Annotated in this window: 52 protein-coding genes and 1 tRNA gene (2 of these 53 running past the window's edge); 41 read left to right on the plus strand and 12 right to left on the minus strand. The window is 34.6% G+C overall.

Features of this window, described 5'->3' with window-relative positions:
- The 6 genes from WKT09_RS02205 to WKT09_RS02230 form a co-directional block, all read left to right on the plus strand.
- Nucleotides 1-666, plus strand: partial view of a Crp/Fnr family transcriptional regulator gene (locus tag WKT09_RS02205; RefSeq protein WP_340414460.1) — the 3' portion only. The gene continues 42 nt to the left of window position 1, outside the view; only the last 666 of its 708 coding nucleotides appear in the window; its start codon lies off the left edge, out of view; its stop codon occupies nt 664-666.
- A gap of 16 nt (nt 667-682) precedes the next feature.
- On the plus strand, nt 683-1,642 hold the full coding sequence (locus WKT09_RS02210; protein WP_340414461.1) for a carbohydrate kinase family protein: 960 nt from the start codon (nt 683-685) through the stop codon (nt 1,640-1,642).
- Nucleotides 1,643-1,824: 182 nt separating this feature from the next.
- Nucleotides 1,825-2,682 (plus strand): DMT family transporter, encoded by an 858-nt coding sequence (locus WKT09_RS02215; RefSeq protein ID WP_340414462.1) that lies wholly within the window; start codon nt 1,825-1,827, stop codon nt 2,680-2,682.
- Between the two features lie 75 nt (nt 2,683-2,757).
- Nucleotides 2,758-3,684 carry an AEC family transporter gene (locus WKT09_RS02220; protein WP_340414463.1) on the plus strand — a complete coding sequence of 309 codons (927 nt, stop codon included), beginning with the start codon at nt 2,758-2,760 and terminating at the stop codon, nt 3,682-3,684.
- A 66-nt stretch (nt 3,685-3,750) separates the two neighbouring features.
- Nucleotides 3,751-4,182, plus strand: a complete 432-nt coding sequence (locus WKT09_RS02225) for a nucleoside 2-deoxyribosyltransferase (RefSeq protein ID WP_340414464.1) — start codon at nt 3,751-3,753, stop codon at nt 4,180-4,182.
- Nucleotides 4,183-4,405: 223 nt separating this feature from the next.
- Complete coding sequence (locus tag WKT09_RS02230) at nt 4,406-5,299, plus strand: 3-hydroxyacyl-CoA dehydrogenase (RefSeq protein WP_340414465.1); 894 nt, start codon at nt 4,406-4,408, stop codon at nt 5,297-5,299.
- 43 nt (nt 5,300-5,342) lie between these two features.
- Here the strand turns inward: WKT09_RS02230 and WKT09_RS02235 are convergent, their stop codons facing one another.
- Together WKT09_RS02235 and WKT09_RS02240 are read right to left on the minus strand one after the other, a co-directional pair.
- Entirely contained in the window at nt 5,343-5,819 is a 477-nt protein-coding gene (locus tag WKT09_RS02235) for a hypothetical protein (RefSeq protein WP_340414466.1), read from the minus strand.
- Between the two features lie 136 nt (nt 5,820-5,955).
- Entirely contained in the window at nt 5,956-6,549 is a 594-nt protein-coding gene (locus WKT09_RS02240; protein ID WP_340414467.1) for a class D sortase, read from the minus strand.
- A gap of 397 nt (nt 6,550-6,946) precedes the next feature.
- On the opposite strand from WKT09_RS02240, the gene WKT09_RS02245 reads away from it, so the two are divergent.
- Nucleotides 6,947-8,071 (plus strand): glycerate kinase, encoded by a 1,125-nt coding sequence (locus WKT09_RS02245; RefSeq protein ID WP_340414468.1) that lies wholly within the window; start codon nt 6,947-6,949, stop codon nt 8,069-8,071.
- Between the two features lie 148 nt (nt 8,072-8,219).
- Here the strand turns inward: WKT09_RS02245 and WKT09_RS02250 are convergent, their stop codons facing one another.
- From WKT09_RS02250 to ku, 3 genes are all read right to left on the minus strand, one after another.
- Nucleotides 8,220-8,525, minus strand: coding sequence for a DUF3243 family protein (locus WKT09_RS02250; protein ID WP_340414469.1), 306 nt, complete (start codon nt 8,523-8,525; stop codon nt 8,220-8,222).
- Between the two features lie 107 nt (nt 8,526-8,632).
- Entirely contained in the window at nt 8,633-8,881 is a 249-nt protein-coding gene (locus tag WKT09_RS02255; RefSeq protein ID WP_340414470.1) for a GlsB/YeaQ/YmgE family stress response membrane protein, read from the minus strand.
- Nucleotides 8,882-9,045: 164 nt separating this feature from the next.
- Complete coding sequence (gene ku / locus WKT09_RS02260) at nt 9,046-9,888, minus strand: non-homologous end joining protein Ku (protein ID WP_340414471.1); 843 nt, start codon at nt 9,886-9,888, stop codon at nt 9,046-9,048.
- A gap of 87 nt (nt 9,889-9,975) precedes the next feature.
- On the opposite strand from ku, the gene WKT09_RS02265 reads away from it, so the two are divergent.
- On the plus strand, nt 9,976-11,781 hold the full coding sequence (locus tag WKT09_RS02265) for a DNA ligase D (RefSeq protein ID WP_340414472.1): 1,806 nt from the start codon (nt 9,976-9,978) through the stop codon (nt 11,779-11,781).
- A 235-nt stretch (nt 11,782-12,016) separates the two neighbouring features.
- Here WKT09_RS02265 and WKT09_RS02270 read toward each other — a convergent pair whose 3' ends face one another.
- Nucleotides 12,017-12,304 (minus strand): DUF378 domain-containing protein, encoded by a 288-nt coding sequence (locus tag WKT09_RS02270; protein WP_340414473.1) that lies wholly within the window; start codon nt 12,302-12,304, stop codon nt 12,017-12,019.
- A 166-nt stretch (nt 12,305-12,470) separates the two neighbouring features.
- On the opposite strand from WKT09_RS02270, the gene WKT09_RS02275 reads away from it, so the two are divergent.
- From WKT09_RS02275 to WKT09_RS02290, 4 genes are all read left to right on the plus strand, one after another.
- A tRNA-Val gene (locus WKT09_RS02275) sits at nt 12,471-12,543 on the plus strand.
- Between the two features lie 512 nt (nt 12,544-13,055).
- On the plus strand, nt 13,056-14,183 hold the full coding sequence (locus WKT09_RS02280) for a nucleotidyltransferase (protein WP_340414474.1): 1,128 nt from the start codon (nt 13,056-13,058) through the stop codon (nt 14,181-14,183).
- Nucleotides 14,173-14,616, plus strand: a complete 444-nt coding sequence (locus tag WKT09_RS02285; protein WP_340414475.1) for a hypothetical protein — start codon at nt 14,173-14,175, stop codon at nt 14,614-14,616. The genes WKT09_RS02280 and WKT09_RS02285 overlap by 11 nt, the downstream gene beginning before the upstream one ends.
- Nucleotides 14,617-14,632: 16 nt before the next feature.
- Nucleotides 14,633-15,781: an SAVED domain-containing protein gene (locus WKT09_RS02290; RefSeq protein WP_340414476.1), complete on the plus strand. Its 1,149-nt coding sequence runs from the start codon at nt 14,633-14,635 to the stop codon at nt 15,779-15,781.
- A gap of 261 nt (nt 15,782-16,042) precedes the next feature.
- Here WKT09_RS02290 and WKT09_RS13760 read toward each other — a convergent pair whose 3' ends face one another.
- Entirely contained in the window at nt 16,043-16,225 is a 183-nt protein-coding gene (locus WKT09_RS13760; RefSeq protein ID WP_445323963.1) for a tyrosine-type recombinase/integrase, read from the minus strand.
- A 565-nt stretch (nt 16,226-16,790) separates the two neighbouring features.
- On the opposite strand from WKT09_RS13760, the gene WKT09_RS02295 reads away from it, so the two are divergent.
- Together WKT09_RS02295 and WKT09_RS02300 are read left to right on the plus strand one after the other, a co-directional pair.
- Entirely contained in the window at nt 16,791-17,954 is a 1,164-nt protein-coding gene (locus WKT09_RS02295) for a restriction endonuclease (RefSeq protein WP_340414477.1), read from the plus strand.
- A gap of 125 nt (nt 17,955-18,079) precedes the next feature.
- A complete protein-coding gene (locus WKT09_RS02300) occupies nt 18,080-19,180 on the plus strand; it encodes a DNA cytosine methyltransferase (protein WP_340414478.1) in 1,101 nt (366 codons plus the stop codon).
- A gap of 271 nt (nt 19,181-19,451) precedes the next feature.
- On the opposite strand, the gene WKT09_RS02305 is transcribed toward WKT09_RS02300, so the two are convergent.
- Complete coding sequence (locus tag WKT09_RS02305) at nt 19,452-20,231, minus strand: hypothetical protein (protein WP_340414479.1); 780 nt, start codon at nt 20,229-20,231, stop codon at nt 19,452-19,454.
- Between the two features lie 495 nt (nt 20,232-20,726).
- Here WKT09_RS02305 and WKT09_RS02310 point away from each other — a divergent pair, with 495 nt between their 5' ends.
- The 5 genes from WKT09_RS02310 (at nt 20,727) to WKT09_RS02330 (ending at nt 30,043) form a co-directional block, all read left to right on the plus strand.
- Entirely contained in the window at nt 20,727-21,707 is a 981-nt protein-coding gene (locus tag WKT09_RS02310) for a hypothetical protein (protein WP_340414480.1), read from the plus strand.
- Nucleotides 21,708-21,713: 6 nt separating this feature from the next.
- Nucleotides 21,714-23,231, plus strand: a complete 1,518-nt coding sequence (locus WKT09_RS02315) for a DISARM anti-phage system protein DrmE domain-containing protein (protein ID WP_340414481.1) — start codon at nt 21,714-21,716, stop codon at nt 23,229-23,231.
- A 19-nt stretch (nt 23,232-23,250) separates the two neighbouring features.
- Nucleotides 23,251-26,766: a helicase-related protein gene (locus WKT09_RS02320; protein WP_340414482.1), complete on the plus strand. Its 3,516-nt coding sequence runs from the start codon at nt 23,251-23,253 to the stop codon at nt 26,764-26,766.
- Nucleotides 26,763-28,664 (plus strand): DUF1998 domain-containing protein, encoded by a 1,902-nt coding sequence (locus WKT09_RS02325; protein WP_340414483.1) that lies wholly within the window; start codon nt 26,763-26,765, stop codon nt 28,662-28,664. The genes WKT09_RS02320 and WKT09_RS02325 overlap by 4 nt, the downstream gene beginning before the upstream one ends.
- A gap of 218 nt (nt 28,665-28,882) precedes the next feature.
- Nucleotides 28,883-30,043, plus strand: coding sequence for an N-acetylmuramoyl-L-alanine amidase (locus WKT09_RS02330; protein ID WP_340414484.1), 1,161 nt, complete (start codon nt 28,883-28,885; stop codon nt 30,041-30,043).
- A gap of 110 nt (nt 30,044-30,153) precedes the next feature.
- Here the strand turns inward: WKT09_RS02330 and WKT09_RS02335 are convergent, their stop codons facing one another.
- Nucleotides 30,154-31,083 carry an alpha/beta hydrolase gene (locus WKT09_RS02335; RefSeq protein WP_340414485.1) on the minus strand — a complete coding sequence of 310 codons (930 nt, stop codon included), beginning with the start codon at nt 31,081-31,083 and terminating at the stop codon, nt 30,154-30,156.
- Between the two features lie 214 nt (nt 31,084-31,297).
- Here WKT09_RS02335 and WKT09_RS02340 point away from each other — a divergent pair, with 214 nt between their 5' ends.
- The gene (locus tag WKT09_RS02340) at nt 31,298-32,860 is read left to right on the plus strand and encodes a fatty acyl-CoA synthetase (protein WP_340414486.1); all 1,563 of its coding nucleotides are present in this window, start codon (nt 31,298-31,300) and stop codon (nt 32,858-32,860) included.
- 93 nt (nt 32,861-32,953) lie between these two features.
- Here the strand turns inward: WKT09_RS02340 and WKT09_RS02345 are convergent, their stop codons facing one another.
- Nucleotides 32,954-33,328 (minus strand): hypothetical protein, encoded by a 375-nt coding sequence (locus tag WKT09_RS02345; RefSeq protein WP_340414487.1) that lies wholly within the window; start codon nt 33,326-33,328, stop codon nt 32,954-32,956.
- 408 nt (nt 33,329-33,736) lie between these two features.
- Here WKT09_RS02345 and WKT09_RS02350 point away from each other — a divergent pair, with 408 nt between their 5' ends.
- The 4 genes from WKT09_RS02350 (at nt 33,737) to WKT09_RS02365 (ending at nt 37,156) form a co-directional block, all read left to right on the plus strand.
- Entirely contained in the window at nt 33,737-34,336 is a 600-nt protein-coding gene (locus WKT09_RS02350) for an alpha/beta hydrolase (RefSeq protein ID WP_340414488.1), read from the plus strand.
- 351 nt (nt 34,337-34,687) lie between these two features.
- Nucleotides 34,688-35,998, plus strand: coding sequence for a YjiH family protein (locus tag WKT09_RS02355; protein ID WP_340414489.1), 1,311 nt, complete (start codon nt 34,688-34,690; stop codon nt 35,996-35,998).
- A gap of 74 nt (nt 35,999-36,072) precedes the next feature.
- Complete coding sequence (locus WKT09_RS02360; protein WP_340414490.1) at nt 36,073-36,822, plus strand: pyridoxal phosphate-dependent aminotransferase; 750 nt, start codon at nt 36,073-36,075, stop codon at nt 36,820-36,822.
- Nucleotides 36,806-37,156: an aminotransferase class I/II-fold pyridoxal phosphate-dependent enzyme gene (locus tag WKT09_RS02365; protein WP_340414491.1), complete on the plus strand. Its 351-nt coding sequence runs from the start codon at nt 36,806-36,808 to the stop codon at nt 37,154-37,156. Before WKT09_RS02360 ends, WKT09_RS02365 begins: the two co-directional genes overlap by 17 nt.
- Nucleotides 37,157-37,210: 54 nt before the next feature.
- On the opposite strand, the gene WKT09_RS02370 is transcribed toward WKT09_RS02365, so the two are convergent.
- Nucleotides 37,211-38,104 (minus strand): LysR family transcriptional regulator, encoded by an 894-nt coding sequence (locus WKT09_RS02370; protein WP_340414492.1) that lies wholly within the window; start codon nt 38,102-38,104, stop codon nt 37,211-37,213.
- Nucleotides 38,105-38,206: 102 nt separating this feature from the next.
- On the opposite strand from WKT09_RS02370, the gene WKT09_RS02375 reads away from it, so the two are divergent.
- From WKT09_RS02375 to brnQ, 14 genes are all read left to right on the plus strand, one after another.
- Nucleotides 38,207-38,668 carry a RidA family protein gene (locus tag WKT09_RS02375; protein WP_340414493.1) on the plus strand — a complete coding sequence of 154 codons (462 nt, stop codon included), beginning with the start codon at nt 38,207-38,209 and terminating at the stop codon, nt 38,666-38,668.
- 451 nt (nt 38,669-39,119) lie between these two features.
- The gene (hutG, locus tag WKT09_RS02380) at nt 39,120-40,046 is read left to right on the plus strand and encodes a formimidoylglutamase (protein ID WP_340414494.1); all 927 of its coding nucleotides are present in this window, start codon (nt 39,120-39,122) and stop codon (nt 40,044-40,046) included.
- A 15-nt stretch (nt 40,047-40,061) separates the two neighbouring features.
- Nucleotides 40,062-41,546, plus strand: a complete 1,485-nt coding sequence (gene hutH / locus WKT09_RS02385) for a histidine ammonia-lyase (protein ID WP_340414495.1) — start codon at nt 40,062-40,064, stop codon at nt 41,544-41,546.
- Between the two features lie 18 nt (nt 41,547-41,564).
- Nucleotides 41,565-42,836: an imidazolonepropionase gene (hutI, locus tag WKT09_RS02390; protein ID WP_340414496.1), complete on the plus strand. Its 1,272-nt coding sequence runs from the start codon at nt 41,565-41,567 to the stop codon at nt 42,834-42,836.
- A gap of 31 nt (nt 42,837-42,867) precedes the next feature.
- Complete coding sequence (gene hutU / locus WKT09_RS02395) at nt 42,868-44,502, plus strand: urocanate hydratase (protein WP_340414497.1); 1,635 nt, start codon at nt 42,868-42,870, stop codon at nt 44,500-44,502.
- A gap of 4 nt (nt 44,503-44,506) precedes the next feature.
- Nucleotides 44,507-46,036: a helix-turn-helix domain-containing protein gene (locus WKT09_RS02400; RefSeq protein WP_340414498.1), complete on the plus strand. Its 1,530-nt coding sequence runs from the start codon at nt 44,507-44,509 to the stop codon at nt 46,034-46,036.
- A 177-nt stretch (nt 46,037-46,213) separates the two neighbouring features.
- Nucleotides 46,214-47,884 (plus strand): urocanate hydratase, encoded by a 1,671-nt coding sequence (gene hutU / locus WKT09_RS02405; RefSeq protein WP_340414499.1) that lies wholly within the window; start codon nt 46,214-46,216, stop codon nt 47,882-47,884.
- A gap of 162 nt (nt 47,885-48,046) precedes the next feature.
- Entirely contained in the window at nt 48,047-49,375 is a 1,329-nt protein-coding gene (locus WKT09_RS02410) for a Na+/H+ antiporter family protein (RefSeq protein WP_340414500.1), read from the plus strand.
- A gap of 254 nt (nt 49,376-49,629) precedes the next feature.
- Nucleotides 49,630-50,763, plus strand: coding sequence for a thiolase C-terminal domain-containing protein (locus WKT09_RS02415; protein WP_340414501.1), 1,134 nt, complete (start codon nt 49,630-49,632; stop codon nt 50,761-50,763).
- A 1-nt stretch (nt 50,764) separates the two neighbouring features.
- Nucleotides 50,765-51,070, plus strand: a complete 306-nt coding sequence (locus tag WKT09_RS02420; protein WP_340414502.1) for a Zn-ribbon domain-containing OB-fold protein — start codon at nt 50,765-50,767, stop codon at nt 51,068-51,070.
- 24 nt (nt 51,071-51,094) lie between these two features.
- Nucleotides 51,095-52,051: a bile acid:sodium symporter family protein gene (locus WKT09_RS02425; protein ID WP_340414545.1), complete on the plus strand. Its 957-nt coding sequence runs from the start codon at nt 51,095-51,097 to the stop codon at nt 52,049-52,051.
- 133 nt (nt 52,052-52,184) lie between these two features.
- A complete protein-coding gene (locus tag WKT09_RS02430; protein ID WP_340414503.1) occupies nt 52,185-52,640 on the plus strand; it encodes a DUF1307 domain-containing protein in 456 nt (151 codons plus the stop codon).
- Between the two features lie 140 nt (nt 52,641-52,780).
- Complete coding sequence (locus WKT09_RS02435; protein ID WP_340414504.1) at nt 52,781-53,263, plus strand: DUF1307 domain-containing protein; 483 nt, start codon at nt 52,781-52,783, stop codon at nt 53,261-53,263.
- 387 nt (nt 53,264-53,650) lie between these two features.
- A complete protein-coding gene (gene brnQ, locus WKT09_RS02440) occupies nt 53,651-54,958 on the plus strand; it encodes a branched-chain amino acid transport system II carrier protein (RefSeq protein ID WP_340414505.1) in 1,308 nt (435 codons plus the stop codon).
- 36 nt (nt 54,959-54,994) lie between these two features.
- Here the strand turns inward: brnQ and serC are convergent, their stop codons facing one another.
- Nucleotides 54,995-56,092 (minus strand): 3-phosphoserine/phosphohydroxythreonine transaminase, encoded by a 1,098-nt coding sequence (gene serC / locus WKT09_RS02445; protein WP_340414506.1) that lies wholly within the window; start codon nt 56,090-56,092, stop codon nt 54,995-54,997.
- Nucleotides 56,093-56,242: 150 nt separating this feature from the next.
- Between serC and WKT09_RS02450 the strand changes: the two genes are divergently transcribed.
- The 3 genes in view from WKT09_RS02450 to WKT09_RS02460 are tightly spaced (at most 19 nt apart) and all read left to right on the plus strand, a layout consistent with a single transcriptional unit that may run on beyond the window.
- Complete coding sequence (locus tag WKT09_RS02450; protein WP_340414507.1) at nt 56,243-56,899, plus strand: LiaF transmembrane domain-containing protein; 657 nt, start codon at nt 56,243-56,245, stop codon at nt 56,897-56,899.
- A 15-nt stretch (nt 56,900-56,914) separates the two neighbouring features.
- Complete coding sequence (locus WKT09_RS02455; protein WP_340414508.1) at nt 56,915-57,361, plus strand: ASCH domain-containing protein; 447 nt, start codon at nt 56,915-56,917, stop codon at nt 57,359-57,361.
- Nucleotides 57,362-57,380: 19 nt separating this feature from the next.
- A protein-coding gene (locus WKT09_RS02460; RefSeq protein ID WP_340414509.1) for a YrvL family regulatory protein crosses the window boundary here: on the plus strand, nt 57,381-57,671 show its 5' portion. Its footprint extends 141 nt past the window's final position; only the first 291 of its 432 coding nucleotides appear in the window; the start codon lies at nt 57,381-57,383; the stop codon falls past the right edge of the window.

Consider the following 57,671-nt stretch of genomic DNA (forward strand, 5'->3'; position numbering starts at 1 on the left):
AAGATTCACCTTTTTAGTCATATGGATGAATCCTCTTTAGAACAACTAGCATTTTGGATGAATATTCGTACGATGCGAAAAGGAACTCACGTATTTTTCAAAGATGATCCGATGCTACAATTATTTTTTATCGTGCAAGGAAAAGTAAAAATTTATGAGATGGACGTTTCTGGAAGGGAACAAATTATTAATATTTTAAAAGAAGGTGAGATGTTTCCGCACCGCGGTATGTTTGAAGAACAACAGGACTATCCTGCAAATGCGGTTATTTACGAAGAAGCACAGATCTTAACGATAAGTAAAGATGAATTTAGCAATATGTTATTGCAATTTCCAAGTATCGCAATTGAAATGTTAAAAATGCAAAACAAATTAATCGATGATTTACATGTTCGTTTAAATGAAAAAATGATGCATGATGCAAGAGAACAAATTATAAAATTATTGCTTCGTCTGACACAATCACATGGGGTTGATTTAGGGGATAACCATTATAAATTAACGACTGCATTTACGAACCAAGAATTAGCGAATATGATTGGAACAAGTAGGGAGACAATTAGTCGAACATTAACGAATTTTAAAAAGAAGAAATATATTTATGAATCCGATGATGGACATTTAGTCATAGATTTTCATCTCATTCATGAAGAAGTTTTGTATTAAAGGGAGTTTGATGAAGGTGGTACATGTAACCGCAATAGGAGAAATTTTAATTGATTTTACGCCAGTGCCTAATGCAGACGCCCCCACATATGTGCAACATGTCGGTGGAGCCCCTGCAAACGTACTTGCGGTTTTATCTAAATTAGGAAAAGAAACAGCATTTATAGGAAAGGTCGGGGTAGATAATTTTGGCGTATATATTCGTCGTACACTTAATGAATTTCGAATTGATACGTCACAGTTAGTGGAAACAGAAACAGCACATACGACAATTACGTTCGTTCATTTAGACGAAACAGGAGATCGTAGTTTTACATTTTATCGAGCATTAGGGGCGGATACACTGCTTTCGGTAGAAGAGATAGACGAAGTGAGCATTCGAAATACAGAAATATTTCATTTCGGTTCGATATCCTTAACACATGACACTTGTTGTGAAGCGACGTTTCAGGCAGTAAAAATTGCTAAAGATGCTGGGGCATTGCTTAGTTTTGATATGAATCTTCGTGAAGATGTGTGGGACGATGTAGATATGGCACGAGCACGGATGAAAAAGGCGCTTACTTATGTCGATGTCGTGAAATTTTCGGAAGAAGAAATAACTTTTTTAACCGGTGAAACAGATGTAGAGAAAGGTGCTGCTAAAATAAGAGAAACTTATCGTATACCGTATATTTTTGTCACATTAGGAGCGGCTGGTTGTTATTATATGTGGCATGATTTCTCTGGCTATGTTTCTTCCTATACAGTGTATACCATTGATACGACCGGTGCGGGAGACGCATTTATGGGAAGTATTTTATATGGCATATTGCAAACCGACACGTTATCAACATTATCTGTCCGAGAAGTAGAAGAGGTGATCACCTTTGCAAATGCTGTTGCAGCATTAACGACGACAAAGCTGGGCGCCTTTAAGAGCTTTCCGAAACTAGAAGAAGTTCAAGAGTTTATTCGAAAAAATAGATCGCTGTAGCACTATGTTTGTATGTGAAAGATGTTGCCCGTTTATACGATATGTGTGATTTATTCAATTTGTTGTATGTACCTACATAGAAATCAAAATTCTTGCACTGTATGTTCATTTATAAGAAAATGTATCATTGTGGGATTTTTTCACAAAGTATAAGACACATCGTAATAGTAGGAGTGTATTTTTTGAACAATATAGTTAAAGGTATCATACTAATGTTAATTTCATCGATTGGATTTTCTATCATGACCCTTTTTGTAAAATTGGCTGGGGATCTTCCATCGATTCAAAAAACATTTTTCCGTAATTTCGTATCCGCCATTATCGCATTTTTATTCGTTATATATAATAAAGAATCTCTCTTCGGTAAAAAGGAAAACCAACTAGTTTTGCTTGGTCGATCGATATTTGGAACGATTGGAATTATTTTCCTCTTTTATGCAATTGATCATTTAGTTATGTCTGATGCAGATATGTTAAATAAATTAAGTCCGTTTCTCGTGATCATTTTTTCAGCAATATTTTTAAAGGAACGTGTTCTACCATTTCAAATTGTGACAATTGTATTTGCATTTATCGGCATGCTATTCATTGTAAAACCATCATTTTCTATCGATATCGTACCGTATGGTGTTGGAATATTATCAGCTATTTTCGCTGCGGCAGCCTATACATTGTTACGTGTGCTCGGAAATCGGGAAAAGTTTTATACGGTCGTCTTTTATTTTTCTTTTTTCTCAACGGTTGTTTTATTACCGTTTCTTATATTTTATTATGAACCGATGACAACGAAACAATTAACCTATTTATTACTAGCAGGATTTTTTGCAACCATTGGACAGTTTGGAATTACACTTGCGTACAAATTTGCTCCGGCAAAAGATATATCTATTTTTACGTATTCAACGGTTATTTTCACAACCATTTTAAGTTTTACCGTTTTTGGTCAAGGACCTGACATATATAGTTTAGTCGGATATGTCATCATATTAAGTTCCATGGTTTATATGTTCTTAAAGGGAAGAAAAGTGACAACCACATAAGACGTGCATACATCTTATTTGATGTGTGCATTTTCTTTTCTAGATATAATGAACGGAGAGAGAAGGGATAGACAGATGGACTTATTTTTCAGTATATTAATGGAAGTAATCGCACCAGTATTTATCCTTATTGGCATGGGAATCTTTTTACACCGTATATTTCATTTTGATTTAAAAACGTTATCCAAAATTACGACGTATTATTTATTACCGGTTGTCGCATTCGTGAATTTATATGAAAGTAATATAGATAAAACAATCTTTTTAGAAATATTAAAATTTCAACTTATTTTTAGTATTATATTAATGGTGTATGGTGCAATAATGGCGAAAATATTGAAACTAGATCGTGGAATGACGGCGAATTTTAAAAATAGTGTCGTCTTGATGAATTCGGGGAATTTCGGGCTCCCTGTTAGCCAATTAGTATTCGCGAGTAATCCAGTAGGTGTAACGATTCAAATTGTCGTCATGACGATTCAAACGTTTATTACCCATACTTATGGTTTACTAAATACCGTTAGTGCAAAATATGATAAGTCTAACATTTCCCGTGAAATATTAAAAAATCCTATTTTATATGCCTTATTCCTTGGATTTTTATTTAATACATATGACATTCCAATTCCGACATTTATTTGGATTCCTTTAGAAGGGGTTAATGCATCCTTTTTACCAATTGCTTTGTTAGCATTAGGTGCACAAGTAGCTTTTATGAGCCTTAAAATGATGAATTGGACATTATTATTAAGTTGTATTAGTAGATTGCTTGTAGCCCCAGCGCTAGCATTAGCACTTATTTATATCCTCGGCCTTGACGGTGTCACCGCACAAGGATTATTAATTGCTAGTTCTTTTCCAGCATCCCGAAATAGTGCACAAATGGCGTTGGAATATGATGTATACCCTGAATTCGCAGGACAAACAGTTCTGATTACGACGTTCTTTAGTGTCATTACTGTAACGGGTGTCATTTATGTATCGCAATTATTATTTGGATAAACATTGCAATAGTAGTAATATTTCTTTACGATTATAGATAATGAGAGAGAAAAAGGAGACAGCACGATGAAATTTTATATTGCATCCCCATTTTTCAATGAGGAAGAATTAACACACGTAAAAGACATAGAGCAAGTTTTACAAGAAAGCGGACATCAAATGTTTTCACCGCGTCAAAATCAATTACCTGAATTTGAATTTGCTTCATTTGAATGGCGTACAAATGTATTTCGGAATGATATAAACCATATTAAATGGTGTGACGCATTAATCGCTATATTAGACGACAACTATGGAGATACAGGGACAGCATTTGAAGTTGGTTATGCGTATGCCATCGGTCGACCAGTATATTTATATAATCCATCAGGAAATATTATTAACTTGATGATTACAGATGCACTTCACGGTTATTTTGAGTCCTTAGACGAAATTCGAGCATATGACTTTGAGCTAGCACCAGCAAAACCTTATATGAAAAAAATTAAAGATGTGTAAGATGATTCGTTTTATTGGGACGGTACCATTTAAAAGTAGATGATTCCTATATTAATGTAGGGATCATCTTTTTTTATCCTCTTTTTCTCATTTCACTAAAAAGGGACTAGTTCTTTGCATCTATATTTTAAAAGGTGTACATTAGTAATAGGAAGGCAATAATAAAAACATATTACGATGGATAAAAATAAGCTTGCTTTTATCCAAGAAAGGATGTTTTGTAATGGAAATAAACAATATAATGGTTGCAGGTTCAGGCGTGTTAGGAAGTCAAATTGTATTTCAATCCGCAGTACATGGTTTTGGTGTACATGTGTATGACATTAACGAAGCGGCGATCGAAGCGGCAAAAGAACGATTAAATGTATTAAAGGAAAGATATAAAGCGGATCTTGGATTGACAGACGAAGTTCTAGACGAGGCTTATAATAGGATTGTTTTTTTCACTAGCATAGAAGAAGCAGTTGACAACGTACAATTAGTTATTGAAGCGGTACCAGAATTACTTGATATTAAACATGACTTTTATGCGGAATTATCTGAAAAGGCGAGCGACGATGTTATTTTCGCATCGAATTCATCAACTTTTATTCCGAGCCAAATTAAATCGTTTGTAAAAAATCCGGGAAGATATCTCCATTTACATTTTGCGAATGAAATTTGGAAATTTAACATTGCGGAGATTATGAAACATGAAGGCACAGAAGAGAAGGTTTTTGATCGTACCATTGAATTTGCGAAAGAAATAGGGATGATTCCGATACCAATATATAAAGAGCAACCAGGATATGTATTAAACTCCTTATTAGTGCCATTCCTAAACTCTGCAGAGTATCTGGTTGTAAACGGGATAGCAGATCCTCACACAATTGATAAAACTTGGATGATTTCAACAGGTGCCCCAAGTGGTCCGTTTGCGATTTTAGACATTATAGGAATTAATACACCTTATAATTTAGCAAAAACTAAGGCTGCTGCTGGAGATGAACAGGGAAAAAAGGTTGCTAAATATTTAAAAGAGAATTTCATTGATAAAAATAAATTAGGTGTACAAAGTGGGGAAGGGTTTTACACGTATCCAAATCCAGCGTATAAAGAGGAAGATTTCTTAAAATAAATAAAAACACTCTTAGAGGTCACTCTAAGGGTGTTTGTTTAGTTTAGCTTACTTTACCTTTATACATCATGCCGCCGTTCAGGTCGATAATTTTTAAGAAGTTTTTCTTTTTCATATAAATTGTTTTATATTGTTTATGTCCATTTTCATCTTTTATTAACATAATTCGTTTGTACGGATTATCTTCCACGACATCCATAGACAGTCCATTCATATCTACTTTACTTTCAATTATTTTTGTTTCTTCAAATTGATATGTTTCGGTTGTATCAGGCGTTTCTGTTACGGTTTCTTCTTTTGTGGAATCTTCGTCTATATCTGTTGTATCAACTTCTTTATCCACTTCAGCTTCTGACTCTACTGGAGTTTCTTCTGTTAATTTATCACCATCATCTTTTACATGCTCATCTTGGTTTGTTTGATTATGGTAGACGGTGATTTCATCCGCTTTTGTAGTTAAACCAAACCCAATTCCTAATACGAGAACTAGAACAACTATTAAACCAATCATTTTTTTCATTTTATCTCTCTCTCCCTTCGACTCATACTTATATATTAAAGGGAAAAAATGATAACAAAGCGAGAGGAAAATGAGAAAACGTTAAGAAATTCGCATAAAAAATATCTCCGACAAATTTTCTCGGAGATTAGACGTATTATTTATTTGATTTTTCTGTTACAGGATAAGAGTGCAAAATATATCTGTCTGGTGCATCTCCAATATAGGAGAATGGATAACAGGTAGAAACAGTTAATACTTCTTCATCACGACTTGGGTCGATTATTGTCGTATCATCTGCTGGTACGATGACTGTTTCACTATCGCGAATTGCATAGACGAATGTTCCATGCTCCATTTGGATATGGAATTCATCCCCATCTTCTAAATCACCAAAATTTCGAAAAACAGTATCACGGTGGCCCGAGAGTAAAATTTGTTTGTTCTCACCTGGAAACCCTGTACCTGAATAATGCCCGACACCTTGAGCTAATTCCTTTTCATCTGTTCCTTCAACAATTGGGATTTCACGATCTAGTTTCGGGATGTATAATACACCAATTGTATCTCCTTCACTGAATACACTATAATCGAAATCAATATTATCCTCAACAATATCAGTTGAAACAAATTCTTTCGCTTCGCTTAAACGTTGACCTTCATTATATTTGGAAGTGAAATATTCATAACCTCCATATGCTAATAATGCTAGTCCAGCGATAATTAATAAAACTGAAATTGTACGAGACATAGGCATTCCGTTCCTTTCTGAAAAGTCTTACTTTAATAATTACTTCTATCATACTATACACTTGGAAAAATTACATTATTTAATGGTATTCATACTTTTTATAGGTAATGCATATTTTTAACTTTGAAAATTAGAACGTTTATATAATTTATGTCAGCAGGATGATTTAGATTATATATGTACGATATATGAGGAAGATGATATGATTATGTCAAATGAAGGAGTGGTGGAAATTTTACACACCATGTCCAAAGAAAGTGAAGCGATTAACCAAATATAATCTAAGTTCATCGATTAAATATCTTGTATATGTATGTAAAGAAGAAACCGCAAGAAATCGAGTTAGTCGATGGAACGATTGCAGATCTTTCCGTAATTCATATAAAGGAGTAGCAAAATGAAAATAGTAATCGCGCCAGACAGTTATAAAGATAGTTTAGAGGCTACAAATGTTTCTGAAATAATTGCTCAAGCCATACATGATGTAGAACCGTCGATTAGAACCGTTTTAAAACCTATGGCAGATGGGGGCGAGGGAACATTAAATAGTTTATTTCATAGGGGGAATATGGAAAAAATTTATGTGTATGTCACAGGAGCACGTGGAGAAAAAATCAATACGTATTATGGAATATCTGATGATCATATTGCATTTATTGAAATGGCATTAATAGCTGGTTTGGAACAAATATCACTTTCAGAGAGGAATCCATATAACACAACTTCGTATGGTTTGGGAGAAGTAATGGAAGATGCCTATCGTCGTGGTTGTCGACAATTTGTTATCGGTATTGGTGGAAGTGCCACGAATGATGGTGGATTAGGAATGTTACAGGCATTAGGTATGAAAGCATTTAATAATATTGGAGAAGAGGTTTCCATTTTTGGGAAAGATATTTCAGACATTCATACTGTAGATGTAACCGCTTTAAACAAATGGCAAACAGAGGTGGAAATAAAAGTAGCATCAGATGTAAATAATCCGCTTTGTGGAAAACAAGGGGCAACATATGTGTATGGACCACAAAAAGGTTTACCCTCTTCTAATTTAGCGCAATTTGATCAAGCGATGGATCGATATGGAACTATTTTAGAGAATGCCTTTCAAAACAACTTAAAAAAACAAGAAGGAGCGGGGGCCGCAGGTGGAATAGGATTTGCTCTTTTATGTTTACATGCAAAGTTAAAATCGGGGGCTAAATTAATTGCTCAAATGATTGAATTAGAACAAGAGTTGGAAGATACAACATTCGTTATCACAGGAGAAGGAAAAACAGATGAACAGACATTGTATGGGAAAGCCCCGAGCTATGTAGCTACATTAGCAAAACAATATAATGTACCGACCGTCTTACTTTCAGGATCCATAAGTAAACATGAAAAATTATCAGATCAATTTGCAGGGTGTTTTTCCATTGTCAATGGACCGCTGAGTTTAGAAGAATGTATGAATCAAGCAGAAACATTGCTGTATGAACAAACGAAACAAATAATGTCATTGATTTTATCATTTTATAAATGAAAAGGAGTGAATACAGGTGGAAGGTATTGGTTTAATTTAATTGTATTTAAATTTAATCCCCTAGAAATAGTAATGATTTCTAGGGGATATAGTTTATCGTATCGTTTTAGGTTTTGAAGAAATCAATATTTTTCACATGAAAAATGATTTAAGATTTCTTAATCATTTCTAGAAGCATATGGGAAAGTGACTTTTGTTCTTCTTTGGATCCAGATTTCCATAACTCCATTAAGAGATGTTCCTCTCGATTACGAGGCTCTTCATGTTTAGCGAGATAATTTGCGACTAATTCCGTTGCTTTTGCAAGCTTGTCATCGCTTAATCCCATATTTTCCCCTAGTTCGATTTTTTCTAAGAGGTATTGTTTAAAACGATCAAAATTTTCTAGGATGGAATCCTTTTGTTCACTGTCCATCTCAGTTAATTCTTTTTGCACTTTATTTTGCATCTCCATGTCCAATCACTCCTTTTTAATTTCTATGTATAATTATGAGCTAATTGATGTAATATTAACCATGGTAAAAAAATACAAAAAATACTTTTACTCAAATAAAAAACAAATTACTTTCGTATACTACCCATAATGAGGCTTAGGATACCAATTACGATAATTGCCCCAATTAAGGTAGGAATGATAAAGAAACCACCTATTTCTGGTCCAAAGTTTCCCATCAATATAGAACCTAACCAACCACCAACTATACCAGCTATAATATTACCAATGATTCCACCTGGAACATCTTTACTTATAATTAATCCTGCTAACCAACCAAGAATACCACCGACAATAAGTGCCCATAAAGTTCCCATTTTACTCTTCCTCCTTTTTGATATGTTTCCCAATTGATACGTTGTTAATAATGAAAGCCACTCCACGTAATCTTAAGCTGAAAACTATAACATGTCGTGTTTCATGGTGTAAGGGTGAAACTTGAAAAAAGAACGCTTTGTTGCGCTCTAGTTTAAATTAATTGTTACGATGTAGTTTGTTTTTTAGTTGTAGATTTTCGTTTAGTATTCTTTGTCTTTGGATGATCCTTTTTCGCTCGATTCAATGATGCTTGTAAGGCATCCATCAAGTTAGACTCAAAACCTGGGCCGGGTTTGCCTTCTGCTGTAACGGTAGTTGTTTGCTTTTTGTTTTTCTTTTCTTCAATTAATTCAAGCAATGCCGTCCTATAATCGTCTGTATATTTTTCTGGATCAAACTTCGTCGTTAATTGCTCAATTAACATTTTAGCTGTATCCAATTCCTTTTTTACAGTGTCTACTTTAGCGGGTACATTTGGAACTTCCTTTACATCTCTTACTTCATCTGGATAATGAATCGTTTCAACTACTAAAGTATTCGCATACACACGAATTACAGCTAGTTGTTCTTTTGATCGGATCATCATTTTTGCAACGCCTATTTTTTTAGTATCTTTTAAAGCATTACGCAATAAACCATAAGCTTTACTTCCACCTTCGTTTGGCGATAAATAATAACTTTTTTCAAAATAAATAGGATCTATATCCGATAACTTTACAAAGTCAATAATTTCCACTGCTTTATCGGTTTGCTCTTTTTGTAATGCCTCTAATTCTTTTTCATCTAAAATAACAAATTTATCTTTAGCATATTCATACGCTTTAACAATATCTTCACTTTTAACTTCTTCCTCACAGTAAGGGCAAGTTTTTTCATATTTAATAGGTGTTTTACACTTCTTATGCAATTGTCTAAGTTTTATATCCTTATTTTCGGTTGCAGCGTGCATTTTTACAGGTATGTTTACAAGTCCAAAACTTATTGTCCCTTTCCACATTGTGTGCATGACTTGTCCTCCTTTTCTAATTATTTTGCTGATTTGTAAGTTTTTTATACAAAGAATGAGGCATGCTATGTAAAAGAGGTGATACATATGAACGTTATGAAACCAATAGCAATAGAGGAAATCCCTAAGGGCGATGATTGGTTGTATGAAGTAAAGTATGACGGATTTCGATGTGTGTTACATTGGGAAAGAGATGGAGTGAAAATTACAAACAGAAATAATAAAGATTTGTCTGGAAATTTTCCAGAGATCATCAACTATTGTCATAAAAATAAAGAGAAAATGAATGCATTTTTACCAGTGAAAATGGATGGCGAATTAGTTGTGTTAAACAATCCATTTCAAGCAAATTTTTCATGGATACAAAAACGAGGAAGGTTAAAAAATGAGGACTTGATTCGAAATAAATCGGAAGAACGACCCGTAACGTTTATGGCTTTTGACCTTTTACAGTATAAAGGGGAGTATTTGTACCATAAAAAATTATTGTATCGAAAACAATTACTAAAAGAATTATTTACAGCATCTTCTTTAAAAGTACGAATACAGTTCATTCACACATATGAAAATGGTAAAAATTTATGGAAAAAAGTCTATGATTATAAGGGAGAAGGATTGATTGCTAAAAGGAAAAATAGCGTGTATTTAGAAGGTAAAAAACATCGAGATTGGTATAAAATTAAAAATTGGCGAAAAGTCCAAGGCTTTTTAACTCATATGGATATGGTCAATGGTTATTTTCTAGTCAGTGTGTATGATGGGGGAGTCATCAAAACTATTGGAAAATGTAAACACGGTTTAAATGAGGAATCAATGAGTACATTGAAACAAATTTTTATAACAAAAGGTGATAAACAGGGGGACGGTTATTCACTATTACCGGCTATTTGTGTATCCATAAACACTTTAGACTTACATAAAGGCGAATTAAGGGAGCCATCATTTAAAGAACTCCTACCTAATACAAGACCAGAAGAATGTACCATCGAGCAATTACATCTTGATATGGCTATGATTCCACCTGGAATGGAAATAACTAATACGAACAAGGTGTTTTGGCCAGATAAAAAGTTGACGAAAGGGAATTTACTTACTTATATAAGAGAAGTTTCTCCTTATATGTTACCCTTCCTAAGGGGAAAAGCATTAACCGTCATTCGTTCTCCGGATGGTGTGTTAGGCGAAAGTTTCTTTCAAAAGAATCTTCCAAGTTACGCTCCTGAATTTATTAAACCTATAGAAGTAGATGGCGACAAATTAATTGTTTGTGATACATTAGACCATCTTGTTTGGTTCGCTAATCATGGGGCGATGGAATATCACATCCCTTTTCAAACGTTAGACAGTGAATATCCAAATGAAATTGTGTTTGATTTAGATCCACCGGATAGAGAAAGATTTGATTTAGCTATACGGGCTGCGTTAATAATTAAGCTTTTATTAGACCGCCTGAATTTAATATCATTCGTTAAAACATCGGGGAATAAAGGTTTGCAAGTCCATATACCGATCCCTGTACAGAGTATGACATACGAAGAGACTGCTCTGTTTACGCAAGCAATTGCATGGACTTTAGAAAATAATTATTCGGATTTATTTACAACCGAACGTTTAAAGAAAAATAGAAAAGGGCGTTTATATATTGACTATGTACAGCACGGGAAAAATAAAACATTGATTGCACCATATTCACCAAGGAAAACTGCAGATGCAACGGTTGCAACACCACTTTTTTGGCAAGAGATTAGAGAGGGTCTTGTTCCTGATCAATTTACAATTGAAAATGTAGTGGAACGAATTCATTTATTAGGATGTCCATTTGACAAATATTTTGAAGTTGGAGCGACTCAAGAAATGAATAAAGTATTAACAATGATACAATCTTCAACCTAATAAGGATGCTTCTATTATTTTCCATATGGATGATCAATCCAAGTCACCACAAAAAAACAGTAAACCATCAAGTAAAGGCTTACTGCCGAGGAATATTCTTTTTCAGGATAGAGGGAGACGATGACGTGCACTCCTTAAGTTAGAGCAAGATCTGAATTAAGGGGTGCTTTCTTTTGTATAAGTAAAATAATTCCGTGATCTAAAGAACGCCTCATCCTTCTCTGGTTAATCTATATCATTCCGATTTGTAAAATGATCGAAAATCATCCCCAAACTCTGTACCATAATTCGGTCTATTCGCTCTCATTTCATTATCGACCAAATCATTGTCCATGCCAATAAAGAATAAGGTTAATGCGTATAAGCCACTTAACCCAACTAATGCATAAATAATTCTAGATAAGATTGCTCCCTGTCCACCAAAGATAGATGCAACTAAATCGAATTGAAAAAAACCAATCAATCCCCAATTAATCGCACCTATTATCACTAAAATTAAGGCTAATATTTGTGACCAATTCATAAGCCAAAACCTCCTTTTTTATATTCTTTACAAAAGAGGTTTTATTATACTCGGATAATATTCGCGTTATGAATCAATAAAATGTGTAGAGATAATGTCGTTGATTATGTTATTTGTTGACAAAGCTGTATATATTGGCTATTATAATACATGTTCTTACATATTCGACTCCGTAGCTCAGCTGGGAGAGCGCTACCTTGACAGGGTAGAGGTCGTTGGTTCGAGCCCAATCGGAGTCATACATTTAAACGTTTGTCCTATATAGGACAAGCGTTTTTTGTGTTTATAATAAATAAAAATAATTTGTTTTTGTTGACCAAATGAGAATAACACATGTTTAAGTACGAATTAGCAGCGTATAAATTCGGTTGCTTCAATTTATTGTTTTGTTATGACTAGGATTACTAACTTTTAATATCGTGGTTAGCAACAGATTTAGCGTACGTAAGTTTAACTAATAGATGATAGCTATTGGTCACACTAAGAAATAAGTCTTAAAGCATTATCTGATGCAAAAGAAATTTGGGGAGTTAATGCATTATTACATAGCCATAACTTAATCGTGGCCTATACTTTTATCAATACCATTTAACACGGAATTATTATTTAAAACAAATGCAACACAATATATTGTGTTATTTATGTTAATGATGTCTATATATTGATTATTTACCTTGAACAGTACTGACCAAAAGGATATAATATGGTTATCTAATTAGGAACGAACATTCGGTTCCAGAGAGGAGATTTTATGAACGGAAAATTTTACGTATTAAACCAATTAGACGATTTACTTCAACGTGTGGGTGCAAAACTTCAAATTAGTAAAACACAACGAAAACTTGCCGAGGAAAGGTATCTAACAGTTGGAACCTGGCTTTCCAAAGGTGAAGAATTAGGTGGTGCAGAAATTGAAATCTATCCCCAAGGATCACTAAGTATCGGTACGACTGTTAAGCCACTTTCTAAGCAGGAGTACGATCTTGATTTAGTATGCCAAATTTATGAAACATGGCAAGGAAAAGACCCGATAAAACTTTTAGACTCCATCGAAAAACGCCTCAAAGAAAATAAGACATATAAAAATATGGTTGAAAGAAAAAAACGCTGTATTCGGCTAAACTATGCCAATGAGTTTCACGTGGATATATTACCGGCTCATCCAGCTAGTCAGACATCAAATACAAATATCAAAGTTCCTGACAGAAAAGTAAAAGACTGGAAGGATAGTAATCCAAAAGGATATTCAGCTTGGTTTAACAAACAATCCTATCAGTATGAATTACTACTCGAAAAACGGGCGGACATAAAACCGCTACCACATGATGAGAATATTGAAAGAAAACCACCTTTAAAGCGTGCGGTTCAATTAATTAAACGATATCGGGATGTCTATTTTGAAGATGAACTCGATTCTGCTCCGATTAGTATTGTCTTAACAACGTTGGCAGGACAATTATATAAAGGACAAGCATCTGTTTTTGAAGCAATTACTGCAATCTTGGCAGGCATTCTTTCGGTCCTTCCGACAGACGGAGAACGATTAACTGTGTTAAATCCAACAAACGAAAATGAAGATCTGAGTGAACGATGGGAGGATCATCCAGAATTGTATAAATCTTTTGTTTCGTTCATTCGTGATTTTAAGCAAAAGTGGAACCGATTAAACGAACTTCGAGGTATTCATGAAATTGCAGAGGAACTTAAAGTGATGTTCGGGGAAAATGTTATTAACGAAACTCTTGAGGAGCAAGCGGAGTATATGGAAAAGGCGAGAGAGACCAACACACTTGGCGTTGCTGGTGCTGGATTGTTAGTAGCAACGACAAAAGAAGTGAACGTAGTTGCAATGAGGAAGAACACATTTTATGGCGAATAAGAAGAATTTTTTTAATAAAAACCATATTCCTATTTCACAACAAATCATTGCTATGAATCTTGCTTTTCCTAAATTTAAGCAGGCGTGGAAGAAGAATAAGGTTGTTTGGACTGGCAAATTACAGCCCACGCCGCTAAGTAAGAGTTATCTTGTGGAAATAACTTATTCATTAGGTATGCTACAACCAAAAGTGCTTGTGCTTGATCCACCACTGGAAAATAGAGGAGAAGAGAAAATACCTCATGTATACCCAGGGAACAAATTATGCCTTTTTCGTCCTAAGAAGAAGGAATGGACGAAACAAATGGTTATAGCCGAAACAATTGTTCCTTGGACTACACTTTGGCTCTATTATTATGAAATGTGGCATGCGACTGGAAAATGGTTAGGCGGAGGGGAACACCCAATTATTAGAAAACGAAAAAAACTTTAGTTAGAGGGGCGTATCTATGTCAAAAACACATATACCAGAAAGAGTAAAAATAAGACTATGGGGAAAAGCTGCCGGAAGGTGTCAATACGAAGGATGTAATGAACCGCTTTGGAAAGACTCTTTAACAGAATCGGAGTTTAATACAGCCTACGTCGCTCATATTATAGCCGATAGTCCAAATGGTCCGAGGGGTCACAAAATCCTTTCTAAAAAGCTGGCTAAGGATATTAATAACTTGATGTTAATGTGTGATAAGCACCATAGGCTAATCGATAAGGAAGATGAGGATGGGCATCCAGTTGAGAGATTGAAAGAAATGAAGAAAAACCATGAACTGCGGATAGAAATGGTCACATCAGTTGGTGTAAATAGAAAAAGCAATGTTTTATTGTATGGTGCAAACATTGGAGAACATAGTTCACCTATAAATTTTGAGAAGACTACCCCAGCAATGTTACCGAATAGGTATCCAGCGGAAAACCCTGCGATAGAATTAAGTTTAAAAAATAGCCTATTTCGTGATGATCAAGATATGTATTGGGTAGTGGAAAGAAAAAATTTAAAAAACCAATTTATAGATAAGGTAAAGCGAAGAATAGAATTAGGGGATATTCGACATTTGTCTGTTTTTGCGCTGGCACCCCAGCCTTTACTGATTGAGCTAGGCGTATTAATCTCGGATATTATTCAGGCAGATGTATATCAATTACACAGAGAACCAGCCGATTGGAAATGGCAAGATGGACCAGAAAGTTTTGAGTATATTGTAAAAGAGCCTGAACAGATTCATGATAAAGTTGCACTTAATTTATCATTAAGTGCAACTATTGATAACGGGCGAATTATTAAGGTAATGGGAGACGATACATCAATATGGACTGTAACCATACCAATCCCAAATAATGACTACTTAAAAAGTGAAAATCAATTAAGTAAGGTCCGAACACTTTTTAGGGAACTATTAAACCGAATTAAAAGTATACATGGGCATGATAATGTAATACATGTTTTTCCTTCGATTCCTGTAGCGGTAGCGATTGAATTGGGACGAGTTTGGATGCCAAAAGCAGATCTTCCACTTTCTTTATATGATGAGAAGGATGGTTTTCATTATACTTTCACTATTGGAGATACAATTCGTAGTAAAGTAATAGTTTCACAGTAATAACAACTAATTTTTTCATGTTAATATTTATCTAAGTAATATTACGATCGGGTGCATTACTTCAACAACAAGTCATTAAAAATAATAGAATACGCAGGGGGAGCCAAACCCAGTGTATTTTTGTACATTTTTGTAGTCTAAAATTATATGATTACATTGATATACATTGTGAATATGATTTTTCTACTTTCCAAATGAACTACTTTATATAACTTAGAAGTACTTTAATTATTTTAATTACTCTAATCCTTCATTGAAAAGTTAGATATAGTCATCATCTAACTTTTCAGCGATGTTTTGATCCGTCTCTTCTAGATAATGTCCATAGATATTCATTGTTGTATTGATGTTAGTGTGTCCTAATCGTTTAGAAATAGAGTGAATATTAGCTCCCTTATTGATTAGGTCCGTACCAGTTGTAAGTCTGAGATCATGAAATCGGATTTTTTAAAATCCTGTCCTTTTTAAAATCTTGTCCACCGTTTATTTGGTACGTCAGGATAAGACGTTTTACCAAAATCAGTGGAAAAACAAAGAGATATTGGGCACCAGCCAATGGTTTATCTACTTGTTCACATTCCTTTTCTTTTGAATGTTTATGTTTTTGTAGTTTACTCATTAACTTTTTGGGTGGTGCAATTTTTCTAATGGATTTTTTAGTTTTAGTTTTTTTGTTCGTAGCCATTTTCTTTGGTATAAATAAATGAACGACGTATATGAATAGTATTTGTTTTAAAATCTAAATCTTCTCATTGTAAAGCTGGTAATTCATCTTTTCTCATGCCTGTTTTTAATGCTATTTGTATTGTTAAGAAGTGTGTATAGTTCTTTTAATTCCTTTGAAGTATATACACTTCATTCTTTTCTTAATAGTGAAGAATAGATTTATTGATAGATAGGGGAGAGAGCGAGATATAAATAAAATTATAGAAAACTTAAATTACTTATTGGTCCTTAATCTTTCTATAAAACTTTGCTACTATTAAGGCATAGGAGGGATTACATATCTATGTTTTATAGTACACGATTAGATGAAAGTAAAGATGAGTATGTTGAATTACTAAGAGCAGTTGGTTCACTTTCAAATCTTTTTGCAGAAAATCCAGTTCCATACTTATATTATCGAGCTGCGGAAAATATCTTTTGTAGAGCATTTGATGCTGAAAACCTATCTAGAGGTGATGTTTCTGCAGATGCAGCGAAAAACGGATTAGGTATTGGTTTAAAAACATTTCTACACAAGAATGGAAGGACGTTTCAGAAAATAGCAGAGTTTAATAAAGGAGCGGTATCATACCAAGGATTAGATCCAAGAGATGTTGTAGAAAGCATTAGTATACAAAGGAATAATAGGATTATTTTCACACAAAGAGCGCACGATTTAGATGATATGATTTATCATCTAGTAACCCGTGAAGAAGGAAGATTTAATATCTATGAAGAGTATATGGACTTAATTGATTTAAACACCGTTAGAGATATAAAGCAAAGAGGAAACATTATTCACTTTAAGGACCACTTACATGATTATAAGTTCAACTTATCAAAAAGTACTTTGGAAAAGAGATTTATTACCTCAAATCCTTCAGATCAATTTAATGTAGAAATTTTAAAAGATCCATATACTTTCTTGTTGCGTGGCCGTGGAATTGATTTACTCCCAGAAACAGAAAAAACATATGAGCATATATATTTACCTTTATATTCTCCTAGAACAATGGCAGTTTCAGTGGGATCAGGCTTAAATCAGTGGAATGCTAAAGGAAGGACTCGACACGAGGATGAAGTATATATACCTATTCCTATATGGATACATAGAAGTTTTCCTGACTTTTTTCCTTACGATTTAAATGCATATCAAGACGCTAAAAGAAATGGAAGAAGTTATGAATCCGTTCCGTTCACATTAGAGATACCTAACGGAACAGAGTTTTCAGCAAAAATATGTCAAGAAAACGGCAAGGCTTTAATGACCAACCCAAATAGACATTTAGGAAATTGGTTATTGCGTCACGTCCTACAGATACCACCGGATACTTTGGTTACTTACCAAATGTTGGAAGATGTCGGAATTGATTCTGTTGTAGTGACAAAAATAAACAATCATCATTTTAGAATAGACTTTGCACGAATAGGTGCTTACGAAGACTTTCAAGAGGAACACAATAACTAATATCTTACAAATTTAATATATGAAAATATATATATGTATGCCAGCCGCAATTCTAGACAAAACATGATACAATAAGTATAATTAGATTAAAATGGAATGGAACATATGTTCGGAGGGAGGATTATATGGAAAGATTTACAGTTGCATCATTGTTTGCTGGAATTGGCGGAATTGAAAAAGGTTTTGAGCAAGCAGGAGCGAATATTATATGGGCAAACGAGCATGATAAAAATGCTTGTAAGACTTATAAAGAGAATTTTAATCATGTTTTAATCGAAGAAGATGTTCGGAAAATCCATGAATTTGAAATGCCTAATACAGATATTATTACAGCGGGTTGGCCGTGCGTCGCTTTCTCCGTTGCAGGACAACGACATGGAATGAACTACCAATGTCACGATTGTGAACATAAGCATACAGTCTCCTATGATGAATACATTAACGGAGCAAGTTGTCCAGAGTGTGGTGGAAAAACTGAGGTAATTGATCCTCGAGGGACATTGTTTTATGATGTTATTCGTTTTATTCGGGCTAAGAAACCGAAAGCATTCTTCCTAGAAAATGTTAAGAATTTAAAAGGACACGATGACGGAAGAACTTTCAAAGTTATCGAAGAAATGTTAAAAGATAGTGGATACCATTTTGAAAGTAGAGTCTTAAATACGATGGAGTATGGAAATATACCTCAAAATCGGGAACGGATTTTCATAGTAGGATTTAGAAATAAAAAAGCTTTAGAAAGTTTTAAATGGCCTGAGCCAATTCCACTCACCAATACGATTGATGACATTCTAGATAGCCATGAAAAGCAAGAAGACAGATATTATTATACTGAAGATTCTCAATATTACTCTCAACTCGTTGAATCAATGACAAAGAGAGATACGGTTTATCAAATTAGAAGAGTTTATGTTAGAGAAAATCAAAGTAATGTATGTCCAACTCTAACTGCAAACATGGGCGAAGGTGGTCATAATGTTCCTTTGATAATTGATGATTGGGGATTTAGAAAACTCACACCTAAGGAAACTCTACGATTTCAAGGATTTCCTGTAAATGATGACTACCGAATTCCTAAGGGTATGGCAAATAGCCACATATATAAACAAGCAGGTAATGCAGTATCCGTACCAGTAATCAAAAGACTTGCTACTAATTTATTAACAGCACTTAATACGGTTTATAAAAAAGAAAAATCTAAAAATAAAGAAAAGCAAGCAATTTAAAAGAGAAGAGGATAAAACCTTTTCTCTTTGTTTTTCCTATTTAGGTTTAAAAAATTCAAGAGTATTTAATGATGTTATTGGGTAAGTGCTCATTTTCAAAATCATCTCAGCTCTTGTTTGCTAAAATTCTTAGTCAATCACCCTATACTCATAAACGAAGGTGATATAGCATGTTTATTATTTATTGTCGTTTCCTTTACCTTTGAGCAAATAATTATATTTTATTCTACCGTGTTTCGACTGAAATTGTTACTTTTGAATTTAACAAATATTATGGAGTTGATTTTAACTCATTAATCAGATTGGAAATAAAAAACATATCGCCAGATTGAATATAATAATTATTTGCGTCTATCAATGTCTTATATAAGTAAGAACCTTTTTCAATAATAGAATTTTGCTGAATTGCATGTTTAACCAAAAAGATAGGAATATGAGCAATGTCAAAGTAGTATGAAGATTTATTGAATTCATCCTCTAATATCTCTTTTTTTATATTATTATTTCTATAAAGTCTTTGGCGTTTTAAATTGGATACAATGTTTGTGTCTACACGGACGAATAAAAAATCAGTATAATCAGCATTTCCATTACTTAAATTAGGTAAATATTGTGCATTTTTATTCCAATCCTTAGTTTCCAGCAATAACAGATTTCCATTTGTTTTTGTTGTTTTTACACCGATTTTTCTGTTTTTATATGTAAAGTCATAACTATCCCACTCACCTTGTCCCATGATTTTTAGGTCAGGATATGTCAATGTAATACCATTATTCCTAAAGTATTGGTACACTGCAAATTCTCCGAGTTTACCAATAAATGTGTCGCAGAATACTTGCACTTTACTACGTATTTCACTTCCACCAGATCTATATACTCTATGATGTCCTTCCTCTGAAAAACTCATGTTATTTGCGAATTCAAAACTTGATAAAGTGTATTCAGGTTTGATTTGTCCTAAACTGTTAAAACGGTAAGGGTTTGTAAAGTTATATATCTTTTTACCTTCATCATTTATATATGAACTTAAATAATTAAAATAAAAAGTCATTCCATTGTCTCCAATCTATATTTCTTAATGTAATTGATCATTATCATGGTAATTTAAAAATTCTGTAAATTGATTTGCTTTGAAATTTGAGAATTTCTCTAAAAAAAGATTCATTTCCCTAGATGTATTAAATATTTTAGAGGTTAAAATTTTAGTAATATGAAATTCGAAAGAACTATTTAAGGTGATTCTATAAATCTGTAACATTAATTCATTACTCTTACTATTTAGTACTAGCATCCCGTTCTCTGGATTTGTAGGATGGATTAGCATACCCAAAAACGTATTTTCTTCCAGTAAGGAATTATCAATTACGAGACTATATTTATTCAACTTTTATTCACCTCCTTTCATGATACAATATAAACAGGTTGGAAAAATTAATTTTTAATTCTAGTACGGATGTACCGATATTATATGGATATTATATCAGAAAACCAGTTCTATAGTAGTGTGTTATAATATACTTAAGGATAATTGGAGAGGTGTATGCGGATGTCAATTAAGAATTTAAAGGTTCTTAATAAAAGAGATTCGAGAAGTTTGCCAGACTGGGTGAACTTTGCATTTGAATTAGGTTCATTTATGTACGAGAGTGATGTTAAATCTCGTAAACCAGTAACTATTATTATTTCACTACCAAGTGAATTATACTTCCCGTTATTTATTGCAATGGGAATAGCTGATAAAAAATTTACTGTTAACAAACAGGCACGATCTATTAGAAAGCAAGTAATGAGTTTAAAAACGGGTAGTCGTATTATTTATCAAGATAAAGAATCTTCTAGAAAGGTATCGGTTCTTTCTGTAGAACAGAGCCCAATATTTAAAAATGAAATGCTTCTTTGGATTCAGGATAGGGGGATGAAAAGTGGTATTCCTGAATGTCAGTGGATAGATAGATTAGTTTTACTTGATGAGGAATTGGATGAAATAAAAAAGTCTAGAAAGGTAAGTAAGAAAAAAGAACTTGGTTTAGAAGGAAGTCCTTTGTTAAGTGAATTGTATTCACCTAATAAATTGAATAAGGTTTCCTTTTATCCAGGAAATTATTTTTATTTAGTCGGAAATACTTCACAGATTGCTGACCAAATGAATGAAGAGATATTCATTTATAATGACATAAAAGGTAGTATTAATGACTTCCTTTACATGGATGATAAAAATAGTTATACGAACGGAAAGTTATTTTCATCTCAAGTTAAAAAAATTAAAGAAGAAATAACTGAGGATGTGCCAGTAATATACTCCGATGTAAATAGTTACATAAAGCAATCGAAATATTTCAGTAAAAATCCTCAAATAATAGTTTATAGCAGAACAGATAACGAAGGAAGGCTATATGAATTTAAAGAAGAAATAAAAAGGAAATTGTTACAAGAAGACCATAACATTCTCACTCATGAACTTATAGATTTTTTAAAGTTGAACGATACAAAAATACCTAATGGAATTGAGTTACTTGGTTGGAGGTAGTGTATTATGAGTTTTATTAACTTAATAGACTTATATAAATTAGAGAAAAGTAATATTAACTTTGCTCATGTTAAAAACAACAGATTATCGCTTTTTGCTGAAAGTCTTGAAAAGTACCGAAATGAAGTTCAAGGTAGATATGATAATGACTTACATTTAAGTGAGGTATTAAACCTTTTAAGAAGAGTATTCTTTAAACTAACTGGAAGTTTTTTACCGTACAATAAAGTAATAAGTATTGAGGTACAGAATGAGCTTCTAAAAAAATTTTTTCAAATAAAGAATAGTTATCCTGAACTTTTTTCAAGTTCAGTAATAAAAATTGCAAAGGTTTTCAAGGAGATAATAGAAGCTAAAGAAAACAGCATGGCTGATTACCTTCAGAGTCATCTTAATAATAAGTTACATAATACTCAAAAGATAGCAATTGTAACAAAAAGAGCACTGTCTTTAGATGAAAAAAAACAGTTTATTGGTGATATTATAGTAAATCATGACATAAATTTTTTTACTGAAAATAGTTTTAGGAAAGAAATTAGCATATTCGATGAAGTTATTTATATAGGTAGCCCGAATTATTTTGGAGAGTATACTAGAACTACATTTAAAGGTTCAGTGATTACTTTTGTTTCTTACAATATGTTTACTAACTTTATAAAACTTAAAGGTGAATTTGAGGAAATAATTAAAAATGGCACCTATAGTACACTTTATAATCAAGTTACAGTTGGGGAAGCTATTCAAAAGAAAGTTACAATAAATCTTGAAGAAAAAGAATCCTTAAATATTGCTGTAAACAAATTTTTGGATGAACAAAAAGGAAGTGGTATTAATTCATCAGACACTATAGAAGCAAGTATAGTTTTTTTAGAAAATGATCGCTTTTTATTTGCTCCACAGGATTCAAAAATACGTGTGTTTTTTCCGGAGGAGAAAAACAATTTTGTTAAACAAAAAAACTTTAATGAAGTAGAAGAAGACGATTATATTGTAATCAGAAATGAGAGTGATACTAAGTTAATTGCTGAAGTGGCGGATCAAATACTTAAATCAAAAGCGAAAGATTATAGATTGACACAGAAAAAATGGAAAAAAAGACTTCTCTATAATGTTGAACAAAAAGGTATAAATAAAGTAAGTCAAATACTTAGTAAAAAATATCGCTTAAAGACGGCATCAACCGTATCAATTAGAAATTGGTGCAATGAAAACTCAATTAGTCCTACTGAACTGCCTAAACTTTTAAAGGCATTAAAGTATACCGAAAAAGAAGTGGAAGAAATTCACAGAAAAATGAAAGAAATTAGGCGCGCACATTTAAAAGCGGGAAGACTAATTTCAGGTAAATTGATGAATGAATTGTCAATAGAGATTTTTCAGGAATTAAAGGAACAAGGGTATTATACTTTTACATCAAAAGAATTTGATGGAGCATCATTTAATATTGAAAGGGTTGTTTCAATTGACAGGTCAGTGTATTATGTAGCACCCTATAACCTAATGAAAACAATAGAAATAGATTAACAATAAAGGAGTTATTTGTATGTCTATCACATTAGAAAAGTCACTGGAAAATCGTGATATAGTATTAAATAACGTAAAAGAAGAAATTATAGGACCAAGTCAAATAAGAGATAATTACGTAAAATTTAATCCCATTGGTTCTACAGAATTTCAATCCAAAGAGGAACTTTATAAGTCCTATTATTGGACAATTGGTGGAGTTAAAGAAGAAATACTTCAAAGGGAGAATCCTACGCAAAGATACGTTAGTGGATTATTATTTCCCTTGGGTACGAATGATAATGAAGATGTTTCACTTGATACTCCAATTAATAAAGAGTTTGTTGAAGAGGAAGAAATTAAAAAAATAGGGGAATTATTCAACCTAACTGAAGGAATAGAGAATACAGAAGATGATGGTGAGGTTGAATTATTCCCGCAAAGAAACGATTATAAGCCATCCACAATGGGACTTACTTTTTGTGTTGATAAAAACTTACCAAATTTTAAGGTTAACATACAAGGTGGAAGTTATACTCCTCACAAGGTAAGAGTTAAGGGGGAAAGTAATAGTTACCAATGGTGGTTAAGAGAGTCTATTGAGGGTTTTTGGAATGTTTCTATTAAAGACCTATCTGCAAATAAACAAATTGAAACATTTGTAGCTATGAAAAATAAAAAAGATGAACATTTAAGTCAGTATGAAGTACAACTTCAAGCCAGAATTAGAGAAGTCAAGAGTAAGTATATTATAACTGTAAGTGTTACTAACCGCTCTGATGTTAAAGATTTTAACAGCTCACAGTTGATATTGTTTCAATCAGTAATGACAATAAGTACACCAAAAGAATATCCGTTTTCTATTTATCCTAAACAATATGAAATGAAGGGTTATATGAGCGAAGAGGAAGCATCAACGGAATTGCTTTATAGAAATGAGGGTGTATATGCATTTGGACATGGTTGTGCTGCCCATTGGGAGCAAAATCAAACAGAGGTTAATGAGATATCAACAACGTTTATGCCTGAGTATGAAGCTTTAAGTATGACTCCAAACGTTGTTGTTAAGCAGGGGAATAAAATGCAAGAACTTGAAATTAAAATGAGTGATTTAGCTGGGGTATCATCAAACGAACATCCGAAGGAAATTCTACAACCCCTGATAAATGGGTATGAAGAGTGGATTAATGCAAAGGAAAAAGAGATTCAAGACGAAATACCAAAATCTTTACGCCCAGTGGCTATGAAACATATGACATTATGTAAGGAAAGTTTAATAAGAATGAAAAAGGGATTAGAATTTCTCGAAGATGAACAAATACTTGAGGCATTTCGTTTAGCCAATCTTGCTATTCTTCTACAACAGCTCAATGGAAAAGATAAGCGAGATGGCATTATTAATAACAATCGAATAATTTTTAATAAATCCTTTAAAGACAACATTAATGATGAAGTTAAATTAAAAAATGCTAATAATTATTGGAGAGCATTTCAAATTGCATTTATTCTATTATCAATTGAATCATTTATAAATGAGAAATGTAAATCAAGGGAAATTGTTGATTTAATTTGGTTCCCTACCGGTGGTGGAAAAACAGAGGCTTATTTAGGGGTTGCTGCTTTTCAAATGGTTTTAAGAAGATTAAGAAACCCGATGGATGCAGGAGTAGATATATTGATGAGGTATACGCTTAGACTACTAACCGCTGACCAATTCCAAAGATCTTCTAGATTAATTTGTGCTTTAGAATATATAAGAAGAAATAATCAAGAGAAATTAGGAGATATACCATTCTCCATTGGAATATGGGTTGGATCAAATACGACACCTAATAGCAATAAAGTTGCTAAAACGAATCTTATGAAATTAAAAAAAGGTAATAAAGATGCCCAAGAATTTATTGTAAACAATTGTTCGTGGTGTGGAGCGAAACTCGGGTTTTATGAGGAGAAGGATAGTAAAAAGAAACAGTATCTTGGTTATAAAAGTGATGATAATAAATTGTTAATCCATTGTCCGGATAAAGATTGTCATTTTCATGATGAATTACCAATTTATATTGTAGATGAAACTATATATGAGAAGCGTCCAACCTTTTTAATAGGTACGGTTGATAAGTTTGTTCAATTAGTTTGGAAACCAAAAGCAAGATCACTTTTTGGAATTAATCCTAATGGTGACAGATTCATAAGTCCTCCCTCATTAATTGTTCAAGATGAATTGCATTTAATTTCCGGTCCTTTAGGAACCCTAACTGGTTTATTTGAGACTTTGATTGAAGAATTATGTCTAAAAGAAGTAGACGGTGAAATCGTTAAACCGAAAATTATAGCGGCAACTGCAACAATTAAACAGTTTGAAGAACAAACACTTGCACTATTTGGAAGAAAAACAGCTAGATTGTTTCCAAGTCCAGCGTTGGATAATGAAGACTCTTTCTTTGCAACACCTGCAATTGATAAAGAAACGGGAAAGCCTATGCCTGGCAGAAAGTATGTGGGTGTATACACTCAAACTGTTCGTATAATGATGTCTCAAGTTATGGCATTCTCCTCTATTCTGCAATCTGCTAATGAAATAGAGAAGTCAGAAAGAGATCCTTATTGGACATTACTTTCTTTTTATAATACTCTGCGCGAATTAGGTGAGGGTTTAACTTTGACTCAAACAGATATACCTCAATATTCTAGTTCGATAGCAATGAGAAAAGACCAAAAACAACTTCGGTTTGTTAATAACTATTTAGAATTAACATCAAGAAAGCAAAGTAATGAAATATCTAAAACAATTGATAATTTAAAAATAGAATATGACAGTAATAAAAAAAGTAGACGTGATTCTGCAATAGATTTATGCTTAGCATCAAATATAATTGAAGTAGGAGTAGACATTGATAGACTGTCTGTTATGGCTATCGTTGGACAACCGAAAATGACTGCACAATACATTCAGGTTAGTGGTCGTGTTGGGCGTCGCTCGTGGGAAAGGCCTGGCTTGATATTTACATTATATTCTAATACAAAATCAAGAGATAAATCCCACTTTGAACATTTTCGGGAGTATCATCAAAAATTATATGCTCAAGTCGAACCAACTAGTGTTACTCCATTTTCTGATACTTCTCTAGAGAGAGGGTTACATGCGGTAGTAGTTGGTTTTCTTCGTCAGGCACTAAATGAAGATGTTTCTAGAACACCAGATTGGCGTGAGATTGAAAAGAACTTTAATGACAAAATTGTACCTTTTTATAACCGTTTAGTCGAGAGAGCCGAACTCGTTGATCCTGAACAAGTAGAAGAGTTGAAAAAAAGATTTCGAATGATACTAAAAAGATTAGAAATCGGTAATTATACTGCATGGGAAGTAGACCCTAAAGTGGAAGGCTATATGTATCCTGCAGGTAAAATTTTACCTCTAACTCTAAAAAATAAGGCTGAGTCAATGATTAACTCAATGAGAAACGTAGACTCTGAGTCTAGGGGGCTTATAGTACCTTTATACAATACAGAGGAAAGTAGTGAAGTAGAAACTGGTTGGGAGGGGTTACTTTTATGAATGATTTACCGTTAAGAAGAGGGCAACTTGTTACCACATTTGGCCCAGGTTCACTTGTGATTAGTCCTGAAGGAGAAACCGCAATGATAGGTGCTCTAGATAAATGGTATTATGATAAAAATGAAAATCGAACAGAATTTTTAGATGAATTTGAAATTCAAGAGAATAGATTAAGATCATTATTAAGGGTAAATAGACTATTAATGCCTCCTGATTATAGACCAGGTTACAAATATATAAACAGTGGAGATGCACTATCTCAAACAAATACAGATTTATATATTCCCTTACTTCGCTTTCCTACTTGGCATTATTGCCCTATATGTAAAACTTTACATCAATCAGATTTGTCTCAACGGACAAGTTGGATGGATTGCAAAGTATGTAAAGAAAGCAGAAGAATGATTCAGGTGCCGTTTGTAATGATTTGTAGAGAAGGACATATATCTGATTTTCCTTGGAGGGAATGGGTTCATAAAGATGAACACACCTCTTGTGATGGACAAATGAGTTTAATAACCACAGGCGGAGCAACACTTGATTCCCTTAAAGTTAAATGTAGTTGCAACAAAGAAAGGTCACTAAAGGGGATTATGACAAGAAAAAATAATCCAAATGATGAAGAGGAAGGTATTAGCGAGTTAAGTAAGAAACTAAATGAAAATGGTGATTTATATAAATGTCCAGGTCATAAACCATGGTATGGATCACTTAGCGAAAGTGAAAATTGTTTTTCAAATCCTGTTGCAGCATTAAAAAATTCAATAAATGTATACTACCCTAATACTATTAGTGCAATTTATTTACCAGGAAAAAATGCAGCAGTTGAAAGACTTATAGATATGTTTGAAAGATACGGGATTACTACATCTTGGTTAAATATCGCTGACCGCCTTGACAAAAAAATAGAAATTATAAAAAAAATATGTCCACCTGAGATTAATCTTTACAACGATTCAGATATAGAACTTGCAATACTTTATATTGAAGGTGAACTCGAGGATAAGGATGAGCTGGAAAGAATATACTCTAATAATACAGAAAAAGAACTAAGGAAAAAAGAGTTTGAAGTACTTGTCGATGGGATTGAAGATACACATTTAAAAGTAAAAAAAGAATGGAATTCAGGAAGTGCTGTTGTAAACGAAATAACTAGTAAATTTACCCTGATTAACAGGGTGACAAAATTAAAGGAAACTATTGTATTAACAGGTTTTGATAGACTTATAACAAATAGTGAACAATCTGGTAGGACTAAAATAGAAAAAGGAAAAGAATTATTGTTTAAGAATCCAGACTTACAAGAAAACAACTGGTTACCTGCCTACAAAGTTTATGGGGAAGGAATATTCTTTACTTTGAATGTAGAAAAACTAATTTCTTGGGAACAAAGACATGATGTATTAAGTCATTTTAATAGACTAATTACTAGGGCTGTAAGAAGTAATGCAAGGTTTGATGAATCAATTCTTAAACCGAGGAATGTATTGATTCACACTTTATCCCATATTATAATCGATGAGCTTGCACTTACATGTGGTTACAATTCCGCATCATTACGTGAGCGACTTTATATAAATGATGACGATTGTGGTATCTTAATTTATACCTCTTCAGGAGATATTGACGGTACATTTGGAGGGCTTGTAAGAATGGGGAAAAAAGAAACTTTTTTTCCAGTGGTTTATCAAGCAATAGATAAAGCAAGGTGGTGTAGTTCAGACCCGGTTTGCTCAGAAATTGGAAAAGATTCAGGGCAAGGAGTTAATAATTTAAACGGTGCAGCATGTCATAGTTGTTCATACTTATCAGAAACTTCATGTGAAACTGGAAATTTATTTTTGGACAGAACATTATTAATTGATCCACAAATAGGTTTTTTCAGTTCAACTAATTAAATAGTTGGATAGACTCACTGATTAATATGTAAAGTTACCTTCTTTAAACCAAAACAATTATAAAAGTAGACTTTAGTCACACGATTTAAAATTAGATGTATTTGTTGTAAAATAAATACTATTTTTCTAGATTTTTCTAATACATTCTACTCTTTTTCTTATTTTACATATCTTGTAAAATGTAACCACTACCTTTTACTAATTTATGGAAATAGGGAGTGGTTATTCTGAAGAAAAGGATTTTATTATTATGTACAGCATTTATACTAGTTACTAGTTTTATATGGTTGGACAAGTCATATGCTGCAGAGAAAACATATGACATCGGGGTAGATGCAGTAGATGTGAGGGATGATGCGGCAGCTGATGCGAATGTCGTTGGTCAATTAAAAAAAGGTGATCAAGTGACAGTTTTTAAAGAAGCACATGGCTGGGCGCAAACGTATTATGATGGAGACATTGCTTGGGTTGCAGCACATTATTTAATACCAGCAGATAATTCAACAAAAAAGGTAGAAAAGAAGAAAAAGCAATCGAAGGCAAGTTCTTCTAACGGTAAAACAGTTCAGGTCACGGAAGATATTGTAAACATCCGGGCAAATGCAAGCACGCATGATGAAGTAGTTTATATTGCAGAAAATGGAGAAAGTTTTCCGTTAATTGAAACGGTAAATGAATGGCATAAAATTAAGTTGCCAGATGGCTCGACTGCTTGGGTTGCTTCTTGGGTAACGACAAGTAAAGCAACAGGACAAGATAAAAGTACTTCGAATAGTAGCTCGAAAAAGAGTACTAAAAAGTCATCGGCCAAACAAACCACATCTGCTACACCAAATGTGTCATTAAATGGAAAAAATATTATGTTAGATGCAGGGCATGGAGGGAAAGACCCTGGTGCAATTGCAGCTGACGGAAAGCATGAAAAAGATATGACATTAGCATTAACGAATAAAATTGCCGAGAAATTACGTGCACATGGTGCTACTGTCACGTTAGTACGTACTTCCGATAAGACGATGTCACTAAACGAACGAATTGCTTTTAATAAAATGTATTGGACGGATGCATATATAAGTGTTCATTTTAATGCATTTACAAAGTCTGGAAGTCGAGGAATTAGTACGCATTATTATGCGAATAAAAAGGATGAACAATTAGCGTATTCGATCCAACAAGCACTTGTACAACATACTGGTTTAAATGACCGTGGAGTGCAGAAAGATAACTATTTTGTCTTACGTGAAAATGCAGATGTATCTGTTTTAGTAGAGTTAGGATTCATTAGTAATCCCGATGAATTAAGTGTTATTCAGTCTGACGCATATGATGAAAATGTATCAAATGCAATTTTAGAAGGTTTAGGAAATTATTTTTATTAAATAATTGTGGAAAGTAAAAAGGCAATGTACCGAATGTTTCGGATGCATTGCCTTTTTTGTATGAATCGTACATTAGTAAGAAAAGGAATTCCGTTTTAAAATCAAATACTTTATTCATTTATCTTTTTTAAAAATGCGTCGATATCATTAATTGTTTTTTTAATTTGTTCGAAAAATACTTCAGGTGTTGTAAAGTAGGAATGGACAAGTCCATCCTCGGTAATTTGTTCTACTTGTACACCTGCATGTTTTAATCTGTTGCCATAGCGAATTCCTTCATCACGAAGTACATCGTTTTCTGCAGTAATGATGAGTGCTGGTGGTAAATCAGTCAGATTGTCATGAAACAAAGGGGATGCCACTGGATTTAGAACATCATTTTTATCTGTTACATAATAATCTATACACCATTTCATTAGGTTTTTCGTCAATCCAAACCCTTCATGAAATTGTTCGTATGAATCAGATTCCATCGTTAAATCTGTTATCGGATAGATTAAAATTTGTGCATTAATTTTTGGTCCTTTATTTTCTCTTGATGCAATAGCTGTAACTGTCGCTAAGTTCCCGCCAGAACTATCACCACAAACAGATATATTCGTTTGAATCCCATTTAATTCTTTGGCGTTTTCATGTACCCACGTAAATGCAGCATATGCATCTTGTACTGGTACTGGAAAAGGGTACTCTGGTGCTAAACGATAATCGACAGAAATGACGATATGTTCTGTTTTGGCACAAATCATCTGGCAACTAATATGGGAGGTGTTTAAGTCGCCTGTAACCCAACCGCCACCATGATAATATATAATAATCGGAAAGGGTCCTTCGCCTTTCGGTGTATATATACGTAATGTTATTTCTCCTTTATCGACTTTAATCGTTTCATCCACGATGTTGCCAATAGGGTCGAGCTCGGCTTCAAAAGGTGCTCCTGCCGCCATTATTTCTCTAGCTTCTTCATAATTTTTTTGATGAAGTGTTCGTAATGGTACTGCATTTTCGACAAATAGTTTAGCTTCCTTTGATAATCCACTCATATTCATACCCCTTTTCATCATAAGTTCATGGCTCTAAAGGTAGTTCGACAATTTTAGTATAACATTATTAGACTGTTTTTTATACATGGAATATGTAAGTTCATAAAATTTCAAGGCATTTTATACGTTTTATAGAACTTTTTACGGGTATAAATAATTAAAATGAGAGCGATTACATACTCTGTATATAAAATAATGAAGGGGGAATTATAAATTGGATAAGCAAATTCAACGAACGAGGCGTAATACGTTGGGTGATTTGCTAACGAGAACCGTTGCAAGATATCCGAAAAAGCGGGCGTTTTTGTATAAAGATCTTGATATAACATATGAAGAGTTAGATATGCTCGTGAATCAGACGGCAAATGGTTTATGGCATGATGGAGTAAAAAAAGGTGATAGGTTAGCAGTTCTATCGAAAAACAATTTGGATTTTGTCATCGTTACATTTGCACTTGCTCGTATCGGTGCGGTAATGGTTCCGATGAATTATATGTTGAAGGAAAAGGATATTGCTTATATTTTAAAAGATGCTCAAGTGATTGGCATGTTTGCAGAAAAAGAATTTATTACGGTATTAGACGATGCGAGTGACGGGTTAGAAATTCGACATCGTTTTGTTTTAGAGTCGCTTGAGACCCCAGTATCAGACGTATGGATGTTGCTTGATGAATTACAAAAAAGTCAGCCAATAGATCATGTCGAAGAATCGATTTTGGATGATGATTTGGCTCATGTTTTATATACGAGTGGGACGGAGTCGGATCCGAAAGGTGTCATGTTATCACATAAAAGTATTATGCATGAATATGCTAGTTGTATTATTGATGGGTACATGGATGTGAACGATATGTTCGTACATGCATTGCCATTTTATCATAGTGCACAATTACATGTGTTTTTAGGACCGAGTATATATATTGGGGCAACAGGGATTATTTTAGATGTAGCGAGCCCGGAAAAAATAATGGAGACGATTGAACGTTATGGTGCGAATCAATTGTTTGCCCCACCGACTGTGTGGATTGCCATGTTACGTCATCCGACATTTGATGCATTCAATTTATCGACCTTAGAAAAATGTTATTATGGAGCGGCAATTATGCCACGGGAGGTTTTAAAAGAATTGACAGATCGATTGCCGAATGCGAAATTTTGGAATTTTTATGGACAGACTGAAGTTGCGCCACTTGCAACGGCATTACAACCGGAAGATCAATTAAGGAAGTTAGGTTCTGCTGGAAAACCGGCACTACATGTCGAAACGAAAATTGTGGATGATGATGGATTGGAAGTAGCACGTGGTGAAATAGGAGAAATTGTGCATCGAACACCACACGCAATGATTGGTTATTGGAATAATCCAGAAAAAACGGCGGAAGCGTTTCAAAATGGATGGTTTCATAGTGGGGATTTAGGTGTCATGGATGAAGAGGGGTATATAACGATTGTCGATCGAAAAAAGGATATGATTAATACAGGTGGAATCAATGTTGCGAGCCGTGAAGTAGAGGAAGTAATCTATGAAATGAAAGAAGTTGCAGAAGTAGCAGTAATTGGTGTGCAGGATGATTATTGGATTGAAGCAATCGCTGCTGTTATTGTTCAAAAAGATGGAGAGACAGTAGAGGAAGAAGCAGTGATAGAATTTTGTAAAGCTGTTTTACCGAGTTTTAAAGTCCCAAAACAAATCCATTATGTGGAACAACTTCCCAAAAATCCGAGTGGTAAAGTGTTAAAAAAAGATTTACGTGACAAATTTCAACAAATGAATTAAATAAAAAACCGCTTCCTTTATGGTTGTCATCCTTACAATTAGATTTTCTACTCTAAATACTGGGGCAGTACCTATTAGGGAGCGGTTTTACGTTTAGACGTAAATAAAATATGACGTTATTTTTTTAATTTTTGCTTGTTTACGAAATGTCCCAAATTGAAATACATTACTAAAGGCAATTTTCCTCCCGTTTTGTACATAATGACCATTAGTTGAACCGACATTTCCGTGTGTAATGATATGGTCTAAATGTAAGACGGTCGTTTTTCCGCCGTGTAGGGCATGTAATGCTTCTTGAATATCACTTATTCCTTTAATCGTTCGATTGCCGATGATTTCCCATGTTGCATTATTACTTAACTGTTCGGTAAAATATGCGACATCATTTTCTGCGAGTGCAATCGACATGTTTTTTAGAATCCCTTTTTTAGGGGAGTTTTTTGTTACAATATCTCCTTCGATTTCCATATGAAGTCCTCCTCATATAATATGTTGAAGCCATATTTTTGGCAATAATTTATTTGTTTAAATTTGCTCATACTTCGTTCACTTTTCACTCTTGTGGACGCTTTCAGACCGATTTCAGCCGAAAGTGAAAGAATTTTACTTTCTCTGTTTATCCCTTATAACATCTTGATGATGGCATAACTATTTATTTGGTTCTTGGCATATTACTGCAAGGCTTTTATGTAGTTTATCATATTAGAATTCTCTATTGAAAGTAGTTGCTACCTGTTACAGATAATTTGTACGATTTTAACTTTTGACTTTATGTACAAACTTCACTATGATTAAATAGAGAAGTTCGAAATAGAGATAATTATATGAAATATTACCCAGGAAATAGTATGGATAAAACTAGAAGGGAATGATGGCATGAAACATATATTTGAAAAAGGCTCCTCAGATATAACTTTACTTTTGTTGCATGGAACAGGTGGAACAGAGCATGATTTAATACAATTAGGAAAAATGGTTGCACCGGGAGCATCTATCTTAAGTGTACGAGGAAATGTTCTTGAAAATGGTATGCCGCGTTTTTTTAGACGGTTTGAAGAAGGTGTTTTTGATGAAGAAGACCTTATTTTTAGAACGAAAGAATTGTATGCATTTTTAGATGAAGCATCGAAAAAATACGATTTTGACCGCACAAAAATGGTGGCGATTGGGTATTCAAATGGTGCAAATATTGCTGCTAGTTTATTATTCCATTATGAAGATGCATTAATTGGGGCGATCTTACACCACCCAATGGTACCACGTCGTGGAATATCATTACCTAATTTAACAGGGACACATGTATTAATTACTGCGGGAGAATTAGATCCAATGTGTCCGGCGCAAGAATCAATAGATTTAGAAACGTTGTTAGTAGAAGCTCAAGCAGAGGTAGAGGTGTTTTGGACACCTGGTGGGCATCAGTTAGTACAAGGAGAAGTAGAGAGAGCGAAAAATTGGTTTCATGAGAATTTTTAAGAGAATCTTATCATAAAATAAAGTGGTGCAGGCTAGTTTATCTATGCTTGTGTCACTTTTTGTGCTTAATAGAGAACTAACAATACGCTTTTTCTCTTCCTACATGTGAAAATAATAAAAAGGCTTTTCCTTCTATTTCTATTAGGCTTTCTTCATGTGGAGTGGGTATGCATCCATAGTATTTGTTCATCTTTTGTGAAGGGATTTATAACTAAAATCTATAAATATATAGTCATTTAGTATTTGTGCATATAGCTAATTTGACATATACTAAATGGTATTAAATGTATGTCTTTTCAAGTAATTTATGAAAGCGCTATATTTATCTCGCAATGGAAAGGAAGAATGAAAATGGGAAATGAGAAGAGCATTTATAATACTGGCAATTATATAAAGTTTTTTGTGCTTAGTTTTATCGGAATATTCACATTTTTTATCCCGATTACGATCAATGATAATCGAACGATTCCTTTAGATCATATCGTTACGTTCTTAAAAGAAACGTTTGGTCCAGCCATTCCCTACTATATTTTAATCGTTATTATCATGGGAGCGGTGTATCCGTTTTGGAAAAAAACGTGGAATAAAAATGTGGTCGAAATCATTTTATCTATATTTAAAGTAATCGGAGCAATTGTTACAGTAATGTTAGTGTTCAATTTTGCCCCTGCTTGGATGGCAGACCCAGATATGGCGCCATATTTATTTGATAAACTTGTAATGTCTGTAGGATTAATTGTCCCTGTCGGTGCGGTATTTTTAGCGTTGTTAGTTGGCTATGGTTTGTTAGAATTTGTAGGAGTATTTTTGCAACCTGTTATGCGCCCGATTTGGAAAACACCGGGACGATCAGCGATTGATGCTGTTGCTTCTTTTGTAGGAAGTTATGGAATCGGTTTACTTATTACCAACCGTGTGTTTAAAAAAGGGATGTATACCGTTCGAGAAGCGACCATTATTGCAACGGGATTTTCGACAGTTTCTGTTACATTCATGATTATTATCGCAAAAACTTTAGATATGATGGATATTTGGAATATTTATTTCTGGGTCACATTAGTTGTCACATTTTTAGTAACAGCAATCACCGTTCGTATTTGGCCGTTAAGTAAATTAAGTGATGATTATTATGAAGGGCAAGAAGGACATCCAGAACAAATTGTAAAAGAAGATAAGTTAAAGGTTGCTTGGGGTCAAGCGATGGAAGTGGCAGATAAGGCACCATCTTTACCGAAAAATATTTGGATTAACTTTAAAGATGGGTTTGAAATGACCATGGCAATTTTACCATCGATTATGTCGATTGGCTTATTAGGGCTTGTTTTATCTGAATATACACCATTATTTGATATTATTGGGTATATTTTCTATCCTTTTACGTGGTTAATGCAAGTGCCTGAACCATTGTTAGCAGCGAAGGCGTCAGCGATTGAAATTGCCGAAATGTTTTTACCGTCATTACTCGTAGTAGATGCACCATTAATTACGAAATTCGTAACAGCAGTTGTATCTGTATCAGCAATTTTGTTTTTCTCTGCGCTTATTCCTTGTATTTTAGCAACGGAAATTCCTGTAAGTATTCCAAAGTTAATTGTGATTTGGATTGAGCGTACGATTTTAACTATTATTATCGTTACACCAATTGCATATTTATTACTCTAGCCTAACATTGAAGTGTCTCTGTTGAAAAGCTTTACAATTATTTTATGAGCATTCATAGGAAAGAGGTGTTTGAAATGGAATGGAGAAAAGAGGTGGAACAAATTGCCGCATATGTTCCAGGTAAATCCATCGAAGAAGTAAAACAACAATACGGTTTAGAGGAAGTACATCGTCTCGCATCGAATGAGAATCCTTTAGGACCTTCTGAAAAAGCACAACGAGCAATGCAAAAAGCAGTACTGGAAACGCATTTGTATCCTGATACGTCTGCAAGTGCATTAAGAGAAGTATTAGCAGAAACTTATCATGTAAGTGCGGATGAAATAATGACGGGAAATGGTGCAGATAATGTTATATCGATCGTTGTTAGTGCTTATGTCAATGAAGGGGATGAAGTGCTCTATTGCACACCGACTTTTCCAGCATACCGTTCTTCCACCTTATTGATGGGTGGTGTTCCAGTAGAAGTTCCATTACGCGAAGATTTTACGTTTGATTTACATGCGATGAAGGAAAATATTACCGAGAAAACGAAATTAATTTTTATTTGTAACCCGAATAATCCAACAGGAACAATCGTTGATCATGAGGAAATTGAGGCATTTATTCGCGATGTGCCAAAAGATGTATTGGTAGTTTTAGATGAGGCGTATATCGAATATGTAGATGTAGAAGGATATAAAACTGGAATTGATTTATTCAAAGCAGGATATAATGTCTTAACGATTCGTACATTTTCTAAGTTTTATAGTTTAGCAGGTTTACGTGTTGGTTATGCAATAGGAACGAAAAAAAGTATTAGAACCAATGCTTCGTTTACGTGAACCATTTGCATTAAATCGTGTAGCAATAGCCGGTGCAGTCGAAAGTATAAAAGATGTGGCATTTGGTGAAAAACATATGAAGATGAATCGTGAAGAAAAGTTATTTGTAACAGAGCAATTAGTAGCATTAGGGTGTAAGGTTTACCCATCACATACGAATTTTATCTTCGTTGATATGAAACAAGATGGTGTTGTACTTTTTGAAAAGCTTTTAGAAAAAGGATTCATTATTCGTCCATGTGCAGGTTGGGGATTACAAAATTATGTTCGTATTTCTATCGGTACACATGAGCAAAATAAGCAATTCATCGATCTATTAAAGGACATTTTATAAAAAAATACGAACGATCTGGTCTTTACATGAGTAGCCAATCGTTCGTGTTTTTCTTTAAGCGTTATTTTCGTAAAAGAAGTTTTTCGTTATATCAATAAACTGCTCGATGACAGGTGGTAAATAACGCCCTTTTAAAAAGGCGATATAGACAGTGCGGGATAAACGGTCATTGTCAAAATGTTTAATTTGAGATGAGTCAATATGGAAGGAACGGATGTAATTTTCAGGTACGATTGTCACACCGATTCCTTCCTCTACTAATGAGTATGCTGTTTCAAAACGTTCGATTTCAAACTTAATATTCGGGGTAATACCGAGTTCGAGAAATTCGTTTAAAATATCGTCTCTCGTTTGAAATCCTTCTTTGCAAATAATAAATTGCTCATTTTTAATATCTTGGAAACAAATCGTTTCTTTTTGTTGTAACGAATGATTTTTCGGCAAGAGGGCGACGAGATTTTCTTTATATATTGGAATTGATTTTATTTCATCTGATTTGAATCGTTGGTTAGTAATGGCTAAATGGATTTTATAATTTTGTAATGCCTGCTCTACTTTTTTTAGTCCAAGTACTTCAAGTAATTTGATTCGTACGTCAGGTAATCTTTCGTTATATGTTGCAATTACTTTAGGTAGCCAAAATTTGACAGATTCAATGAGGCCGATTTGAATTTCCAATGGTCCGTTATCTTTTAAACGAAGGATTTCATTTTCAACATAATGGAAATGTTGAATAAGTTTTTTAGATTCCTTATACACAATCTCTCCTTCTTTCGTCAGTTGAAAATTACGTGTACTTCGTTCAATTAATTTTAAGTTGACACTCGTTTCTAGTTTTTTTATAGCTGAACTTAAAGAAGGTTGGGATATATGTAAATGTTGTGCGGCTTTCGTAAATGAGCCTTGGTCGACTAAAGTTGTGAAATAATGTAATAATCGATAATCCATCATGTATCACCTTGTCTTTTTTGATTGATTTGTAGCTTAATTATAACATATATTTATAAATAGAAGAGAATATATAGTTTATACAGAAAGGAAAATGAAAATATGAATATATATGATCGTTTAGATGAATTGAATCTAACATTACCGAAAGCACCAGAACCTGCAGGGTTATATATTACGAGCCAAACGACTGGTAATTTATTGTATACGTCAGGACAAGATTGCCGAGCTGAAAATGGTGAGTTTCCTTTTACAGGGAAAGTGGGAGTAGATTTATCAGTTGAAGAAGGGTATGAAGCGGCACGGTTAACAGCGCTAAATTGTTTATCTGTCATTGAAAAGGAATTAGGGGATTTAAATCGTGTGAAAAAAATTGTCAAATTGTTATGTTTCGTAAACTCAAAAGATGATTTTATAGAACAACCTTCCGTGATGAACGGGGCTTCTCAATTATTGATAGATGTGTTTGGAGATGTAGGTAAACATGCACGTACAGCAGTATCTACACCATCATTACCATTTAATATTCCGTTAGAAATGGAAATGATCGTTGAATTTGAGTAAGTGAACGATCGTGTTTTATGGTAGTTTGACAACTTAGATTTATGGAGCGATGACGTTGAGTAAATAAAATGAAAAGGGAATTCCAGTAGAAATTAATTTACTGAAATTCCCTTTTATCGTCCACAGGGATTTTCCCGAGCTTTTTTAGTCTAGCTCTGAATAAAGTTTATCCTTTCTTCACAATCATGACGGAGTTACATCTAACTAATTATTTACTGATCATTTTTTCGTTGCAATTATTTTTAAACTATACGATATGTTCGAAGGAATATGGCAGTCCTTCATGGTTTTATTGCATGTCAAAAAGAGAAAATAGATGCTTTTTGTACACTATTCTATTGAGGAATTTTATTATTTATAACAATAAACTATAAATATATAGAAAATACATATTGGAGATTATAAATATCTTGAATTAATATAGAAGTAACAGTATTGTAGATTGGGGATGATGTCCTTGGTTTTTGAATGGACTGGAAGGGAAGATGTAAACGCAAAAGGTAAGCGATTTCATCAAGTCGTTCAACATAGAAAAATAGAAGATTTAACGAAAGCGACAGAACAATCATTCAGTTTTGTCGGTTTTGAATGCGAAGAAGGAGTGCGTAGAAATAAAGGGAGATTAGGAGCAAAAGAAGGGCCTAATGCAATTCGCTCTATGCTTGCTAGTATTCCGTACCATGTAGAAAAAGAAAATCTTTTTGATATTGGAAATGTCCGTTGTGACGATGAAAATTTAGAAGATGCACAGAAGCGATTGGGAGAAAGTGTTGCTAGAATTATTTCCAAACACCATACGCCAATTATTTTGGGTGGTGGACATGAAACATTTTACGGACATTATTTAGGTGTGCGAGAAGCGATTGGACCCGATAAAAAAATTGGGATGATCAATTTAGATGCTCATTTCGATATGCGAATCGATGAGACACCTTCATCAGGTACAATGTTCCGTCAAATTTTAGAAAGTGATGAACGTGCTGGCTATCTCGTTATTGGCATTCAGGAATTAGGAAACACAGAACAATTATTTGATACGGCAGCTCAACTTGGTGCACAACATGTGAAAGCAGAGGAAATTCATCCAATCGCATCTACATATGAAACGATAGATGCATTTGTTTCGGCACATGATGTAATTATTTATACGATTTGTACCGATGTGATCGATCAATCAATTGCACCAGGAGTAAGTGCTCCCGCACCATTCGGATTAAACGCACAAACGGTACGTAACATAACGAATTATGTTGTACAGCAAGAAAAGTTTATCAGTATGGATGTTTCAGAAGTGAATCCAACATATGATGTAGATCATCGTACAAGTCGATTGATTGCGTACATATTAGCAGAAACGATTTCAAATAAAAATAAATAGTAAGAGGTGACCGAAATGGTTGAATTAAACGGTAATACATTAACATTAGAACAGTTGAAAGAAATTTTATATGATGACAGGCAAGTTTCTTTGGCAGAAGAAAGTATTGAAAAAGTAAAAGAGAGCCGTAAATCTGTGGAGCAAATCGTACAAGGGGAAGAATCCGTTTACGGTATTAATACCGGTTTTGGTCGTTTCAGTAATGTTGCGATTGCAGCTGAAAATGTCGAAGATTTACAATTAAACTTAATTCGTTCACACGCATGTGGAGTTGGTGAACCGTTTGAACCACGTGTCGCAAAAGCGATGATGGTTTTACGTTTAAATGCGTTACTAAAAGGATTTTCTGGAATCCGTGTAGAAGTGATACAATTACTACAAGCACTCATTAATAAAAACATCGTACCAGTTATTCCACAACAAGGTTCTTTAGGGGCATCAGGAGATTTAGCGCCATTAGCGCATTTAGCATTAGTGTTAATTGGAGAAGGTCGTGTGTTTGATGAAAATGGTGACATTGTTGACTGTTTACCAGTATTAGAAGCGAACGGTCTAAAACCAATTACATTGCAAGCAAAAGAAGGACTTGCATTAATTAATGGTACACAGACGATGACAGCAATGGGAGTAATCAACTACTTAGAAGCAGAAAAATTAGCCCTTGATGCAGAGTGGATTGCAAGTATGACATTTGAATCGTTAGAAGGTGTTGTCGATGCATTTGCACCAGAAACACATGAGGTTCGTGGTTACCCGCAACAATTAGCAGTAGCAGAAAGAATGCTTCATTGGTTAGAAGGAAGTCAGTTAACGACTCGCCAAGGAGAAAAACGTGTACAAGATGCTTATTCATTAAGATGTATTCCACAAGTACATGGCGCGTCATGGCAAGTGCTTGATTATGTAAAAGAAAAATTAACGATAGAAATAAATGCTGCAACAGACAATCCGTTAATTTTTGACGGTGGAAACACTGTTATTTCCGGTGGGAACTTCCACGGACAACCAATGGCATTTGCAATGGACTTTTTAAAATTAGCGATTGCGGAATTAGCGAATATTTCAGAGCGTCGTATTGAGCGTTTAGTAAATTCACAATTAAACGATGATCTACCACCATTTTTAAGTCCTGAACCAGGATTACAATCAGGTGCGATGATTATGCAATATGCAGCTGCTGCATTAGTATCCGAAAATAAAACATTAGCACATCCGGCAAGTGTGGATTCTATCCCATCTTCAGCAAACCAAGAAGACCATGTAAGTATGGGGACGATCGGATCGAGACACGCTTATAATATTTTACTAAATAGTCGCCGTGTGTTAGCGATTGAAGCAATTTGTGCGAAACAAGCATTAGAATATCGTGGCGTTACGAAAGCGTCTAAAAAAATTCAAGCGAAGTGGAATGCTTTACATGAATTTGTTCCGAGCATTACAGAAGATCGTATTTTCCATAAAGATATTGATCAAGTAAATGATTATTTAAAAACATTATAATTTTTGGAGGGGATCATGATGTCGTATATTTATTTGAAAAATGCATCAGAATTAGTAACAGTTGCAGGTCATTCAGAAAAACCGGCAAAAAAAGAAAAAATGAGTGATATCGGCATTATCGAAAATGGTTCGGTATTGGCAAAAGACGGAGTCATCATTGCAGTTGGAAATGATGTAGCAATACAGGAACATTATGCAGAAGAATTGAAGCAAGCAGAAGTAGTGGATGCAACTGGGAAAGTTGTAACACCAGGTTTAGTGGATCCACATACACATATCGTATATGCAGGAACTCGTGAAAATGAGTATGCAATGCGTTTAGAAGGACAAACGTATATGGAAATTATGAATGCTGGTGGTGGGATTCACGCGACAACTCGTGCAACACAAGCTGCTAGTTTTGAAGAATTATACGAACAGTCTAAAGAACGTTTAGATAAAATGTTATTAAATGGGATCACGACCATCGAAGCAAAAAGTGGTTACGGGTTAACATTAGAACACGAATTAAAACAATTAGAAGTAGCGAAGAAATTAAATGAAGACCATTATATGGACCTTGTTTCTACTTTCATGGGAGCTCACGCAGTACCACTGGCATATAAAGAAAAGCCTGAAGCGTTTATAGATCTCGTTATTAATGAAATGTTGCCAGTTGTTGCGGAGAAGAAATTAGCTGTATTTAATGATGTTTTCTGTGAACGTGGAGTATTTACGCCAGAACAGTCTAAACGAGTACTAGAGGCTGGGAAGCAATATGGTTTAATTCCTAAAATCCATGCAGACGAAATCGAACCATATGGTGGTGCAGAAACTGCTGGGGAAGTAAAGGCGATTTCAGCAGAACATTTATTACGTGCATCAGATGATGGAATTAAGGCGATGGCAGATAATGACGTAATCGGTGTAGTGTTACCTGGAACAGCATTTTTCTTAATGGCTGATTATGCAGAGGCACGAAAAATGATTGATCAAGGGGTTGCTTTAGCATTATCGACAGATGCGAACCCAGGATCTTCTCCAACCTTATCATTACAATTCATTATGAACTTAGGATGTTTAGAAATGGGGATGACACCGGAAGAGGTTATTACAGCAACAACGATTAACGCTGCACATGCGATTAATGAGGCAGATAAAATTGGAAGTATTGAGGTAGGAAAACAAGCAGACTTTACGATATTCGATGTGAAAAATCATTTAATGTTATCGTATCAGTATGGAATGAACCATGTTCAAACGGTAGTGAAAAAAGGAAAAGTAGTTGTAAAAGACCGTCATATTATTTAATACGTAAATTATATATAGAGGGGTATGAACGATGCAACGTGCATATACTTCACCGATTGGCAATGAACTAACGTGTAAAAATTGGGAAATAGAAGGGTTGCTTAGACTATTTTTAAATAGTTTAGATCCTCGGGTTGCGGAAAATAGTAAAGACCTTGTCGTTTATGGTGGCGAAGGAAAAGCAGCACGAAATGAGGAGGCAGTCCATGCTATCATTCAATCATTGCAAACGTTAGAGGAAGATGAAACATTGCTTATTCAATCAGGAAAACCGGTTGGAAAGTTTCGGACGTTTAAGGAAGCGCCACGTATCGTGAATGCTTCCTCTATTTTAGTTCCAGCATATTCGGATGATGAACATTTTCAAGCATTAGTTCAAAAAAATTTAATGATGTATGGACAATCGACAGCAGCTTCGTGGGCGTACATTGGTGTGCAAGGTATTTTACAAGGGACATTTGAAACGATGGGAGAAATTGCCGATCAACATTTTCACGGAACATTAGCAGGGAAAATTGTACTCACATCCGGTTTAGGGGGAATGAGTGCCGCACAACCATTATCTGTAACGATGCATGGCGGTGTTTGTATTGTTGTAGAAGTATCAGAAGAGAAAATTGATAAACGGCTCCTTTCTAATTATTGTGATTTAAAAGTACAGACGATGGAAGAAGCAATCGTGTTAGCGAAAGAAGCGGCAGAAGCGAGGAAACCTTTGGCAATAGCGGTCGTTGGTAATGCTGCAACTTGTTATCGATATGCATTAGATGCTCATTTTATTCCAGATATTGTAACAGATCAAACGTCTGCACATGATGTAACATACGGCTATGTACCAAGTGGCTTAACGGTTGAACAAACAAAGATTTTACGAAGCAAACATAAAAAACATTATGAGGCACTCGTGAAAGAAACGATCATGGAACATGTGGAGGCGATGCTACAATTTCAAAAACATGGTGCAATTGTATTTGAATATGGAAATAATATTCGACAACAAGCATATCAATTAGGGGTCCAACATGCATTACAAATTCGTGGATTCACAGAGGCATATTTACGTCCATTATATTGTGAAGGGCGTGGTCCATGTCGGTGGATTGCATTAAGTGGGAATCCAGATGATATTTATACGATTGACGATATGATTTTACAGAAGTTTGCACATGATGAACGGGTGAAACGATGGATAGAGTTCGTCCAAGAAAAAATATATTTTTACGGTTTACCTGCTCGTACCTGTTGGCTTAATTATGAAGAACGAAAAGAAATTGGTGTACTCGTCAACGAGATGGTTCAAACAGGAGAACTATCAGGTCCAATTGCGTTTACGAGAGATCATTCAGAAGGGTCGACAATGGCAGCACCTTTTAGAGAAACGGAAAAAATGCTTGATGGTAGTGACATCGTTGCGGACTGGCCGATTTTAAATGCGATGTTAAATACAAGTGCAGGTGCATCCATGGTTAGCATTCAAAACGGTGGTGGCATGGGAATTGGTAATTCTGTCCATTCTGGGATGACTGTTATTGCGGATGGAACGATAGAGGCGACAGATAGATTGCGTCATGTGTTAGCAGTAGATCCAAAGATGAATATGATACGCCATGCGGATGCAGGGTATAAAAAAGCAATCGATTTATTAGAGAAAATGGAGGGAGAGTAAACAGATGGAATTGAATTTATATCATGTACCCTCCTTATATAAAAAATTACTCCCGATATCGATCGAAAAAAATATGATATTACGTGAAGTAGATGTACTCCCACAAAAAGTAGGCATCCTCTTTATTCCTAATGATAAACAATTACTTTCTTCTATATCCGTTGCCAAAACGATAGTTGTCATGGATGAATATTGGGAGCAAGATGTTATTTGGTGGTTTCATCAAGGGGTAGAACGTTGTTATATGATGGACCATTGCTGGGAATTAGCATTGACACAATTACAATATGAAGAAGAAAAAAGGAAGAAAAATGCATACCGCATTGCACTGCAAGAAAAGTTTTCTGTTCGGGCAATGAAAGAAAGTTTGGCATATGATTTAATCCATGGTCGAGCAAAAAACATCCGTGAAATTTGGGAAAGAAGTAAATTAGCACAATTGACTGCACTTCCAAATACAGTTTTACTCGTAAGCATTGACCATTTTAATCGCCTTGCGAAAAATAAAGGCATTTACTGGAAAAATAATTTGAGAAAAGAAGTATTGTACGTCATTCGTGCACAATTACCGTTTCATGCCTCTTTAATCGTCTTAACACATGAACATCAATTTGCGATTTTATTACCATTACCGATGGAAGAGGAAGAAAACAGTCGGGAATATGCAATGAAACAGGCAGTTACATTACAAAAGGCAATTGCGAAAGAGACACCTTATACCGTAACGATTGGGATTGGCAATCGTTATGATGACCCGAGAAATATACATGAATCATTTAAAGAAAGTGAATATGCGTATTCATACAGTTTATTTACAGAAGAAAATATGATTATTCATATTCAAGATGTCGATTATTATGAGACCGTGTCGTATGAAGAATTAAACAGGAAGGTACAAGATATTATTTCTGTATTTGTGCATGGGGATATGGATGGCGCTAGACAGGCGTGTACAGCATTGTTTTTATATGTAAAGGAAAGCAAAGTAGAACCGCTCATTTTTAGATTGCAAATGATTGAAATGTTATCGACCATATCAGAAGCTGCAATACAACATGGTGCAAATCCGAAACAAATAATGCCATTACAAATTAAATACGCTAAAAAAATGTATGAAATAGAAACATTGCGTGAATTAGAAGAAATGATGATGAATATGATGACACAATATATTGCATCTATTCGAGAAACAAATAATGAAACGACATTACGTTCGGTTCAGGTTGTATTGCAATATATAGAGAAACATTATGCTTCAGATGTCAGTTTAGATTTGCTTGCAGATATGGTTGAATTAAGTCCAAACTATTTAAGTCATTTATTTAAACAGACGACTGGGAGTTCCTTCGTAGATTATTTAACAGAAATACGGTTGAAAAAGGCAAAAGAGATGTTGCGAGAGCTTCATTTTACCATTTATGAGATTGCAGAAAAAGTAGGTTTTAGCTCGTCACAGTATTTTAGCCGGGTTTTTAAACAAGCAGAAGGGATGACACCTACAACATATCGTAATAATGTATTACGGGGGAGATAATGAAAAACTTTATCGATTTAAAGTGCAAAAATCAACTGTAGAAAAGTGCACAAACCTGTATAATTTTCTACTATGTAAAAATGCACATTGTGCTAAACTTAAACTATAGCAACATGGAAAGCGTTTCATGTAAGCGGTTCAATTTTAATGATATACAAAGTGAAGGAGAGATTATAGATGGAAAACAATAGATTAAAGGTAACAAACATTCGTGCACCAAGAGGAAATGAATTAACATGTAAAGGATGGGTTCAAGAAGCGGCAATGCGAATGTTAATGAACAACCTTGATCCTGAAGTGGCAGAAAATCCAGACGACTTAGTTGTATATGGTGGAATTGGAAAGGCTGCAAGAAACTGGGAATCATACCATGCAATTATTCATGAATTAAAAGCATTAGAAAATGATGAAACATTATTAATTCAATCTGGTAAACCAGTTGGGAAGTTCCGTACACACGAACATGCTCCACGTGTTTTAATTGCAAACTCGAATATTGTACCTGCATTTGCAAACTGGGATTATTTTAATAAGCTGGATAAGGAAGGCTTAATGATGTACGGTCAAATGACGGCAGGAAGTTGGATTTATATTGGAGCACAAGGTATTTTACAAGGAACATACTTAAGCTTTGTAGAAGCTGGAAAGAAATTATATGGTACACCTGATTTAACTGGTAAATTTATTTTAACTGGTGGTATGGGTGGAATGAGTGGGGCTCAACCATTAGCAGGTAAAATGGCGAAAGCAGTTATTTTAGTTGTTGAGGTAGATCGTGCACGTATCGAAAGAAAAATTAAAGAAGGATACTGTGACTACATTGAGGAAGATCTTGATACAGCCCTTGCAAAAGTAAAAGAATTAACAGAAAAAGGGGAGCCTGCTTCGATTGGATTAGTAGGAAACTGTGCAGACGTATTCCAAGCGATTCATGATAAAGGATTCATTCCTGATATCGTAACAGATCAAACGAGTGCACATGACCCGGTAAATGGATATGTGCCGAACGGTATGACATATGAAGAAGCATTACAGTTACGTGAAGAAAATCCGAAAAAATATGAAGAATTATCTTTAGCTACGATAGCTGCACATGTTCGTGCGATGCTAGATTTACAAAAAGCTGGAGCAGAAACATTTGACTACGGAAATAATATTCGTCAGTTTGCAAAAGAACAAGGAGTAGAGAATGCATTTGACTTCCCTGGTTTTGTACCGGCATACTTACGTCCATTATTCTGTGAAGGTTCTGGTCCATTCCGTTGGGCAGCGTTATCTGGAGATCCAGAAGATATTTATAAGACAGATGCGTTAGCGAAAGAAATGTTCGCCCATGATGAAGCATTAGTAAACTGGATTGACATGGCGCAGAAAATGGTTAAATGGCAAGGGTTACCGGCGAGAATTTGTTGGTTAGGATACGGAGATCGTCATCGTTTCGCACTAAAAGTAAACGAAATGGTTGCAAGTGGTGAATTAAGTGCACCAATCGTATTCGGTCGTGACCATTTAGATAGTGGATCTGTTGCATCGCCAAACCGTGAAACAGAGGCGATGAAAGATGGATCAGATGCAGTGGCAGACTGGCCATTATTAAATGCGCTAATAAACACGAGTGGTGGAGCGAGCTGGGTTAGTTTACACCATGGTGGGGGAGTAGGAATGGGTTACTCCATGCATGCAGGGCAAGTATTAGTTGCAGATGGAACAGAAGCCGCAGCAGAAAGAATCAATCGTGTCTTAATATCTGACCCTGGAATGGGTATTATTCGTCATGCAGATGCTGGATACAGTCGCGCCTTAGAAGTAGCAGAAGAACGTGGCGTACACATTCCAATGAAAAAATAATTAGGTTTTTCACTAGAATGTAGTATAATAGATTCGGAGAAAAAGTCTGCATATATTTTGGTACTACACAGAATAAAGAGATACCTGTGTAGTGCCAAAGCTATATGTGTGCAATTTTTTACATACATATTTGTAAGCGTTTTAAGGAAAGGGGAGGGAGTTATGTTCACAAATGCTGTTGTTATTAGTGTCATTGTGATGGTTGTGTTAAGTTTAATTAGAATCAACGTTTTATTCGCACTAATCATTGCTGCGCTAACAGCTGGTGTTGTATCTGGAATGGGGATTGTAGAATCAGCCTCTATTATGATTGGTGGTATGGGAGGTCAATCAGAAACAGCACTAAGTTATATTTTACTAGGAATTTTTGCTGTTATGATTGGAATGTCAGGAATTACACAAATTTTAGTTAATAAAATGTTAGCTGTTTTCTCTGGAAGAAAATTAGTATTAGTGTTTTCTATTGCAATTATTGCATGCTTTTCACAAAACGTTATACCAGTACATATTGCATTTATTCCAATTTTAATTCCGCCATTATTAGTATTATTTGATGAAATTAAATTAGATCGTCGTGCTGTTGCATCCGCATTAACGTTTGGATTGAAATTTCCATATATTACAATTCCAATAGGGTTCGGATTCATTTTCCAAGATATTGTTGTGGATGAGATGAATGCAAATGGAATTGATATAACATTAGGGCAAGTGACAAAAGCGATGATGCTTCCAGGAGCGGCCATGATCGTCGGGTTACTTTTTGCCTTACTTATTACGTATCGAAAAGATCGTGCGCCGAAAGAAGTAGAAGGCGATCAGAAGTTAACAGATATCGATATGGCTGAAAGTATTACAGGCGTGAAAAAAGTATCCTTTAATTTAGGGCATTTGTTTACAATTCTAGCTATTATTGCAGCACTTGTCATTCAGATAGTGACAGAATCATTAGTATTAGGGGCTTTAGCAGGAATTATTGTGATGTTTGCGACACGTGTTGTTGAGTTTTATAAAGGAGACAAAGTCGTGAATGAAGGGATCGGCATGATGGGAATGATTGCATTTGTTATGCTTATCGCTTCTGGTTATGCTTCTGTTTTAAAAGAAACAGGACATATCGACGAGTTGGTAAAAGCAACCATCGGAATTGTAGGAGATTCTCACTTTTTAATCGGTTTATTCTTACTACTAGTTGGATTATTAATTACGATGGGAATTGGAACATCTTTCGGTACGATTCCTATTTTAGCCGCGTTATACGTACCAATATTTATCGAGACAGGAATTTCACCAATAGCAGGTGCGGCATTAATTGGAACGGCTGCAGCACTAGGAGATGCAGGTTCCCCGGCAAGTGACTCTACGCTTGGACCAACTTCCGGTCTAAACGCAGATGGGAAACACCACCATATTTGGGATACTTGTGTACCAACATTTTTACACTACAACATTCCGTTATTCTTATTCGGCTTGTTGGCAGTATTTATTTTTTGATGTGTATGAACAATAAATTTTAAAAATATATGAACTCCAAAGGTTGGTCTAAGATCAACTTTTGGGGTTTCGTACATTTAGAGTGGGGTTCGTATATTTATATGTTATGACAATTTCTGAAATATAGTAGATGGATGAATATGATAGGGTATAGTGATAGATTTACATGGTAAACCATATGTTTATATGCAGATAGTAGCGGGAAAATATTGAAAAGAGCGTTATTGGAACAATATGAAAAGGCGGTGAAATAAATGGATATGTACGTGAATGGGATTGGGATGACTCCGTTTGGAAAGTTTCCAGATAAAACATTAAAAGGAATGTTACTTGAGGCAGCAGAAGAAGCAATTCAAGATGCTGGGCACCCGAAGATTGATGCGGTTTTTGTCGGTAATTTTATGAGTGGTTCTGTCTATAACCAAGAAATATTAGGGGCGATTATGGCCAATGATTTAGGGTTAGGAGCCATTCCAACGATGAAAGTAGAAGGGGCATGTGCATCAGGAGGCATAGCTTTAAGGCAGGCATATATCAGTGTTTTAAGTGGAGAATATGATACGGTTCTAGTTGCCGGAGCGGAAAAAATGAAACATATTTCAACAGTAGAGGTGACCAAAGCAATCAATGCTGCTATGGACAATGAATCAAATGAAAAACATGCAGGACTCACGTTTCCAGGATTTTTTGCAACGATTGCTAATCGTTATTTTTATGAAACGGGTGCAACAAAGGAACATTTAGCGAAGGTAGCGCTTAAAAATAGAAACCATGCAATCCGAAATCCACTGGCACAGTTTCGGGTAGAAACGTCTATGGAAGAAATTATGGCATCACGGATGATAACCGATCCACTTGGCTTATTTGATTGTTCACCGACGACAGATGGAGCGAGCGCGATTATTATTTCACGAACACCTTCAGATGTAAAAATTCGAGCAAGTGCACAAAGTTCAGGCCCAACACAAATGCAAAATATCGATGATTTACTTACATTGGAAGCGGTAAAAACATCCGGACAATTAGCTTATGAAAAAGCAGGAGTTGGTCCTGAAGATATAGATGTCATTGAAATACATGATTGTTTTTCGATGACGGAAATTGTATCATCCGAATCACTCGGATTTTTTAAACGTGGAGAAGGTTTTATGGCACTAGAGGAAGGTAGAACAACTTTTACAGGGGATGTGCCAATTAATACGAGTGGTGGACTATTATCAAAAGGGCATCCAATCGGGGCTACTGGAGTGGCGCAAATTCATCAGTTGGTACTTCAATTAAGAGGAAAGGCACCGAATCAGGTCGAACAACCCAAATTAGCTTTAGCACAAAATTTAGGTGGAACAGGTGCGTATTCAACCGTTCATATTCTAGAAAGGGTGAACTAAGATGCAAGGTTATCGATGTCAAAATTGCCACGCTGAAAGTATAACAAAAACGACTTTTTGTCCAAAATGTCAATCGCAATCTTTTGAATTATTTACATTGCCGACAAATGGTACCGTATACAGTTTTACAATCATTCGGGTTGCACCTCCGGAATACGTAGATTTTGCTCCATATACAGTTGCATTAATCCAGCTAACAGCAAATTTACGGATTACTGCATTTATTCAAGAAGCTGTTTCAATTGGAGAGAAAGTTCGTTGGAAAGAAACGAAAAATCAAACATTTATTTTTGAAAAGGTTGTCTAGAAGTGAGGGATTCGTTTGGGACGTGTGATACACATCATGACGACTGCTATATCTAGGTTTATGCCGATGTGGCTCGTCTTTTTTTCTTTCCTTGCGTATGCGATACCGCATATATTCGAACCAATTCAAGGATGGACGGAGTTTTGTTTAGGTTTAATCTTTTTTTTAATGGGTATGTCATTATCAACAGAACAAATAATAAAAGTGATAAAAAGTCCGAAATATGCTTTTTATGGTTTTTTATTAAAGTGGACTGTTACAGTAGGTATATCACTCTTAATCGCTCTATTATTTATGAAAAAAATGCCTGAGATTGCTTCGGGAATCGTATTAGCAGGCACCGTGCCGAGTGGAACTTCTGCTAATTTATATACGTTTATTGCCGGTGGAGAAGTTGCATTAAGTATTACGATGGCGACATTAGATACGATTGTATCTCCCATTTTAACTCCATCCCTCATGCAAGCGACGGTCGGACAAATAATTCCAATCGATTTTTGGGCATTATTTTTAAATATTATCGTTGTCGTTTTTATTCCACTATTTTTAGGATGGTTGGCACAGTGGAAATGTTCAAACATGGTAAAACGAATCCGTCCACATACGTCCATTTTTTCGCAGTTGGCTTTATTTGTTATCGTATTAGCTGTCGTGTCAAAAGCCCAACCGACATTGGAAGAAAATCTGGTTCATTTGCCAGTCATTTTTATCGCTGTAGCCTTTCAAGTAATTGTTCCAATGTATATAGGATATGTTTTAGCGTGGAGGTGGTTAAAAGTACCGAAAGCATATGCGATTTCTATTTGCTTTCATACAGGAATATGTAATACAGCACTATCGGCAACTCTAGCGACAGAACATTTAACGACACTTGCTGCAGTACCATCCGTACTTAATATGATTATTAATTTAACGGTAGGTGCTTTCGTTGCGAATTATTTTGAACGAACATTTTTACATAAAAAACATATAGTATCTTAGTAGAACATATAAATTTTATAGAATTAATTGACATTTATTTCATAGAATTATAGAGTGGATTTATGTGATTAAAAAATTCATAATTATACATATTCATATTGATGAATGTTGTAATTGGAAAGAAGGGGATAGAATGAAGAAATTATCAGTAATGATTATGGCACTTGCATTCATGGTGCTAGCAGCGTGTGGAGCAACTACAGATGTTACATACGAAATGGAAGAAATGGGCATTAAAGCAAAAGTTGAAATGTCTGCCAAAGGAGACAAAGTTCAAAATCAAAAAGTTACGATGACTTTCCCATATGATGCAATGGGCGTTGAATCGAAAGAAATGGCAGAAGAAATGTTAAAAGAGGACGTCGAAAGTGAAACAGAAGAATTCGAGGGACTAAAAGGTGTGAAAGTCTCTAATGAATTCCAAGATGATCAATTTGAACAAGTGATGGAAGTAAATTATAAAGAAGCTGATTTAAAAGAATTAGAAGATGCTGGTTTTGACTTTGGAGAAGAAGAAAGTGACTACATTAGCTTAGAGAAAACAGAAGAAAACTTAGAAGATGAAGGATTCGAAAAAGTAGAAGAGTAGAATAATAAAAGTCGATGCATATGTTTGTGCATCGATTTTTTTATGGAAATTTGTAATAAAAATGTCTTAATCTCTCCATTATTTTATTACGATTCCATGATAAAATGAACGTATGATTAGTGGAGATTGGAGTAATGCATATGAAACGATTATGGACAGGATGTTTCGTTGCTATCATTGCGATCGTTCTAGTCGCTTGTAGTGACGCGGATGAAAATTTAGGTTTTGATTTTGATGAGGATGGGAAAAATACCGTTACGATGAAATTGCCTTCAGATGAGCTAACGAACACGATTACGTTAGAAGCAGATGGCGATAAGGTGCATACGCAAACGACTGAAAATGAAGCGTCTTATGATCATTATGGCGTATCAAGTAAAGCATCGGCAGAGGTAGCTTTTAATGATGTCATCGCACAATATCGAAAAGTAGAAGGATTAGTGTACGATGTGGAGTTTTTAGAGGAAGGCGTCCATGAAACATTGTCAATCGATTTTGATAAAGTAGATATAGATGCCTTGAAGGAAGTGCCAGGAATTCAATTTGATGGAAACATTAAAAAAGGAATTAGCCTAAAAGCTACGGTAAGTCAGTTAGAGGAAGCAGGCTATGTTGTCGAGTAAAATCACCTCTAGAGTTAGATGATTATCTAATTCTAGAGGTGATTTTATCTTTATATGCAATGGAGAAAAGGGACGCTATTGATATGAAAAATAAGCAGTCGCAAAGTGGCATGGGAAAATAAAACTTGTTTAAACGATGGTATGTCGTCGCTTTGGTAAGTAAGTTCATTGTTTTTACACAATAATTGTCATTATTCAACAATTTTTTCATTCACGTTGTTTGACTATTAAATTAATAAGTGGTAAATTAATTTTTGTCGGCTTTTTTTTTGTAACATAAAAAGCTCTATCATTCGCTATTTTTCAACCTAAACTGTTTAAATTTTCAGAAAAGGAAAATAATTTAATAGAAGGCAGAAACGTAGCAAGGTTTTTAGGAGGATTTCAGTGAATAAAAAGAATATCGTCGTATTAGGATTTATGTTATTTTCCTTGTTCTTCGGAGCTGGAAACTTAATATTCCCACCTTTAGTTGGGATGCAGGCGGGAGATTATTTCACCCCTGCGATTATTGGTTTTTTATTGACGGCTGTTTGTATACCATTTTTAGCAGTGTTATCTGTGTCATTTTCAAATGATGGATTACTAGAAATTGGGCGTCGTGTAAGTCCGATTTTCGGTGTCATTTTTTCTATGTTAGTATATTTGTCTATTGGGGCATTATATGGAATTCCAAGAGCTGCGAGTGTTGCGTACGAACTAGGTTTTACCCAAATATTTGCCGTTGAAAACAAAATGGCACTGTTCATTTTTACATTAATATTTTTTACATTCACTTACTTTTTAAGTGTCGATGCGAAAAAGATGATTGACAATATTGGGAAAATCTTAACACCGGCATTATTAATCGTGTTAACTATTTTATTTGTACAAGCCTTTATGAAGTTGAATTATGAAGGACGTGTACCAGATCCAAAATTTGAATCTTCCCCATTTTTAACTGGTTTTCTAGAAGGATATTTTACGATGGATGCGATCGCTGCATTGGCATTTGGAATTGTCGTAATTAATGGGTTAAAGTTAATGGGCGTAAAAGACAAGAAAGATATTATGAAAGGAACAGCGTTTGCTGGGATTATTTCTTCGATTGGGCTAATTTTAGTTTATTTATCTTTAAGTTGGATTGGCCGTGTACTTACATATGATGTGGAAATGACGAATGGTGCAGATATTTTAGTATATGCATCGAACGTGTTATTTGGTAGCACAGGAAGTGTGGTATTCGGTGTCATAGTATTACTTGCTTGTTTAACAACTTCTGTTGGGTTAACGAATGCATGTGCAAGTTTTTTTCATGAAATTTATCCAAAAATAAAACTTAAACAATTTGTGTTATTGTTTGTAGTTATCGGAATGTTAATTACAAACTTAGGTTTAAATACGATTTTAGCAATTGCGACACCTATTTTAGTATTTATTTATCCATTTGCAATTGTTTTAATTATACTGTCATGTATTCAACCGATGATCGGTGAAAGTCGAAAAATGTATGTCGGTTCAGTAATCGTAACATCCGTATTTGCAATTTTAAGTGTATTAGATTTCTTTGAAATTCATATTGATGTAATCGAAAATATATTCGGTTACTTACCTTTATATGCAGATGGGCTCGGTTGGGTCGTTCCAGCATTTGTCGTTGCTATTATTGGATATATCGTCGATCAATCACAAGGAAAAGTGAAAAAAGCTAGATAAAAATAAAAACTCCCCACGATGGTGAGGAGTTTTTTATTATGCATGTTTCGCTTGGAATTCCTTCATAAACTCGCTTAATGCAAGACAAGCTTCTGTTGGCACTGCATTGTACGTAGAGGCACGACAACCACCGACAGAACGGTGACCATTTAAACCTACAAATCCTTTTTCTGCAGCTTCTTCTAAAAATTGTTTTTCTAATGCTTCATCTTTTAAACGGAACGTAATATTCATGAGTGAACGACTTGCTTTATCAGCATGTCCGATATAAAAGCCATTGCTTTCATCGATTACATCATAAATATAAGTAGCTTTTTCTTTATTTACTTTTTGGATAGTTTCAAGGCCACCTTGCATGTCAATCCATTTTAATACTTCGCCTAACATATAAATCCCGAATGTTGGCGGTGTATTGTAAAGAGAGTTGCTATCGACATGTGTTTGGTATTTTAAAATAGTCGGTACTTGTTCATTTGCTTTTTCTAGTAATGACTTTTTAATAATAACGACCGTTACACCGGATGGACCAAGGTTTTTCTGTGCACCAGCATAAATCATATCGAATTTGCTTACATCGATAGGTTTGGACATAATATCACTCGACATATCTGCAATGACAGGTACATTTCCGAAATCAGGATATTCTTGCCATTGTGTTCCATAAATCGTGTTGTTTGTCGTAAGATGCACATATGCGTCGTCCTCATTTACATCCTCAGCAGAGACAGTAGGAATATGACGGTATGCATCATCTTTGGAAGATGCAATTTTATATCCTGTACCAAATAATGCTGTTTCTTTGAACGCTTTTTCTGACCATGAACCTGTCATGATATAGCCTGCTTTCGTGTCTTTCGTTAAGAAGTTCATTGGGATCATAGAGAACTGTAAACTTGCTCCACCTTGTACGAAAATAACTTCATAATCATTTGGAATGTCATATAATTTTTTTAAGCGATCAATTGCTTCATTATGTACTGCTTCATATGTTTTGCTACGGTGACTTAACTCCATAACTGACATGCCACTTTGATTGAAGTTAGTTAATTCTTGCTGGGCCTTTTCTAAAACAGCTGTTGGTAGCGCTGAAGGGCCAGCGTTAAAATTGTATACGTTTCGACTTGGATGATTCACTTTTATTCACTTCCTATATTATAATAACTCATATTATACTCTTGTTTTACTCGTTTGTTAAGTTGGAATAGATAGACTTTTCAAAAATATATTGTGCTTCTTTCTCCTATCGTTCATAATAAGGATAGAATATATTAGGAGGGGATCCATTTGTCAGGCCAAAGACTTGTCGGTATTCTAATCGTGATTTTTGGAATTGGTTTGTTGTTGCAACAATTTGACCTCTTTGATTTTACGAGTATTTTAGCAAATTGGTGGCCAATCTTTTTTATTTTAGTAGGAATAATTCAGCTTTGGACAAATGGAATGCAGGCAATCATCTCAGCACTTATTTTTCTCATCGCTGGAGTAATATTGCTGATGAATATATGGATAGACTTCAATCTATGGCAAATATTATGGCCGTTGTTGCTTATTATGTTTGGATTGTCGATCATTTTTTCTAGACGGGAATGGAAGCAAGCAGTAGATGAAGCGGATGACATCCATTTAACAACATTTCTTTCAGGGATTGAATCGAAAAGTGGAGCGGAAAATTTAAGTGGTGGTTCTATTTTATCTGTCTTAGGTGGTATCCAACTAGATCTACGTCATGCACAACTTGCTGAAAACGGTGCCATTCTGAATGTAACAACGATACTAGGCGGGGTTGAAATCATTGTACCTGAAGATGTACAGGTAGAAATAAAAGGAACACCCATTTTAGGCGGTTGGGAAAATAAAACAAATACATATGGTATGGAGAAAAACAAAACATTGTATATAAATGGTGTTGCTGTGCTAGGTGGCATTGAAGTAAAACATTAATTAGGGGATAAGAAGATGAATGAAAAAGCTAAAGATTTTTGGTTGGATTATTGGAGTGGAAAAGGAGAGGTAGCACCAACAAATGTTACAGCATGGCAATTTGGTGTAGATGCTGATGATTTAGCACAATTAGTTGTTGACGGAATAAAAACAGCAACATGTTCTGGGCATATATTTTATGAATTAGAGAAAGAACCATTGCCAAAAGTAGGGGATTACAGTATTATATTAAACGGTGTAAATGAGCCAGAAGCTATTATTCGTTTAACGGAAGTAACTGTTACTCCAATGAATGAGGTAACAGAACAATTTGCATATGATGAAGGAGAAGGTGACCGTTCTTATGCCTATTGGTGGAAGGAACATGAAGCTTTTTTTACAAAGGAATTAAAAGGATATGGGTTACCGTTTCAAGAAGATATGCTCGTCGTATGCGAAAGATTTGAATTAATTGCGAAATAAAAGTTAGGATGTACACTTCATGAATTTTACCGAAAAATTAATCACGATTCTTCTTCTGACATTTTTAATCGGAGTAGCAATTGCCTTTGTTGGAGGGTTATTTTTCTTTGGGTTTGCTGGATTATTTTATTTAATCGGCATCGAATATGAATCATATACATCCTTAATATTATTTGTCGTTGCATTTTTATGTATCGGTTTTATAGTAGATATATTTTTTGAAGGTCTTGCAACATTTTCAAATGGATATATCGAGAAAAAATGGCAACAAATAGGGATGTTTTTCCTTTCATCATTTGCTGGGAACTTT

The organism is Pseudogracilibacillus sp. ICA-222130 (genome assembly GCF_037892545.1).
Lineage (GTDB): Bacteria > Bacillota > Bacilli > Bacillales > Amphibacillaceae > Pseudogracilibacillus.

What these genes read in the sequence shown, in the direction of transcription:
- WKT09_RS02220 (WP_340414463.1), top strand. Translation starts at nt 2,758, where the DNA reads ATGGACTTATTTTTCAGTATATTAATGGAAGTAATCGCACCAGTATTT.
- WKT09_RS02225 (WP_340414464.1), top strand. Translation starts at nt 3,751, where the DNA reads ATGAAATTTTATATTGCATCCCCATTTTTCAATGAGGAAGAATTAACA.
- WKT09_RS02230 (WP_340414465.1), top strand. Translation starts at nt 4,406, where the DNA reads ATGGAAATAAACAATATAATGGTTGCAGGTTCAGGCGTGTTAGGAAGT.
- WKT09_RS02235 (WP_340414466.1), bottom strand. Translation starts at nt 5,819, where the DNA reads ATGAAAAAAATGATTGGTTTAATAGTTGTTCTAGTTCTCGTATTAGGA.
- WKT09_RS02240 (WP_340414467.1), bottom strand. Translation starts at nt 6,549, where the DNA reads ATGTCTCGTACAATTTCAGTTTTATTAATTATCGCTGGACTAGCATTA.
- WKT09_RS02245 (WP_340414468.1), top strand. Translation starts at nt 6,947, where the DNA reads ATGAAAATAGTAATCGCGCCAGACAGTTATAAAGATAGTTTAGAGGCT.
- WKT09_RS02250 (WP_340414469.1), bottom strand. Translation starts at nt 8,525, where the DNA reads ATGGAGATGCAAAATAAAGTGCAAAAAGAATTAACTGAGATGGACAGT.
- WKT09_RS02255 (WP_340414470.1), bottom strand. Translation starts at nt 8,881, where the DNA reads ATGGGAACTTTATGGGCACTTATTGTCGGTGGTATTCTTGGTTGGTTA.
- ku (WP_340414471.1), bottom strand. Translation starts at nt 9,888, where the DNA reads ATGCACACAATGTGGAAAGGGACAATAAGTTTTGGACTTGTAAACATA.
- WKT09_RS02265 (WP_340414472.1), top strand. Translation starts at nt 9,976, where the DNA reads ATGAACGTTATGAAACCAATAGCAATAGAGGAAATCCCTAAGGGCGAT.
- WKT09_RS02270 (WP_340414473.1), bottom strand. Translation starts at nt 12,304, where the DNA reads ATGAATTGGTCACAAATATTAGCCTTAATTTTAGTGATAATAGGTGCG.
- WKT09_RS02280 (WP_340414474.1), top strand. Translation starts at nt 13,056, where the DNA reads ATGAACGGAAAATTTTACGTATTAAACCAATTAGACGATTTACTTCAA.
- WKT09_RS02285 (WP_340414475.1), top strand. Translation starts at nt 14,173, where the DNA reads ATGGCGAATAAGAAGAATTTTTTTAATAAAAACCATATTCCTATTTCA.
- WKT09_RS02290 (WP_340414476.1), top strand. Translation starts at nt 14,633, where the DNA reads ATGTCAAAAACACATATACCAGAAAGAGTAAAAATAAGACTATGGGGA.
- WKT09_RS02295 (WP_340414477.1), top strand. Translation starts at nt 16,791, where the DNA reads ATGTTTTATAGTACACGATTAGATGAAAGTAAAGATGAGTATGTTGAA.
- WKT09_RS02300 (WP_340414478.1), top strand. Translation starts at nt 18,080, where the DNA reads ATGGAAAGATTTACAGTTGCATCATTGTTTGCTGGAATTGGCGGAATT.
- WKT09_RS02305 (WP_340414479.1), bottom strand. Translation starts at nt 20,231, where the DNA reads ATGACTTTTTATTTTAATTATTTAAGTTCATATATAAATGATGAAGGT.
- WKT09_RS02310 (WP_340414480.1), top strand. Translation starts at nt 20,727, where the DNA reads ATGTCAATTAAGAATTTAAAGGTTCTTAATAAAAGAGATTCGAGAAGT.
- WKT09_RS02315 (WP_340414481.1), top strand. Translation starts at nt 21,714, where the DNA reads ATGAGTTTTATTAACTTAATAGACTTATATAAATTAGAGAAAAGTAAT.
- WKT09_RS02320 (WP_340414482.1), top strand. Translation starts at nt 23,251, where the DNA reads ATGTCTATCACATTAGAAAAGTCACTGGAAAATCGTGATATAGTATTA.
- WKT09_RS02325 (WP_340414483.1), top strand. Translation starts at nt 26,763, where the DNA reads ATGAATGATTTACCGTTAAGAAGAGGGCAACTTGTTACCACATTTGGC.
- WKT09_RS02335 (WP_340414485.1), bottom strand. Translation starts at nt 31,083, where the DNA reads ATGAGTGGATTATCAAAGGAAGCTAAACTATTTGTCGAAAATGCAGTA.
- WKT09_RS02345 (WP_340414487.1), bottom strand. Translation starts at nt 33,328, where the DNA reads ATGGAAATCGAAGGAGATATTGTAACAAAAAACTCCCCTAAAAAAGGG.
- WKT09_RS02350 (WP_340414488.1), top strand. Translation starts at nt 33,737, where the DNA reads ATGAAACATATATTTGAAAAAGGCTCCTCAGATATAACTTTACTTTTG.
- WKT09_RS02355 (WP_340414489.1), top strand. Translation starts at nt 34,688, where the DNA reads ATGGGAAATGAGAAGAGCATTTATAATACTGGCAATTATATAAAGTTT.
- WKT09_RS02360 (WP_340414490.1), top strand. Translation starts at nt 36,073, where the DNA reads ATGGAATGGAGAAAAGAGGTGGAACAAATTGCCGCATATGTTCCAGGT.
- WKT09_RS02365 (WP_340414491.1), top strand. Translation starts at nt 36,806, where the DNA reads ATGCTTCGTTTACGTGAACCATTTGCATTAAATCGTGTAGCAATAGCC.
- WKT09_RS02370 (WP_340414492.1), bottom strand. Translation starts at nt 38,104, where the DNA reads ATGGATTATCGATTATTACATTATTTCACAACTTTAGTCGACCAAGGC.
- WKT09_RS02375 (WP_340414493.1), top strand. Translation starts at nt 38,207, where the DNA reads ATGAATATATATGATCGTTTAGATGAATTGAATCTAACATTACCGAAA.
- hutG (WP_340414494.1), top strand. Translation starts at nt 39,120, where the DNA reads ATGTCCTTGGTTTTTGAATGGACTGGAAGGGAAGATGTAAACGCAAAA.
- hutH (WP_340414495.1), top strand. Translation starts at nt 40,062, where the DNA reads ATGGTTGAATTAAACGGTAATACATTAACATTAGAACAGTTGAAAGAA.
- hutI (WP_340414496.1), top strand. Translation starts at nt 41,565, where the DNA reads ATGTCGTATATTTATTTGAAAAATGCATCAGAATTAGTAACAGTTGCA.
- hutU (WP_340414497.1), top strand. Translation starts at nt 42,868, where the DNA reads ATGCAACGTGCATATACTTCACCGATTGGCAATGAACTAACGTGTAAA.
- WKT09_RS02400 (WP_340414498.1), top strand. Translation starts at nt 44,507, where the DNA reads ATGGAATTGAATTTATATCATGTACCCTCCTTATATAAAAAATTACTC.
- hutU (WP_340414499.1), top strand. Translation starts at nt 46,214, where the DNA reads ATGGAAAACAATAGATTAAAGGTAACAAACATTCGTGCACCAAGAGGA.
- WKT09_RS02410 (WP_340414500.1), top strand. Translation starts at nt 48,047, where the DNA reads ATGTTCACAAATGCTGTTGTTATTAGTGTCATTGTGATGGTTGTGTTA.
- WKT09_RS02415 (WP_340414501.1), top strand. Translation starts at nt 49,630, where the DNA reads ATGGATATGTACGTGAATGGGATTGGGATGACTCCGTTTGGAAAGTTT.
- WKT09_RS02420 (WP_340414502.1), top strand. Translation starts at nt 50,765, where the DNA reads ATGCAAGGTTATCGATGTCAAAATTGCCACGCTGAAAGTATAACAAAA.
- WKT09_RS02430 (WP_340414503.1), top strand. Translation starts at nt 52,185, where the DNA reads ATGAAGAAATTATCAGTAATGATTATGGCACTTGCATTCATGGTGCTA.
- WKT09_RS02435 (WP_340414504.1), top strand. Translation starts at nt 52,781, where the DNA reads ATGAAACGATTATGGACAGGATGTTTCGTTGCTATCATTGCGATCGTT.
- WKT09_RS02455 (WP_340414508.1), top strand. Translation starts at nt 56,915, where the DNA reads ATGAATGAAAAAGCTAAAGATTTTTGGTTGGATTATTGGAGTGGAAAA.